Origin of the sequence: Micromonospora echinospora, assembly GCF_014203425.1 — a bacterium.
Lineage (GTDB): Bacteria > Actinomycetota > Actinomycetes > Mycobacteriales > Micromonosporaceae > Micromonospora > Micromonospora echinospora_A.
Map to the genome: position 1 here is coordinate 2726602 of NZ_JACHJC010000001.1, position 57671 is coordinate 2784272.

General features: G+C 71.3%; 45 protein-coding genes (2 of these 45 only partly in view). 30 read left to right on the top strand and 15 right to left on the bottom strand.

What is annotated here, in order from left to right:
* Window positions 1-116, bottom strand: the 5' end (the start) of a protein-coding gene (locus tag FHU28_RS32290) for an FG-GAP-like repeat-containing protein (RefSeq protein ID WP_221453187.1). Its footprint begins 1411 nt before the window's first position; 116 of the gene's 1527 nt are visible here — the first part of the coding sequence; it begins with the start codon at window positions 114-116; its stop codon lies beyond the left edge, outside the window.
* Between the two features lie 392 nt (window positions 117-508).
* Here FHU28_RS32290 and FHU28_RS12950 point away from each other — a divergent pair, with 392 nt between their 5' ends.
* The 6 genes from FHU28_RS12950 to FHU28_RS12975 are packed head-to-tail and all read left to right on the top strand — an operon-like array spanning window position 509 to window position 11394.
* Window positions 509-3790, top strand: a complete 3282-nt coding sequence (locus tag FHU28_RS12950; protein ID WP_184683962.1) for a DUF2961 domain-containing protein — start codon at window positions 509-511, stop codon at window positions 3788-3790.
* Window positions 3790-5913, top strand: a complete 2124-nt coding sequence (locus FHU28_RS12955) for a family 43 glycosylhydrolase (protein ID WP_184683964.1) — start codon at window positions 3790-3792, stop codon at window positions 5911-5913. Before FHU28_RS12950 ends, FHU28_RS12955 begins: the two co-directional genes overlap by 1 nt.
* Before the next feature lie 5 nt (window positions 5914-5918).
* On the top strand, window positions 5919-7598 hold the full coding sequence (locus tag FHU28_RS12960) for a sugar ABC transporter ATP-binding protein (protein WP_311773575.1): 1680 nt from the start codon (window positions 5919-5921) through the stop codon (window positions 7596-7598).
* Window positions 7595-8689 carry an ABC transporter permease gene (locus FHU28_RS12965; protein ID WP_184683968.1) on the top strand — a complete coding sequence of 365 codons (1095 nt, stop codon included), beginning with the start codon at window positions 7595-7597 and terminating at the stop codon, window positions 8687-8689. Before FHU28_RS12960 ends, FHU28_RS12965 begins: the two co-directional genes overlap by 4 nt.
* Window positions 8690-8714: 25 nt before the next feature.
* Complete coding sequence (locus tag FHU28_RS12970) at window positions 8715-9707, top strand: substrate-binding domain-containing protein (protein WP_116509403.1); 993 nt, start codon at window positions 8715-8717, stop codon at window positions 9705-9707.
* A gap of 52 nt (window positions 9708-9759) precedes the next feature.
* Window positions 9760-11394: a fucose isomerase gene (locus FHU28_RS12975; RefSeq protein WP_184683970.1), complete on the top strand. Its 1635-nt coding sequence runs from the start codon at window positions 9760-9762 to the stop codon at window positions 11392-11394.
* Here FHU28_RS12975 and FHU28_RS12980 read toward each other — a convergent pair.
* Window positions 11384-12448 (bottom strand): LacI family DNA-binding transcriptional regulator, encoded by a 1065-nt coding sequence (locus tag FHU28_RS12980; RefSeq protein WP_184683971.1) that lies wholly within the window; start codon window positions 12446-12448, stop codon window positions 11384-11386. The genes FHU28_RS12975 and FHU28_RS12980 overlap by 11 nt on opposite strands.
* Window positions 12449-12689: 241 nt before the next feature.
* Between FHU28_RS12980 and FHU28_RS12985 the strand changes: the two genes are divergently transcribed.
* Window positions 12690-14141: an FG-GAP-like repeat-containing protein gene (locus tag FHU28_RS12985; RefSeq protein ID WP_221453188.1), complete on the top strand. Its 1452-nt coding sequence runs from the start codon at window positions 12690-12692 to the stop codon at window positions 14139-14141.
* 20 nt (window positions 14142-14161) lie between these two features.
* Entirely contained in the window at window positions 14162-16237 is a 2076-nt protein-coding gene (locus FHU28_RS12990; RefSeq protein WP_184683973.1) for an N-acetylmuramoyl-L-alanine amidase, read from the top strand.
* 55 nt (window positions 16238-16292) lie between these two features.
* Here FHU28_RS12990 and FHU28_RS12995 read toward each other — a convergent pair whose 3' ends face one another.
* Genes FHU28_RS12995 through FHU28_RS13020 form a run of 6 tightly spaced genes read right to left on the bottom strand, consistent with a single transcriptional unit; the run spans window position 16293 to window position 21130 of the window.
* Window positions 16293-17270 carry a cyclase family protein gene (locus tag FHU28_RS12995; RefSeq protein ID WP_184683975.1) on the bottom strand — a complete coding sequence of 326 codons (978 nt, stop codon included), beginning with the start codon at window positions 17268-17270 and terminating at the stop codon, window positions 16293-16295.
* A 20-nt stretch (window positions 17271-17290) separates the two neighbouring features.
* Window positions 17291-17524 carry an acyl-CoA thioesterase family protein gene (locus FHU28_RS13000; protein ID WP_184683977.1) on the bottom strand — a complete coding sequence of 78 codons (234 nt, stop codon included), beginning with the start codon at window positions 17522-17524 and terminating at the stop codon, window positions 17291-17293.
* 8 nt (window positions 17525-17532) lie between these two features.
* Window positions 17533-18333, bottom strand: a complete 801-nt coding sequence (locus FHU28_RS13005) for an HpcH/HpaI aldolase family protein (protein WP_184683979.1) — start codon at window positions 18331-18333, stop codon at window positions 17533-17535.
* Complete coding sequence (locus FHU28_RS13010; protein WP_221453189.1) at window positions 18330-19247, bottom strand: cupin domain-containing protein; 918 nt, start codon at window positions 19245-19247, stop codon at window positions 18330-18332. Before FHU28_RS13010 ends, FHU28_RS13005 begins: the two co-directional genes overlap by 4 nt.
* 30 nt (window positions 19248-19277) lie before the next feature.
* Window positions 19278-20210: a 3,5-dioxohexanoate:acetyl-CoA acetone transferase gene (gene kce / locus FHU28_RS13015; RefSeq protein ID WP_184683981.1), complete on the bottom strand. Its 933-nt coding sequence runs from the start codon at window positions 20208-20210 to the stop codon at window positions 19278-19280.
* Window positions 20207-21130 carry a DUF6282 family protein gene (locus tag FHU28_RS13020; protein WP_184683983.1) on the bottom strand — a complete coding sequence of 308 codons (924 nt, stop codon included), beginning with the start codon at window positions 21128-21130 and terminating at the stop codon, window positions 20207-20209. Before FHU28_RS13020 ends, kce begins: the two co-directional genes overlap by 4 nt.
* Before the next feature lie 360 nt (window positions 21131-21490).
* Between FHU28_RS13020 and FHU28_RS13025 the strand changes: the two genes are divergently transcribed.
* From FHU28_RS13025 to FHU28_RS33060, 16 genes are all read left to right on the top strand, one after another.
* On the top strand, window positions 21491-22273 hold the full coding sequence (locus tag FHU28_RS13025; protein WP_184683985.1) for an IclR family transcriptional regulator: 783 nt from the start codon (window positions 21491-21493) through the stop codon (window positions 22271-22273).
* Window positions 22274-22313: 40 nt separating this feature from the next.
* Window positions 22314-23180: an ABC transporter permease gene (locus FHU28_RS13030; RefSeq protein ID WP_073827367.1), complete on the top strand. Its 867-nt coding sequence runs from the start codon at window positions 22314-22316 to the stop codon at window positions 23178-23180.
* Window positions 23177-24034 (top strand): ABC transporter permease, encoded by an 858-nt coding sequence (locus tag FHU28_RS13035; RefSeq protein WP_184683987.1) that lies wholly within the window; start codon window positions 23177-23179, stop codon window positions 24032-24034. The genes FHU28_RS13030 and FHU28_RS13035 overlap by 4 nt, the downstream gene beginning before the upstream one ends.
* Before the next feature lie 7 nt (window positions 24035-24041).
* Window positions 24042-25175 carry an ABC transporter ATP-binding protein gene (locus FHU28_RS13040; protein WP_184683989.1) on the top strand — a complete coding sequence of 378 codons (1134 nt, stop codon included), beginning with the start codon at window positions 24042-24044 and terminating at the stop codon, window positions 25173-25175.
* Between the two features lie 162 nt (window positions 25176-25337).
* Window positions 25338-26411, top strand: a complete 1074-nt coding sequence (locus tag FHU28_RS13045; RefSeq protein WP_184683991.1) for an extracellular solute-binding protein — start codon at window positions 25338-25340, stop codon at window positions 26409-26411.
* Between the two features lie 104 nt (window positions 26412-26515).
* Window positions 26516-27229 (top strand): IclR family transcriptional regulator, encoded by a 714-nt coding sequence (locus FHU28_RS13050; protein ID WP_184683993.1) that lies wholly within the window; start codon window positions 26516-26518, stop codon window positions 27227-27229.
* Window positions 27230-27614: 385 nt separating this feature from the next.
* The gene (locus tag FHU28_RS13055) at window positions 27615-29648 is read left to right on the top strand and encodes a nuclear transport factor 2 family protein (RefSeq protein ID WP_184683995.1); all 2034 of its coding nucleotides are present in this window, start codon (window positions 27615-27617) and stop codon (window positions 29646-29648) included.
* Window positions 29649-29923: 275 nt separating this feature from the next.
* Complete coding sequence (locus FHU28_RS13060; protein WP_184683997.1) at window positions 29924-31939, top strand: nuclear transport factor 2 family protein; 2016 nt, start codon at window positions 29924-29926, stop codon at window positions 31937-31939.
* 178 nt (window positions 31940-32117) lie between these two features.
* Window positions 32118-32891, top strand: coding sequence for an SDR family NAD(P)-dependent oxidoreductase (locus FHU28_RS13065; RefSeq protein ID WP_184683999.1), 774 nt, complete (start codon window positions 32118-32120; stop codon window positions 32889-32891).
* Window positions 32884-34161: an iron-containing alcohol dehydrogenase gene (locus FHU28_RS13070; RefSeq protein WP_184684001.1), complete on the top strand. Its 1278-nt coding sequence runs from the start codon at window positions 32884-32886 to the stop codon at window positions 34159-34161. The genes FHU28_RS13065 and FHU28_RS13070 overlap by 8 nt, the downstream gene beginning before the upstream one ends.
* On the top strand, window positions 34158-35585 hold the full coding sequence (locus tag FHU28_RS13075; RefSeq protein ID WP_311773576.1) for an NAD-dependent succinate-semialdehyde dehydrogenase: 1428 nt from the start codon (window positions 34158-34160) through the stop codon (window positions 35583-35585). The genes FHU28_RS13070 and FHU28_RS13075 overlap by 4 nt, the downstream gene beginning before the upstream one ends.
* A gap of 391 nt (window positions 35586-35976) precedes the next feature.
* The gene (locus FHU28_RS13080; RefSeq protein ID WP_184684003.1) at window positions 35977-36951 is read left to right on the top strand and encodes a dipeptidase; all 975 of its coding nucleotides are present in this window, start codon (window positions 35977-35979) and stop codon (window positions 36949-36951) included.
* Window positions 36952-36982: 31 nt separating this feature from the next.
* Window positions 36983-38596, top strand: a complete 1614-nt coding sequence (locus FHU28_RS13085; RefSeq protein WP_184684005.1) for an ABC transporter substrate-binding protein — start codon at window positions 36983-36985, stop codon at window positions 38594-38596.
* Between the two features lie 64 nt (window positions 38597-38660).
* Window positions 38661-39527: a tetratricopeptide repeat protein gene (locus FHU28_RS13090; protein WP_184684006.1), complete on the top strand. Its 867-nt coding sequence runs from the start codon at window positions 38661-38663 to the stop codon at window positions 39525-39527.
* A gap of 1 nt (window position 39528) precedes the next feature.
* Window positions 39529-39729 (top strand): tautomerase family protein, encoded by a 201-nt coding sequence (locus FHU28_RS13095; protein WP_018786431.1) that lies wholly within the window; start codon window positions 39529-39531, stop codon window positions 39727-39729.
* Window positions 39726-40706, top strand: coding sequence for a D-2-hydroxyacid dehydrogenase (locus tag FHU28_RS33060; RefSeq protein WP_184684008.1), 981 nt, complete (start codon window positions 39726-39728; stop codon window positions 40704-40706). Before FHU28_RS13095 ends, FHU28_RS33060 begins: the two co-directional genes overlap by 4 nt.
* A 63-nt stretch (window positions 40707-40769) precedes the next feature.
* On the opposite strand, the gene FHU28_RS13105 is transcribed toward FHU28_RS33060, so the two are convergent.
* From FHU28_RS13105 to FHU28_RS13120, 4 genes are read right to left on the bottom strand one after another with little or no spacing between them, the layout of a single operon-like run.
* Window positions 40770-42956: a thiamine pyrophosphate-dependent enzyme gene (locus FHU28_RS13105; RefSeq protein ID WP_376700868.1), complete on the bottom strand. Its 2187-nt coding sequence runs from the start codon at window positions 42954-42956 to the stop codon at window positions 40770-40772.
* Window positions 42957-42992: 36 nt separating this feature from the next.
* On the bottom strand, window positions 42993-43898 hold the full coding sequence (locus FHU28_RS13110) for an ABC transporter permease (RefSeq protein WP_311773577.1): 906 nt from the start codon (window positions 43896-43898) through the stop codon (window positions 42993-42995).
* Window positions 43888-44835, bottom strand: a complete 948-nt coding sequence (nikB, locus tag FHU28_RS13115; RefSeq protein WP_030499628.1) for a nickel ABC transporter permease — start codon at window positions 44833-44835, stop codon at window positions 43888-43890. Before nikB ends, FHU28_RS13110 begins: the two co-directional genes overlap by 11 nt.
* A 19-nt stretch (window positions 44836-44854) precedes the next feature.
* Window positions 44855-45385 carry an Lrp/AsnC family transcriptional regulator gene (locus tag FHU28_RS13120; protein ID WP_030499629.1) on the bottom strand — a complete coding sequence of 177 codons (531 nt, stop codon included), beginning with the start codon at window positions 45383-45385 and terminating at the stop codon, window positions 44855-44857.
* Window positions 45386-45505: 120 nt separating this feature from the next.
* On the opposite strand from FHU28_RS13120, the gene FHU28_RS13125 reads away from it, so the two are divergent.
* Genes FHU28_RS13125 through FHU28_RS13145 form a run of 5 tightly spaced genes read left to right on the top strand, consistent with a single transcriptional unit; the run spans window position 45506 to window position 51135 of the window.
* Window positions 45506-46540: an ABC transporter ATP-binding protein gene (locus FHU28_RS13125; RefSeq protein WP_260412924.1), complete on the top strand. Its 1035-nt coding sequence runs from the start codon at window positions 45506-45508 to the stop codon at window positions 46538-46540.
* Window positions 46540-47574, top strand: coding sequence for an ABC transporter ATP-binding protein (locus FHU28_RS13130; protein WP_184684014.1), 1035 nt, complete (start codon window positions 46540-46542; stop codon window positions 47572-47574). The genes FHU28_RS13125 and FHU28_RS13130 overlap by 1 nt, the downstream gene beginning before the upstream one ends.
* A gap of 2 nt (window positions 47575-47576) precedes the next feature.
* Complete coding sequence (locus FHU28_RS13135) at window positions 47577-49004, top strand: aldehyde dehydrogenase family protein (protein ID WP_184684016.1); 1428 nt, start codon at window positions 47577-47579, stop codon at window positions 49002-49004.
* A gap of 8 nt (window positions 49005-49012) precedes the next feature.
* A complete protein-coding gene (locus tag FHU28_RS13140) occupies window positions 49013-49960 on the top strand; it encodes an NAD(P)-dependent oxidoreductase (protein ID WP_184684019.1) in 948 nt (315 codons plus the stop codon).
* A 38-nt stretch (window positions 49961-49998) separates the two neighbouring features.
* Window positions 49999-51135: an acyl-CoA dehydrogenase family protein gene (locus FHU28_RS13145; protein ID WP_376700869.1), complete on the top strand. Its 1137-nt coding sequence runs from the start codon at window positions 49999-50001 to the stop codon at window positions 51133-51135.
* A gap of 744 nt (window positions 51136-51879) precedes the next feature.
* On the opposite strand, the gene FHU28_RS13150 is transcribed toward FHU28_RS13145, so the two are convergent.
* A complete protein-coding gene (locus tag FHU28_RS13150; protein ID WP_184684025.1) occupies window positions 51880-52887 on the bottom strand; it encodes a DUF4190 domain-containing protein in 1008 nt (335 codons plus the stop codon).
* 842 nt (window positions 52888-53729) lie between these two features.
* On the opposite strand from FHU28_RS13150, the gene FHU28_RS13155 reads away from it, so the two are divergent.
* Window positions 53730-56864 carry an ATP-binding protein gene (locus FHU28_RS13155; protein WP_184684026.1) on the top strand — a complete coding sequence of 1045 codons (3135 nt, stop codon included), beginning with the start codon at window positions 53730-53732 and terminating at the stop codon, window positions 56862-56864.
* On the opposite strand, the gene FHU28_RS13160 is transcribed toward FHU28_RS13155, so the two are convergent.
* Both FHU28_RS13160 and FHU28_RS13165 read right to left on the bottom strand, forming a co-directional pair.
* The gene (locus FHU28_RS13160) at window positions 56848-57594 is read right to left on the bottom strand and encodes an ABC transporter permease (RefSeq protein WP_184684027.1); all 747 of its coding nucleotides are present in this window, start codon (window positions 57592-57594) and stop codon (window positions 56848-56850) included. The two genes, FHU28_RS13155 and FHU28_RS13160, sit on opposite strands and share 17 nt — an antisense overlap.
* A protein-coding gene (locus FHU28_RS13165) for an ATP-binding cassette domain-containing protein (RefSeq protein ID WP_184684028.1) crosses the window boundary here: on the bottom strand, window positions 57591-57671 show its end. It continues 861 nt past the right edge of the window; the window shows 81 of its 942 coding nt (coding positions 862-942); its start codon lies beyond the right edge, outside the window; its stop codon occupies window positions 57591-57593. The genes FHU28_RS13160 and FHU28_RS13165 overlap by 4 nt, the downstream gene beginning before the upstream one ends.

Consider the following 57671-nt stretch of genomic DNA (forward strand, 5'->3'; position numbering starts at 1 on the left):
TTCGGCGCGGCCAGCGCCGGTGACGGGGTGACCACGACCGCGGTGAGGGTGGCCGCGGCCAGTGTGAGCAGCGCGACGAGGGCGCGCCGGGCGGCACGTGTCGGGAACCTGGGCATGCGGAAACTCCTCATCGGAGGGGATGCACTGGCAGAGCGGCGCCTGGGCGCGTCAGGCCAGGGGCCGGTGTCGCCGATGGGCGGGCCCTGACAGTTCGCGTCGGAGGAGGGGCGGCTGGCGTCCCGATCGGCGGGACGGTGGCGCTGAGGAGAAGTGAAACCGCAGACTTCGGAGCCTGTCAATACCCGCCGGGGTGGTTCGTGTCGGCGGAAAACTTCCTTCAGCGCCGGTTCCGCCGGGCCGGGCTGGGCGGCTCAGGGGCCGGCGTGCCGTGAAGATTCCTGCCCCGGAGGAAAGCCGGGCGCAAGGTATTGACAACCGTGGAAGTCGGGAAGTTAACTCGCCAGCAATCGATTTCTCGCTGATCTCACGGCGCTCGGAAGGGACACCGATGAGGCTCCGCTTCAGCCGTTGGGCCGGCGCCGCAGCAGTCGCGCTGCTGGCCGTGGCCGTGCCCGCGACCTCGTCCGCCGCTCCGGCCGCCACGTCGGCGCCCGCTACCGCTCTCGCCGTCGCGGACGACAAGGGCCCGATCGGCTGGGACGCCTACCGGCGGCTTGACCGCCTGCCGGAGCTGGCCGCCGGCAGCCGTACCCACCAGTTCTCCAGCTTCGGCCGCGACGGTTCCAACGACGACGGCTTCGTCGGCACCTGGTCGTGCCTGCGCCAGAGCGGCGGCTGCGTGATCGCCGAGGCGCGCGGCCCGGGCGAGGTGCAGTCGATCTGGTTCACCCGCGACGACGGCAACGTCCGCGCCACCGGCTGGATCCGCGTCGAACTCGACGGCGTCGTGGTCGTCCAGGCCGACCTCCAGGACCTGGTCGACGGGCGGCTCGGCAGCCCGTTCGTCGCGCCGCTCGTCAGCAACGCCGACCAGACGTCCGGCGGCGTCACCGTCAAGGTGCCGATGCCCTACCGGGAGTCCATGCGGATCACCACCCAGAACAACCCGCTGTTCCACCACGTGGCCTACCGCACCTTCGCCGACGCGGCAGGGGTGTCCCGGTTCGACCCGGCCGACCCGGCCACCGACGTGGTCACGCTGCTGCGCGCCGCCGGCACCCGCGACCCGAAGCCCGCCCAGGCCGGCGCCGCCACCACCCGAGCCACCGTCACCGCCCCGGCGCAGGGCCAGGTGTCGCTGGCCGCGCTGACCGGGCCGCGGGCGATCACCGCGCTGCGGCTGCGCGTACCGGACGCCGCGGCGGGCGCGCCGACGCTCGCCGGGCTGCGGCTGCGGATGACGTTCGACGGGCGCGCCACTGTGGACAGCCCGGTCGGGGAGTTCTTCGGCGCCGGGCTGGGCGAGCGCACCGTCCGGTCGCTGATGTTCGCCATGGACTCCGTGCCCGGCGGCTGGTACAGCGCCTGGTGGCCGATGCCGTTCCGCACCGCCGCCGCCGTGACGCTCGTCAACACGACAGGCGCCACAGTCAGCGGCGTCGAGGTCGAGGTGACGTCGGCGCCCGGCGCCGAGTGGACGTCTCGGCTCGCCGCCGACGGCAGCGCCGGCTACTTCACCACCCAGTCACGCCGCGCGGAGACGGTCGGCGGCGCCGACTGGATCATCGCCGACCAGTCCGGCCGGGGCCGGTTCGTGGGCGTCTCGCAGACCATGCGCGGCCACATCATCGGCGGCAACACCCGCAACTACCTGGAGGGCGACGAGCGGGTGTACGTGGACGGATCGCCCACGCCGCAGATCTACGGCACCGGCACCGAGGACTTCTACGAGTCGGGCTGGTACTTCAACCGCGGCGAGTACAGCGGCGTCTTCACCGGCAACACCGCACACCTGGTCCGCGGCGGCGGATGCGCCGACGAGTGCGACGCCGCCTACCGGCTGATGATCGGCGACGCGGTGGCCTACGGCACCGCGCTGCGCTTCGGCATCGAGCACGGACCGGCCAACGACATGCCCGCCGAGTACGCCTCGACCGCGTTCCTCTACACCCAGCGCACCGTCACCACGCGCCGGACCGACACCGTCGTCACCGGCGACGCCGCCAGCCGCGCCGCGCACGCGTACACCGACGCCGGGGCGACCCAGACCGCGCTCACCGCCGCGTTCGAGGGCGACGACGACAACGTCCCGCAGACCGGCCAGGTCCGCGCGACGACCGCCCCGGTCCGCTTCCGGCTCGCGATCGACCCGGCCAATCAGGGGGTACGGCTGCGCCGCCACGGCGACCAGGCCGGCGGCTACCAGCAGGCGGCCGTGTCGGTGGACGGCACACCGGCCGGGGTGTGGCTCCAGCCGCTGGGCAACGACAGGCAGCGCTGGCTGGCCGACGAGTTCGTGCTGCCGGCGGCGCTGACGGCGGGCCGGTCGGCGGTGACCGTCCAGCTCACCCCGGCGAGCGGCGCGCCGGCCTGGACCGCCGCCCGGTACCTGGCCGACAGCATGGTGGCGCCGTTCACCGACACCGCCGCCCCGGCCCCGGTCGCCGGTCTCGCCCTGGCCGGCGGGCGCGTGCACGCGCTGGGCCTGACCTGGTCCCCCTCCGCCGACGACGTCGGGGTGGTCTCCTACCGCGTCTACGCGTCCCGGAGCCCGGGGGCGACGATCACTCCCGCCAACCTGGTCGGCACGACGCGTGCCACCACGTTCCGGCACGGTCCGCTGCCGGCCGCGCAGACCCGCTACTACCGCGTCGTGGCGGTCGACGGGTCGGGCAACGCCGCCGCGCCCTCGGCCGAGGTGTCGGCCACCACCCGTACCCGAAACACCAGCGACGCCGACGGCGACCGCCGCGACGACGCCGTCGACTTCACCCGCGGCGCCGCCGCCGACGTGTTCACCTCGCTCTCCGACGGCACCCGTTTCGTGCCGGACAGCCGGCCCTGGAACGACTTCTTCGCGGTCGGCGCGGAGGTGCCGCTCACCGGCGACGTCAACGGCGACGGCCGCGCGGACGTCATCACGTTCACCCGTGGCGACAGCGCGGACGTCTACGTCGGGCTCTCCACCGGCGCCGGGTACGCCGCCGGGGTCAAGTGGCACGACTTCTTCGCCGTCGGCGCCGAGATCCCGGCGGTCGGTGACGTCAACGGCGACGGTCGTGCCGACATCGTCACGTTCACCCGCGGCGCCGCCGCCGACGTCTACGTGGCGCTCTCCACCGGCTCCGGCTTCGGGCCCGGTGTGAAGTGGCACGACCACTTCGCGCTCGGCGACGAGTTCCCGGCGGTGGGCGACGTGGACGGTGACGGCCGGGACGACATCGTGACGTTCACCAGGGGTACGACTGGCGACGTGTTCGTGTCGCTCTCCGACGGCACCCGCTTCGTGGAGGACGGCTGGAAGTGGCACGACAGCTTCGCCGTCGGCAACGAGCTGCCGGCGGTGGGCGACGTGGACGGTGACGGCCGGGACGACATCGTGACGTTCACCAGGGGTACGACCGGCGACGTGTTCGTGTCGCTCTCCGACGGCGGCCGCTTCGTGCAGCACTCCTGGAAGTGGCACGACCACTTCGCCTTCGGCGACGAACTGCCCGGGGTGGGGGACTTCAACGGCGACGGGCGGGCCGACGTGGTCACGTTCACCAGGGGCCTGACCGCTGACGTGTTCGTCTCGCTCTCCACCGGCGGAGGATTCGGCCCACCGGGCAACCGCTGGCACGACCAGTTCGCCCCCGGCACCGACCTGCCCCGTCCGAGCGTGTCGTGATGCGGGCCCGACGTGTCCTCGCGGCGCTCCTGCTCGGGGCGGGCCTGGCCGCCGTCCCGGCCGGACCGGCACCGGCCGACGACCCGGTCCGGTTCGAAGCCGAGTCGCTCGCCGTCGTCTCCGCCACCGCGCCGGTCGGCGCGCAGGCCGACTGCTGCGGGGTGAGCTGGTCCGGCGGACGGCAACTGTGGTTCCGGGGCGCCCGCGCCGGTGACTCGGTGACGCTCACCCTGCCGTCGGTGCCGGCCGGGCAGTACGACCTCGGCGCGGTGCTCACCCGGGCCGGCGACTACGGCACGCTGCGCTTCGCCGTCGACGGGGTCGCGGTGGGCCAGCTCTTCGACGGGTACGCGGGCGCGGTGCAGCGCACCGGCGCGGTGCCGCTGGGCTCGGCGTCGCTGGCGGCCGGCACGCACCGCCTCACCGTCACGGTGACCGGCCGGTCCGCGTCCTCCACCGGATTCTTCGCCGGGCTCGACACGGTGACGCTGCGCCGCGTCGGCCCGCTCGCGGCGGTCACCACGACGCCGTACGAGACGCTCGGCGAGACGCCGGCGCGGGGCGCGTCCACCCGCGTCTACGACCCGAGCGCGGGGGAGTCGACGACCTGGTACTACAACGACCACACGCTGGTACGGCACCAGCAGACCGGTGTGTGGCACCTGTTCGGCATCACCCACGCCGAACCCGGCGCGCCGCAGGACGAGAAGGTCTTCGGGCACGCCACCGCGCCCACCCCGAGCGGCCCGTGGACGAAACGGCCGGTGGCGCTGGCCGCCGACCCCGGGGCCGGGGAGCAGTGGATCTGGGCCCCGCACGTCGTCCACCACGGCGGCGTCTACTACATGTTCTACGCGGCCGGGAACCCGGACTACGCCCGGTACCGCATGCACCTGGCCACCTCGACCGACCTGTTCACCTGGACCCGCAGCTCCGCCAACCCGCTGTTCACCGACGGGTGGGAGGGCCGCGACCCGATGGTGACCCGGGTCGGCGACCGCTGGGTCATGTACTACACGGCCACGTCGAGCCCGTCCGGCGGCAACCACGTCGTGGCGTACCGGACCAGCACCGACCTGCGCTCGTGGAGCGGCCGCGCGATCGCCTACACCTCGCCGCACACCGGCCGGGCGGGCGGGCAGACCGAGTCGCCGTTCGTGGTGCGCCGGGGGGAGTGGTGGTACCTCTTCGTCTGCTGCGACGGCACCGACTACGGCGCCGCGTACCGGCGCACGGCCGTCTACCGCAGCCGCGACCCGCTGCGCTTCGACGGCGCGGAGAAGGTGACGGTGCTGGACGCGCACGCCGCCGAGGTCGTGGTGGACGGCTCCAACTGGTACCTGACCCACGCCGGCTGGGGTCAGGGCGGGCTCTGGCTGGCGCCGCTGACCTGGTCGACCGGCGTGGTGGCGCGCGGCTGGACGGTGACCACCGGTTTCCTGCGCGCCGACGTGCGCACCTGGCCCAGCGCCCGGATCGCCGAGCTGGCGGTGGACCCGGCCGGTGCCGGCAATTACCGGCCCGCGCTCGACTCGTCGCACCGGGGCACCGGCCCGTACCTCGCCGTCGGCCGGTTCGACGTGACCGACCGGGCCGGCGCCCCGGCCCGGGTCGACGTTTCGGCCGACGGCTCCCGGATCAACCTGGTCGGCATCCCGTTCGGCGACGAGCCGGTCACCGCCGACTGGCTGCTCACCGTGACGCCCCGGTGGACCGGCCCCGGGTTGCAGAGCGACGTCACCTGGTCGGTGAACGGGTGGCCGACCGCAGCGGTGTGGGAGGTGGCGTTCAACATCGACGGCGCGTCCCCGCTGGTCGGCGACCCGGCGGTGGAGGCGCGGCCGACGGGTGACGTCACCGGCATGCCCCGCTGGACGATGAGCACCGGCGACGGGCTCTCGGTGGTCGCGTCGCACCGGTGGGGGTCGGCCTGGCGCGGCGACAACACCTGGTACGACGCCGGCCACGCGATGGCCGCCTGGCAACTGCTGTGGCGCGCCGGCGGCCTGTCCTGGGCACCCGGCCAGTACGCGGGCGGCACCTGGCGCCTGACCGCGAGCGGGGTCCGGCGGGACGTGCCGTTCGCCGACGCCGCGCACGCCGCGACAAACGCGATCCCGTGACCGGCGTGGACACCCGCGACACGGCCGGCCCGAGCGGCCGGGTGGTGGTCGCGACGACCGGCGTGGCCAAGCGGTTCGGCGGCGTGACTGCCCTCGACGGCGTCGACTTCGACGTGCGCGCCGGTGAGGTGCACGCGCTGCTGGGCGAGAACGGCGCGGGCAAGTCCACCCTGATCAACATCCTCTCCGGTGTCATCACCGACTACGACGGAGAGGTCACAGTCGACGGGACGCCGGCACGGTTCACCGGCCCGGCCGCCGCCCAGGCCGCCGGCATCGCGACGATCCACCAGGAACTCGACCTGGTGCCCGCGCTGTCGGTGGCGGACAACCTGGTGCTCGGGCGGGAGCCCCGGACCCGGCTGCGCACAGTCGACCGGCGGGCCGCGGCGCGTACCGCGCGGGAGCACCTGGACCGGCTCGGCGCGGACATCGACCCGCGCCGCCCGGTGGGCTCGCTGCGGGTGGGGGAGCAGCAGCTCGTCGAGATCGCCAAGGCGCTCGCCCTGGACGCCCGCGTGCTCGTCATGGACGAGCCGACGGCCGCGCTCGCCGACGGGGAGGTGCGGCGGCTGTTCACCACTGTCGACGGCCTGCGCCGGCGGGGCGTCGGCGTCGTCTACATCTCCCACCGGATGGAGGAGATCGAGGTCGTCGCGGACCGCGCGACGGTGCTGCGCAACGGTTCGGTCGCCGGCGTCGTGCCGGCCGGCCGGATGGACCGGCGGCGGATCGTGGCGATGATGGTCGGCGGCCGGGCCGCGTCGCTGTTCGAACCTGCCCCGGCCGGCGCTCCCGGCCCGCGCCCCGAGCCGGCGGACGCGGCCGGCAGTCCCGCTCCGCGCTCCGAAACGGCGGACGCAGCCGGTCGGCCCGCTCCGCGCCGCGAGCCGACCGGGACCGGCGCCGGTCCGCTGTTGCGCGTCACCGACCTTGCCGTGCGGCCCCGGGCGCCCCGGCCCGGCCGCTGCGAGCCGGACGGCATCAGCCTGACCGTGCGCGCAGGCGAGATCGTCGGCCTGGCCGGACTGATGGGCGCCGGCCGTACCGAACTGCTGGAGACCCTCTTCGGCGCCGGGCCCGTCGGCCGCCGCACCGGCACGGTCCTGCTGGCCGGCCGTCCGTACGCGCCGCGCCGCCCCCGCGCGGCGCTGCGTGCCGGCGTCGGCTTCGTCCCCGAGGACCGGCGCCGTTCCGCGCTCGTCCTGGAACACCCGGTCGGCCGGAGCATCGTGCTGGCCGCCCTGTCCAGGCTGACCTCGGCCGGGATCGTCAGGCGACGCCGGGAACGAGCGGCCGTCGCGCGGTCGGTCACCGGCCTGGCGATCAAGACGGCGTCGGCGGCCACGCCGGTCGGCGAGCTCTCCGGCGGCAACCAGCAGAAGGTCGTCTTCGCCCGGCACCTGCTCACCGAACCGCGGCTGCTCCTGCTGGACGAGCCGACCCGCGGCGTCGACATCGGGGCGAAGGCGGAGATCTACCGGCTGCTGCGCCGGCTCGCCGACGACGGCATGGGCATCCTGCTCGCCTCATCGGAACTGCCCGAGCTGCTCGGGGTCTGCGACCGGGTGGTGGTGCTGCGCCGCGGCCGGGCCGTGGCCGACCTCGCCACCGACGGCTGCACCGGCGAGGACGTCCTCGCGGCGGCGATGGGCGGCCCGGCCGCCGGAAGGGACGACAGATGACCGACACCCGCGTGCCGCCGCCCGAGCCGGCCGTGACCGAGGTGCCGCCCACCGCCGGTACGGTCGGGCCGCGCGGCGCCACCGCCCGCTGGCTGCGCCGCCCGCGTAGCCGCCGGGAGCTCGCCGACCGGCTCTTCGCGGTGCAGAGTCTCTTCGCGCTGCTCGTGGTCTTCGTCGTGGCGATCGCCGCCTCACCGCGCCGCGACGGCGAGATCCTCTTCCTCACCGCCGGCAACCTGGGGAACATCGTCCGGGCGGTGTCGGAGATCGGCATCATCGCGATCGGGATGACATTCGTCATCCTGCTGGGCGGCATCGACCTGTCGGTCGGGGCGATCCTCGGTCTGTCGGCAGTCGGCACCGCGACGCTCATGGTCGACTCCGGGCTGGGCATCCTGCCCGCCGTCGCCGCGGTGCTCGCGATCGGCGCGCTGTTCGGCGCGCTCCAGGGGTACGCCGTGGCCCGCCTCGGCATCCAGTCGTTCATCGTCACCCTGGCCGGTCTCCAGGTCGCCCGGGGCATCGCCCGGATCTGGTCCGGCGGCCTCGGCATCCCGATCGCCTACGGCGACGGACCCCAGGAGGCGCCGCCCGCCTTCGAACTGCTGAACGGCTCGATAAACGGAGTGCTCCCGGTGCCGGCGGTGCTGTTCGTCCTGATCGGGGTGGCCGCTGTCGTGGTGCTGCGGACGACAGCGTTCGCCCGGCACGTCTACGCGATCGGCGGCAACGAGAAGGCGGCCCGGCTCTCGGGTGTGCCCGTGACCCGGGTCAAGGTCGCCGTGTTCGCCGTCGCCGGCATCCTGGCGGCGGTGGCCGGCGTCGTCCACGCGGGACAGCTCAACCAGGGCAGCCCGAACGACGGCGCCGGATACGAGCTGGACGCGATCGCCGCCGTCGTCATCGGCGGCACCAGCCTGGCCGGCGGCTCCGGCTCGATGGGCGGCACCCTGGCCGGCGCGCTGCTGCTCGGCATCCTCAACAACATCCTCGCGCTCAACAACATCGACGCCAACGTCCAGCTGCTGATCAAAGGACTGGTGATCGTGCTCGCGGCGGCGTTGCAGAAGCTGCGCCGCGGCATCGCCTGACCGAACCGACTCCGAGGAGCCACCGATGGACAAGCGAACCACACTGCTCGCGCTGCTGGTCGCCGGCGCGCTGGCGGCGACGGGGTGCAGCGTCGAGAAAGCGTCCGACGACGCCGGGCAGGCCCGCGCCTGCGGCGCCGGCAAGGACTTCCTGATCGGCATGTCCCAGGCCAACAACGCCGAGCCGTACCGGCAGGTGATGAACAACGACGTGCAGACGGCGGCGAAGTCGGTTCCCGGCTTCCGCGTCGTGGTCTCCGACGCCGCGCAGGACAACAGCAAGCAGGTCGCCGACGTGGAGAACTTCCTCACCCAGAAGATCAACCTGCTGATCATCTCGCCGAACGAGGCCAAGCCGCTGACCGCTGTGGTGAAGAAGGCGTACGACCAGGGCGTGCCGGTGATCGTGCTGGACCGCAAGGTCGAGGGGGAGGCGTACACCGCGTTCATCGGCGGCGACAACGTGGCGATCGGCAAGGCGGCCGGCGAGTTCTACGCCACGACGCTGCTGCCCGACGGCGGCAAGGTGATCGAGATCGCCGGGCTGCCCGGCTCGACCCCCGCCGCCGAGCGCGCGCAGGGCTTCCGCGACGGCATCGCCGCCAACCCGAAGATCCAGATCGTCGCATCCCAGCCCGGCGACTGGCTGCGGGAGAAGGGACAGTCAGTGGCGGACGCGCTGATCAAGGCCCACCCGGACGTGTCCGCGATCTACGCGCACAACGACCCGATGGCCGAGGGCGCCTACCTCGCCGCGAAGTCGGCGGGCATGGTGCAGCGGATCAAGTTCACCGGCATCGACGCGCTGCCGGTGCCCTCCGGCGGGATCAAGGCCGTCGAGCAGGGCCGGCTCGCCGCCACGTTCCAGTACGCCACCGGCGGCCGGGAGGCGGTCGAACTGGCCCGGAAGATCCTCGTCGACTGCGCCGAGGACGTCCCGCGTACCACCACGCTGGGCACCATGCGGATCACCAGGGAGAACGCCGCCGAGGCGTACGCGAAGCTCGGTGGCCTCTGAACGCGGCCGCGTCCCGTCCCGCCCACCGTCCGCCCGTCGAGGGAGCCGCCCCGTGACCCGTTACATACTGCCCGCCCCGGTCGAGCGTCCGGCCGCCCCGCCCCGGACCGTCTACACAGTGGCCAGCGGCGACCTGCGGCTTAGCGCGAACGTCACCTGCTGGCCCACCCAGCGACAGCTCGAAGCCGACCTCGCCGCCGCCGTCACCGCGCTCGGCTGGCACGTCCGGCGCGGTCACGACGTCGACCCGGTCAAAGGACACGGCTTCATCGACAGCCAGCGCGCCGGGATCGAGGTCTTCCGGAGCATCCCGGCCGACGTGCCGCTCATCGTGGTGGAGGCGGTCTGGCAGTACAGCCACCACGTGCTGGCCGGGCTGCGTGCCCACCGCGGGCCGATCCTGCTGGTGGCGAACTGGAGCGGGGAGTACCCCGGGCTGGTGGGCCTGCTCAACCTCGCCGGCAGCCTCACCAAGGCGGGCGTGCGCTACTCGACGCTGTGGAGCGAGGACTTCACCGACGAGTGGGCGCGCGACGGACTGAAGAAGTGGCTGGAGACCGGCGAGGTGACGCACGACGAGAGCCACGTACGCCCGCTGCCGGCGCTGCGGCCGGACGAGGAGGTCGAACTCGGTGTGGCGCTGGCCCGGCATCTCGTCTCCGAGCGGGCCGTCATCGGCGTCTTCGACGAGGGCTGCATGGGCATGTACAACGCCATCATCGACGACGAGCTGCTCAACCCGATCGGCATCTTCAAGGAACGCCTCTCGCAGAGCGCGCTCGTGGCGGAGATGGCGCGGGTGCCCGACACCGAGGCGCGGGCGGTGCTCGCCTGGCTGGAGACGGCCGGGATGACGTTCCACACCGGCACCGACGAGGCCACCGAACTGACGTACGCCCAACTGCTCAGCCAGTGCCGGATGTACGTCGCCGCGCTGCGCATCGCCGACGACTTCGGCCTGGACGCGGTCGGCATCCAGTACCAGCAGGGGCTCAAGGACACCGTCCCGGCCAGCGACCTGGCCGAAGGGCTGCTGAACAACGTCGAACGCCCCCCGGTGACCAGCCGGGACGGCTCCCGGGAGCTGTACCCGGGCGCGGCGCTGCCGCACTTCAACGAGGTCGACGAGGGCGTCGCTGTGGACTCGCTTGTCACCAACCGGATCTGGACCGCGATGGGCCTGGACCCGGCGACGACGCTGCACGACATCCGCTGGGGACAGCGGTACGGCGAGCACTTCGTCTGGGTCTTCGAGATCTCCGGTTCGGTGCCCGCGTCGCACAACGGCGGCTACGACAGGTCGTACAGCATGCGTCAGCCGCCGATGTACTTCCCGCTCGGCGGCGGCACTCTCAGCGGCGTGTCGAAGCCGGGGGAGATCGTCTGGTCGCGGGTGTTCGTGATGGACGGCTGCCTGCACGTGGACCTCGGGCGCGGCACCGTGGTGGAGCTGCCCGAGGCGGAGACCCGGCGGCGGCTGGACGCCACCACACCGCAGTGGCCGATCATGCACGCCGTGCTGCACGGCGTGGGCCGCGACCAGTTGATGGCCCGGCACAAGGCCAACCACGTAAACGTGGTCTACGCGCCCGACGCCGACACCGCCGACCGCGCGCTACGGGTCAAGGCCGCCCTCTTCGCCGAGCTGGGCGTACGGGTGCACCTGTGCGGGGAGGTCACGATCTGAGCGAGCCGGCGGCAGTGCCGTGCGACGGGGTACGGCCGGCGGCTCGGCCCCGCCGGCCGGCCGACGGCGCCGAGCTCTCGCGGATCCGCAGCTCGGTGTGGAGCACCACGGTCGAGGGCGCCTTGGCCGGGTCGGCGATCCGCTCGACCAGCAGCGTGGCGGCGGTACGCCCCAGGTCGTACGTGGGCTGCGCGACGGTGCTCAGCGAGGGCCGGACCAGGTGCGCCCACGGGATGTCGTCGAACCCGACGATGCCGAACGGGTCGGGTACGCCGATGCCGTTGTCGACGAGGCATTCGACGGCGCCCACTGTCATCAGGTTGTTCGCCGCGAACACCGCGTCCGGCGGCTCGGCGGTCTCCAGCAGCGAGGCCATCGCGCGGTAGCCGCCCTCCTCGCGGAAGTCGGCGTACCGGATCAGGTCCTCGAGGGCCTGGCGTCCGCTCGCCTTCAGGGCCCGCTGGTAACCGCGCAGCCGCTGCATGGCGGTGGAGATCCGGCGCGGGCCGGTGATGCAGGCGATCCGCCGGTAACCGCTGTCGACCAGGTGGGCGGTCGCCTGCTCGGCGCCGTGGGTGTTGTCCACCAGCACGGTGTCCACCTCGACGCCGCGCGGTTGCCTGTCGATCGCCACGACCGGGATGCGCGCCTGCACCAGTCGGCTGATCAGGGCCGGCTTCCCGGACGAGGAGATGATCACCCCGGCCATCCGCTCGGCCAGGGCCGCCGCCACGTAGCGGGCCTCCTTCTCCGGGTCCTCGTCGCCGTTGCAGAGCACGACGGAGAAGCCGGCCTCCTGCGCGACGTCCTCGACGCCGCGCACCATCGAGGTGAAGAACGGGTTCCCGATGTCGGAGATGATGACCGCCCAGAGGCTGGTCCGGCTGCGGCGCAGGCTGCGCGCGACGGCGTTCGGGCGGTAGTCCAGGTCCTGCGCGGCCTGCCGCACCCGGGCGGCCATCTCCGGGTCGACCGAGGCTCGCCCGTTGAGGACGCGGGAGACTGTCGCCGGTGACACTCCCGCGCGACGCGCCACGTCGTAGATGGTCGTCATCGCGCTCCCGTCGTCGTCGCCCGGGCTGCTCCGACCCGGCCCCCGTCGGATGGTGACGTGCCGGAGGGAGACCGCCACCGCGGGAGGTCGCTCGGAATCCTATACCGGCCCAGCAATCGATTTCCGGCCGGGTGGGCCGGTCCGACCGACGCTATTGACATCGACGAGGATGACTACGAGACTCGTCGGCAATCGATTTCTCGCCCGGTGCCGCCTGGTCAGCCCACACCCCCGGAGGAGCATGGTGAGACGAACCCTGCTGGCGCTGCTTGTCGCGCTCTGCACCGTCACGGCAGCCGGCGCGGTCGGCGCGCCGGCGGCCGCCGTACCGATCGGCACGCTCGCCTGCCCGTCCGTCCCGGCCACCCACGACCCCGCCGTCACCGTGATCGTCTACCGGGTGGCCCGGTCGTACAACGTCAACGACAAGGTCATGCTCTCCACCTTCGAGACGGGGTGGGTCGAGTCCCACATGAACAACCTGCCCTGCGGCGACAAGTCGAGCCTGGGCGTGTTCCAGCAGCGCTGGGACTACGGCTGGGGCACCCCGGAGCAGATCATGGACCCGGTCTACGCCACCACGCAGTACGTCACCCGCGCGATCACCTGCGACCGCAACAACCCCGGTTACACCGCCGGGCAGGTCGCCCAGTGCGTCCAGCGGTCGGGCTTTCCCGACCGGTACGACCAGGCGGCGGCGACCGCTCGGACGCTGCTCAACCAGGCGGCGCGTACCCACGGCATGGCCGGCGGTTCGTCGACGGACGTCAACGGCGACGGCCGCGACGACGTCCTCACCTTCACCCAGAACGCCACCGCCGACGTCTACGCGAGCACGTCGACCGGTACCGGCTTCGCCGGGACGTCGGTGAAGTGGAACGACTTCTTCTCCATCGGCGGGGAGACCGCGTCGACGGGCGACGTCAACGGTGACGGCCGCGACGACATCGTCACGTTCGCGCACGGCAACACCGGCGACGTGTACGTGGCGCTGTCGAACGGGTCGGCGTTCACGTCGCCGGGCAGGTGGCACGACTGGTTCGCCCCCGGCGCGGAGATAGCCGCCGTGGGTGACGTCAACGGCGACGGCAGGGACGACATCGTCGCGTTCACGCACAACGCGACGGCGGACGTCTACGTGGCGTTGTCGACCGGTTCGTCGTTCGCCGGTACGGCGGTGAAGTGGCACGACTACTTCTCCATCGCCGGTGAGTTCCCCGCCCTCGGCGACGTCAACGGCGACGGACGCGAGGACATCATCACCTTCACCCAAGGCCCCGCGTCAGCGGCGGACGTCATCGTCGCCCTGTCCACCGGCAGCGGCTTCGGGACACCACAGACATGGCACGACCTGTTCGCCGTCGGCACCGAACAACCCCGCGTCGGCGACATCAACGGCGACGGACGCGACGACATCGTCACCTTCACCTGCAACACCGACGCCGACGTCTACGCCGCCACCTCCACCGGCACCACCTTCACCGGCACCACCATCAAATGGCACGACTTCTTCTGCCTACCCGGCGAATTCCCCTACCTCGCCGACGCCAACGGCGACGGCAAAGACGACCTCATCGTCTTCACCAAAGGCACCACAAACGACATCTACGTAGCCCTGTCCACCGGCACCACCTTCAGCCCCAGCACCAAATGGCACGACTACTTCGGCCTCACCGGTGAGGTGACGCTGTGACGCCAGGATGGGAGGCCCTCGTGGCCGGAACACGACGGAGACGGCGGCGCGTCGGCGCCGCCCTGCTGGCCGCGGCGCTCGCCGGAGCGGTCGCGGTGCAGCCCGCGTCCGCGTCCGCGACGCCGCCGGGCCGTACCGCGCTGGACGCCGCCTTCGTGCGGGCGGCGCAGGAGTACGACGTGCCCCGGGACGTCCTGGTAGCGGTCGGCTACGGCGAGTCCCGCCTGGACGGGCACGGCGGCGAGCCGAGCCAGGCCAACGGCTACGGGGTGATGCACCTGGTGAGTAACCCGGCCCGGCACAGCCTGGAACGGGCGGCGGCGTTGACCGGTGAGCCGGTCGCGCGCCTGAAGACCGTCACGCCGGCCAACATCCGCGGCGGCGCGGCAGTGCTGCGCGAGCTGGCAGACGCCGAAGGGCTGACCGCGCGGGACCGGGACCGGGTCACCGCCTGGTATCCGGTGGTGGCGCGATACGGAGGCGCGGCCGACGACGCCACCGCCCGCCTGTACGCGGACGGGATCTACGAGCTGGTACAGCAGGGCATCCCGGGCGCGGTGCCGGTCCGGGCGTACCGGGTCGAGCCGGAGCGGGGCCGCTACGCCACGGTTCTCCCCGCCGGCACGGCGTCCCGTACGCTCGCCGCCGCCGTGCCGGAGTACCCGGCGGCGCGGTGGGTCGCCGCGAACGGCGCGAACTATGGCGCCGGGCGGTCCAGCCGGATCACCACCGTGATCCTCCACGTCACCCAGGGCTCGTACGCCGGCACCATCAGCTGGTTCCAGAACCCGTCGTCCGGCGTCAGCGCCCACTACGTGGTGAAGTCCAGCACCGGCGAGATCACCCAAATGGTCCGCGAGGGCGACACCGCGTACCACGCCCGGTCCGGCAACGCGTACGGCGTCGGCATCGAGCACGAGGGGTACGTGGACAACCCGGCCTGGTTCACCGACGCGATGTACCGTTCCTCGGCCGCGCTGACCCGCTACCTGTGCGACAAGTACGGCATCCCGAAGAACCGCACCGGCATCAAGGGGCACAACGAGATCCCGGGCAACGACCACACCGACCCGGGGCCGAACTGGAACTGGAACTACTACCTCTCGCTGGTGAACCAGGGCGGTGGCGGGCCGGCCGCGCCCCGGTATTTCGGTGGTTCGCCGACTGATTTCAACGGTGACGGCCGGGATGACGTGGTGGCGTTCACGCACGGCTCACTCGCCGACGCCTACGTGGCCACCTCGACCGGTTCGTCGTTCGCGGGAACATCGGTGAAGTGGCACGACTGGTTCGCGTTGTCCGGGGAGACCCCGTTGACCGGAGACGTCAACGGCGACGGACGAGACGACGCGATCGTGTTCACCCACGGCACCACCGCCGACGTCCACGTCGCCCTGTCCACCGGCACATCATTCGCCGCATCGGCGAAATGGCACGACTGGTTCGCCCCCGGCACCGAAGTCCCCGCCGTCGGCGACGTCAACGGCGACGGCCGCGACGACATCATCACCTTCACCCACGACACCAACGCCGACGTCTACGTCGCCCTGTCCACCGGCACCGGCTTCACCGGCACCGCAATCAAATGGCACGACTACTTCTCCATCCCCGGAGAATTCCCCGCCCTCGGCGACGTCAACGGCGACGGACGCGAGGACATCATCACCTTCACCCAAGGCCCCGCCACCGCAGCCGACGTCATCGTCGCCCTGTCCACCGGCAGCGGCTTCGGGACACCACAGACATGGCACGACCTGTTCGCCGTCGGCACCGAACAACCCCGCGTCGGCGACATCAACGGCGACGGACGCGACGACATCGTCACCTTCACCTGCAACACCGACGCCGACGTCTACGCCGCCACCTCCACCGGTTCGTCGTTCACCGGCACCACCATCAAATGGCACGACTTCTTCTGCCTACCCGGCGAATTCCCCTACCTCGCCGACGCCAACGGCGACGGCAAAGACGACCTCATCGTCTTCACCAAAAACACCACAAACGACATCTACGTCGCCCTGTCCACCGGCACCACCTTCAGCCCCAGCACCAAATGGCACGACTACTTCGGCCTCACCGACGAAACCACACTCTGACCCCGTGATCGCCGACGACGCCGGCCCTCGATCCGGGGCCGGCGTCGTCAGCCGCTCACTTGACGGCGAGCGCGTTCGGCGGCGACCCGACGCCGCCGGGCAGGTTCAGCGGCTTGCAGGTGAGGAAGAACTCGTAGACGCCGTCGGCGGCGCAGTCGTCGGCGAGGTCGTCGAGTCTCCACAGCTCGCCCAAGGCCATCCCGAGCAGCGCGATGAGCGGCCGGTGCAGCATGCCGCTGTGGTCGACCCCGCGCTCCGGCGGGCGGTCGTGGGGCGAGCGGAAGTCCGACTCCAGCACCGGGTCCGCCTCCACGGCCAGGTTGTCGGCGGCGACGAGCGCGATCTCGTGGTCCCACAACCAGCGCAGCACCGACTCGCGCTGGGCCAGCCCGGGGGAGCGGTTGCGGGTGTTGAACTCGACCCGTTCCTCGACGGACTTGGCGAGGTAGTTCCCGGCCCACCCGGTACGCAGCAGCAGCATGTCGCCGCCACGCCAGGACACGCCCTGCGCCCGCGCGACGGCGTCCAGCACCGTCTCGTCCAGCGCGATCGTCTGCTCGCAGTCGTACGGGCGGCCCTCGCGGGCGAAGTGCCGGGGGATGTCGAGCAGCACGCCCCGTCCGGCGATCCCGGCCTCCGCCCAGTGGTGGATGCCGAGCGCGGTCGAGTCCTGGTTGTTGTCCGCGGCGGACAGCCCGCCGTAGAAGCCGTGGGCGGGGTGCCCGATGTGACGCAGCGAATCGAGCTGCGAGGTGGACTGGAGGTAGAACGAGTCGATCCAGTCGTCGCGATGCAGCGGGTTGTTGGCGAAGACGTGGTGCTCGGCGGGACGCCGGGTGCCGGTCGGATAGGGCTCGAAGGCGTTGACCGGGTAGTCGAGGTTGAACCGCTCGCCCCGGCGGACCAGGCGGGCGGCGGCGGTCACCCGCTCCGGCGTCAGCCGGTTGATGCTGCCGAGCTGGTCGCCCGGTCCGAAGACGTCCCAGGCGGCGCCGGGCACCGCGGCCGTGGAGAGCTCGTCGTAGGTCGGCACGGTGATTCCTTTCGGGCGGCTCAACGGAAGGTCAGCGGATCGCCCCGGTAGGGCGCCAGCGCATCGCGCTCGGCGGCGGTCAGCGGCCGGGGCCGGCGGTCGGCCAGGTCGCAGACCACGAGCGTGGTCTGCGCGAGCAGGTACGTCGTCGTGCGCGCCTCGTCGACGAAGCGCAGCCAGGTGACGTTGTTGACGTGGCCGTAGTGGTCGGTGTCGGCCCACCGCAGGTGCAGCGCCGTCGTGAGGGGTGCCACGGCGTGCCTCAGCGCCGGTACCGCACGGTGCGGCCCGCCTGCACGGCGGCCCGGGCCGCCGCGCCGAGCAGGCTGGCGTCGTTGCTCAGCAGGGTGAAGGTGAAACCGGCGTCGGCAGCCCGCCGGACCGCGCCGGCGTCCGCCCCGCCGGCGTTGCCGATGGGTACGCCGGCGGCGAGGCAGTCCTTGACGGCGGCGGCGACGAGCGCGACGACCCGGGGATCGTCCTCGGTAGTGCCCTCGGACGTGGACAGATCCGCGGCCCCGACGAGCAGCGCGTCGACACCCGGCACCGCCGCGACGGCCCCGGCCGACGAGGCGGCCCGGGCGCTCTCGATCTGGACGACGAGCACGACCTCCTCCTGTCCGTAGCGCAGGTACTCGGCGCGGGGCATGGCGCCCCACGCGCCGGCCCGGCTCGTGCTGCCGACGCCGCGGGCGCCGAGCGGCGGGAATCGGACCGACGCGACGGCGGCTCGCGCCTGCTCGACGGTGTCCACGTGCGGGACCATGACGCCCTCGGCGCCCGCGTCGAGGATCCGCTGCGTGATGCCCGGGTCGAGCGCCGGGATCCGGACGATCGGAGCCAGCCCGAGATGGTTGGCGGTCCCGATCAGCTGATAGGCCGTCTGCAGGTCGATCGGGGCGTGTTCCAGGTCGACGACGACGAAGTCGAATCCGGCGAGCGCGAGCAGTTCCACGCTCTCCATCACCGGCAGCTTCACCCACGTGCCCAGCGCCGGGGCGTCCGGGCGGGCGAGCGCGGCCCGGAACCGGCTGCGCCTCGGGGCGGCCACGTCGGTGCTCATGCCGGCATCGGGTAGTCGTCGGCGTTGCGCACCCACCCGGCCTTTGCGGAGAAGTCCGCGCGCGGCGGCGCGAACATGTCGATCAGCTGCTGGTGGTCGCCGACGCCCTGGGTGGTGTGCACAGTCGGCGGCGGGATGACGCAGAGCGAGGGCACGCCGAGGCGGCCGTGGTCGTCCGGGCGCCATCGGGTGGAATCGGGTCCCCAGGGGTAGCGGATGTGGTGGACGAACTCGCCCTTGACGCCGAACGAGAGCTGCTCGAAGTCGTCGTGCGAGTGCGGGGAGAGGCGCAGCGGGTCCCGCGGCGCAGGTTCCTCGGCCAGGAAATTGATCATCATGTTCGTGGTACGGAAGATGCGCCCGAACCGGCCCGGCTCGATCGGGTGCTCGGCGAGCGGGTACACCCGCAGCCGGAACCCGTCCACCGGGTCGGGCCAGGCGGCGAGCGGCGCGCACCGGGGGTCGGGCTCGCGGTAGGCGGCCGCGTTGGCGCACGCCCCGGCCAGGTCCGGGGCGAGAGTCGACAACACCCGGATCACCGGGCCGTCGGCGAGCGCCTCGACCACGCTGTCGCCGGGCGGCACCACCACGAACGCCTCCTGCGCCACCTCGGCGGAACCGCCGCCGGCGCTCACCCGCACCGGGGCGCTGCCGGAGTACATCAGCACCGCGTACTCGTCCGGCTGCTCCGACCGGGCGAACCGGTCGCCGGCCACCGCCTCGGTCCACGAGAGCACGAGGTGCTGGCCGCGTACCAGCCACGTCCGGCTGCCCGCGTCGCTGACCGTTGTCGGCGCCATGTCGTACAGCGCGAGGTACTGGGCCGGCCGGACCGGCGTGGACGGGTCGACCGACCGCGACGGGGCCGCCGCCGCCAGTTGCGACCGGATGTCGTCCTTGGCATACATGGTCATGTCATCAGTCCCTGCGAAGTGTCGGTGGCGTCAACGGCTGATGTTCTGGCCGCCCTTGAGGCCGAGGATCGCCCGGGCCTCGTCGGGCGTCGCGATCGTGCGGCCCAGGTCCTGGACGACCGACCGGACCTTGCGGACCTGCTGCGCGTTGCTGGTCGCGAGTTCGCTCTTGCCGATGTAGAGGTTGTCCTCCAGACCCACCCGGACATGCCCGCCCAGCCACGCGCTGTGGGTGCAGAACTGCATCTGGTGCCGGCCCGCCGCGAACGCGGAGAAGTGGTACTCCGCGCCGAACAGCTTGTCGGCGATGGCGATCATGTGGGTCAGGTTGGCGTGGTCCGCGCCGATGCCGCCGAGGATGCCGAAGACGCCCTGGATGAACAGGGGTGGCCGGGCGAGACCGCGGTCCACGAAGTGGGCCAGGGTGTAGAGGTGCCCGATGTCGTAGCACTCGTACTCGAACCGGGTGCCGCCCTTCTCGCCGATCTCGCGCAACGCGTACTCGATCTGGGCGAACGTGTTGATGAAGGGCTGCCGGTAGGTGTTCTCGACGTAGGGCTTCTCCCAGTCGTGCTTCCAGCGGCTGACCCGCTCCGCGATGCCGGAGTAGACGAAGTTCATCGACCCCATGTTCAGCGAGGCGAGCTCCGGGCTGAACCGGGCGGCGGCGGCGAGCCGTTCCTCGATCGTCATCGACGAGGCGCCCCCGGTGGTGATGTTGATGACCGCGTCGCACTGCTCGACGATCGGCGGGATGATCTCCTCGAACGTGGCCGGTTCGAACGCGGGCCGCCCGTCCGGATGCCGCGCGTGCAGGTGGATGACAGCGGCGCCCGCCTGAGCCGCCTCCAGCGAGGACTGCACCACCTGTTCGGGGGAGAGCGGAAGGTGGTCGCTCTGCGAGGGCACGTGCACGGACCCGGTGACCGCCGCGCTGATGATGACCCTGTCCGCCCTGATCACGACGGGCTGTCCTCCAGGCCGAGCAGATAGGCCGGGTTCCCGGCGATCATCCGCCGGACGTCCTTCTCGGACACCCCGTGGTCGAGCAGGCGCTGCACGATGTAGATGTAGCCGTCGACCGGCAGCGGGTTGCCCTGTTGGCCCAGGTCCGAGCCGATGGTGGTGCGCTCGGGCCCGACGCGCTCGATCCAGCGCACGAGCTGCTCGATCGGCCAGCCCGGCTTCGGGACGCCGGGGTGGTACATCGCGATCTCGTGCTCGACGTACGCCCCCATCCGCAGCAACTCCTCGATGTCGCCGTCCGAGGCGCCCACGATGAAGTCGGGGTGCTGGACGAGAAGCCGGCGCACGCCCTTGGCGACGGCGACCGTGAACAGCGCCTTCATCGACTCGGCGTCGAGGTGGCCGCCGGTCAGCAGCGCGCTGGCGTCCGCGACGACCTCGACGACCTGCTCGGTCTGCGCGGAGACGGACCCGCTGTCGTCGAACACCGAGACCTCGCTCTCCAGCAGGTCGAGGCCCGAGGTCGGGAATCCGTGCTCGTGGCTGTGGTGCTCGATGTGCTGGCGCGCGGACACGGTGGGCGCCCACACGCACCGGCCGCCCATCCGCAGGCTCATCGCGACGGCTGAGGGGTTGATGCCGCCGACCTCGGAGTTCAGCGCGACGCCGCCGTAGACGGGTGTCGGCGCCTCCTTCAGCCAGGGGCCCATGGCGAGCAGGTCCATGACGGTGTTGTGGTGGTGCGACTTCACCAGCAGCGCCCGCAGGCCGATGCGTGCGGCGTCGTACGACGCCTCGACGTGGTTGATCCGCCGCGGGAAAGGGCTCGGGCCGGAGTGGCAGTGCAGGTCAACCGTGCCGTCCAGGACCTTCAACAGCCCTGGCGGGACCGGCTGGCCATCCTTCGAGACGCCCATCGACTCCTCCTGTTCGTCCCATGAACTTGTCGTTCAGCATACGGACGAGCACAGCTCGTGTCCATGGGCCGCCGAACGGCGTAATGGCTGCGCCGGGCCCGCGAAAGGACCATTGTGTTGCGCGCGGGTTACCGGTTATCGTCCGCATACCGAAAGCGGTAGCTCGCAAAACGAACGCCCGGTCTCGGGTCAACCATCGGTCGTGCCGGATCCGCCCAGCGCTCGCGCCTCGTCGGCGTGCCCGTCGAGGCGTCGAGCGGAAGAGCCCTCGTTCGCATCGCGCATGGCTCTGCTCGCATGTGAACTTTTGCCTGCCCTGGACCGGGTCCCCGGAAGGATGCGTCCGGCAAGGAGGTGACGATGAGCGCCGATCCTGACGACCAGCGAACCGGCCCCGGACCGGCAACAGTGGACACGGATCGCACCATGATCCAGTCCATCGACCGGGCCGCGAACGTCCTCGCGCTGCTCGACGAGCACACCCGGAGTCTCGCCCCGGGTCTGGTGGCCGAGCGCCTCGGCCTCAACCGGACGACCGCGCACCGCTACCTCCAGTCCCTGCAACGGGCCGGCTTCCTGAGCGCGTCGTTCGGCCCCGGCCCGCTGCTCGACCAGCTCTTCGCCCTCGTCTCGGTCCGCCAGCAACTCCTCACCCTGGCGCCGGCGATCATGCGGCAGCTCTCGGACACGACCGGCCTCACCACAGTGCTGAGCTTCCTCGGACGCTCCGGCGCGGTGGTGACGCTCGTCGAGGAGCCGCACCAGGGCAGCATCGTGCTGACCGCCCGGGTCGGGACGGTGCTGGAGCTCAAGGCCGCGCAGACCCGCGTCCTGCTCGCCTTCCAGGCCGATCCGGCCACCGTGACGCGGGCCCACGCGAGCCTCACCCCGGCCGAGGCGGCAGTGGAGCGGCAGGCGCTGGCCCGGGTACGGCGGCACCGCATCGCCTGGGCGGACCTGGACCGGGCCGGCCTGGCCTCGGTGGCGGTGCCGATTTTCGCCACCTACGACGTGCAGGCCGCGATGGGCCTGCTCGGCACGACCGAGATGCTCAACGCCGCGGACCGGCCCTCGGCGCGCGTCGCCGCGCTGGAACAGGCGGCCGAGACCCTCGGCTCCATGATCGCGACCAGCCATGCATGACAGGCGAGCCCGGGACGCCGGGCGGAAGGCGGAAACAGAAATGCCAGGTCTCCTACGGCGGCTCCGGCCGCGTCCGCAGTGGTTGCTCCTCGTGCCGGCGCTCACCCTGCTCGCCTGGATCCTGCTCGTGCCGCTCGGCAACAGCTTCCTGCGCAGCGTCGGCAACGGCGACTGGACCCTGCGGCACTACGAGTCGCTCTTCACCGACGGCGTGACGATGCGGGTGCTCCTCCGCACCGCGATGACGGCGGCCGCGGTCACCGTCATCGCCTTCCTGCTCGGCTATCCGTACGCCTACCTGATGACCCGCGTCGGTCCGCGCATGCGGGGCGTGCTGCTGGTCATCGTGCTGATCCCGTTCTGGACCTCGGTCATGGCCCGCAACTACGCCTGGATCGTCATCCTGCAACGCAACGGACCGGTGCACTCCTTCTTCGAACTGTTCGGCCTGGACGTCGTGCTGTACGGGACGGTGGCCGGCGTGACGGTCGCGATGAGCCAGGTGCTGCTCCCGTTCATGGTGCTGCCGTTGTTCAGCGCGCTGTCCGGCATCGACCGGCGGCTCCTGCTGGCCGCGCGCGGTCTCGGCTCCCACCCGCTGGTCGCGTTCTGGAAGATCTACTGGCCGCTGTCGCGCGCCGGCGTGGTCGCGGGCCTGATCCTCGTGTTCACCCTGAGCCTCGGCTTCTACGTCACGCCGGCCCTGCTCGGGTCGCCGCAGCAGTCCCTCGTCGCGCAGCTGCTCGGCCAGCGCACCACCCTGCTGCTCGACTTCTCGGGTGCCGGCGCGCTGGGCATGCTCGTGCTCGTCGTCACCCTCGTGCTCGTCGCCTGGGCGAACCGCCTCGGCGGAACCATCTCGGCGATCGGCGTCGTCGCCGCCGCCAGGACGAAGGACCAGCCATGACCGCGACGAAGACCGACCTTCCTCCGCGTACGCCCCGGCGACCCGCCCCGGCCCGCCGGCGTCGCCGCGCCACCACTGTCGACCCGATCCCCTGGTGGCTCAAGCTCGTCGGCGCCCTGGTGGCGCTGTACTTCATCCTGCCCACCCTGTTCGTCATCCCGATGAGCTTCAGCACTGCGTCGACGTTCCAGTTCCCGCCCACCGGCTTCTCGCTCAAGCTGTACGAGAACTTCTTCACCGACCCGACCTGGCTCGCGTCGTTGCGTACCTCGGTGCTGGTCGGCGTACTCGCCGCGTCGCTCGCCACGGTGGTCGGCACCGCCGCCGCCATCGGCCTGCACAGCCTGACCGGGCGGCTCGCGCGGCTCGCGCGGACGCTGCTGATGGTCTCGATCGTCACGCCGTCGATCGTGATCGCGGTCGCCGTCTACATCTCGTTCCTCAAGTGGCACCTCGTCGGCACGCTGAGCGGTTACGTGTTCGCCCACGCCGCGATCGGCGTGCCGTTCGTGCTGGTGTCGGTGACGAGCGCGCTCAGCGGCTTCGACCCGAAGCTGCTGCGGGCGTCGGCGTCGCTGGGCGCGACGCCGATGCGGACCTTCCTGTTCGTGACCATGCCGCTGATCAGCCGGGGGATCGTCACCGGCGCCATCTTCGCGTTCGTGACCTCGTTCGACGAGGTGGTGATCGCGCTGTTCCTCCGCGCTCCGACGTTCCAGACGCTGCCGGTGCAGATGTACAACAGCGTCACCGTCGAGATCGACCCCACCATCGCCGCGTCGTCCAGCCTGGTCGTCGTCGCGGTCACCGTCATCTGCCTCGTGCTGTTCGTGGGCAACCGAAAGAGCCGATAGGAGCATCATGTCCGCATCCACGTTCCGCACGGCCGCGCCCGCGCCGACGTCCACGGCAGCCGGGACCCAGATCCGGCTCAGTAACGTGACGAAGGACTTCGGACTGAGCCACCCGGCCGTCGACGACGTCTCACTGACCATCGAACCGGGCGAGTTCATGACTCTGCTCGGGCCGAGCGGCTCGGGCAAGACCACCACGCTCAACCTCATCGCCGGGTTCGAGACGCTCACCACCGGCGCCATCTCGTTCGACGGCGTGGACGTGAGCCGGCTGCCGCCGCACCGGCGCAACCTCGGCATGCTCTTCCAGAACTACGCGCTCTTCCCGCACATGACCGTCGCCCAGAACGTCGCCTACCCGTTGCGGGAGCGCCGCATGTCCAAGCCGGACATCGCGCGCAAGGTCGCGGAGGTGCTCGAACTCGTCCAGCTGACCGGCCGGGACGGGCACTACCCGGCGCAGCTGTCCGGGGGGCAGCAGCAGCGGGTCGCGCTGGCCCGGGCCATCGTCTTCGGCCCGACCGCGCTGCTGCTGGACGAGCCGCTCGGCGCGCTGGACCGCAACCTGCGCGCCACGCTGCAGCTGGAGATCCGCCGCATCCACCGGGAGGTCGGCTCGACGTTCGTCTTCGTCACCCACGACCAGGAGGAGGCGATGAACCTGTCCGACCGCATCGCGCTCTTCAACGACGGGCGCATCGAGCAGCTGGGCCACCCCGAGGCGCTCTACCAGTCGCCCGAGACGCTGTTCACCGCGCGGTTCCTCGGCGACTCGACTGTCTTCACGCTGTCGCAGGCGACCGGTACGGCGGCGGTCTGGGAGGGCGAGGTGTGGTCGGTCGACAGCCGTACCGTGTCGGGCCTGGTGCGTGAGGGCCGCCCGGCCGCCCTGGTGGTGCGGCCGGAGGAGGTCCGGATCGCGGCCGACCGGGACGCGGTCCCGCCGGACGCGAACTGCGCGGCGGCGATCGTCCGCGACATCGAGTACATGGGGGCCTACCGGACCGCCATGCTGTCGCTCGGTGGAGCCGGCGACGTGATGGGGCGGGCCCGGCTGGACGCGCTGGAGAGCGACCTGCGGATCGGCCAGCCCGTGTTCGCCTGGTGGCGGGTGGACCGGCAGCGCATCGTCGCAGGCTAACTACGTTCACCATGCGCACATTCGACCGCACGCTTTGGTAACGAACTCGTTCCACGCTCTTGTTGGGCACGTTACGCCCTCGCTACTGTTCACTATACGAAGTGCCAATCCATATTCCGAACAGTCAGCCCGCGTTGGCGGGCCATAGCCGAAGGAAGTGACATGGTGTTGAGAACATCCCGCGTCCTCGCGGTCCTCGTGGCGACCGCGGTGGTCACGATGACCGCCGCCTGCGGCGGAGACGAACCGGCCGCCGCGGTGGACCCCGAGGGGGACGTCAAGCTCACGTTCGTCGCCTACGGCGGCGTCGGCCAGGAAGCGATGATCAAGCACTACCAGGAGCCCTACACCAAGGCGCACCCGAACGTCACCTTCACCAACACCTCGCCGCCCGACGTGGCGCAGGTGAAGGCCCAGGTCGAGAGCGGGTCGGTGCTCTGGGACGTGGTGGCGACCGCGCCGGCCGCGGCCACCCAGAACTGCGGGACGCTCTTCGAGCCGCTCGACTTCTCCGGCGTCGACAAGAGCAACCTGGCGGAAGGCACGATCGGCAAGTGCTACATCGGCAACTTCATCAACGCCTCGCCCTTCGCCTACCGCACCGACGCGTTCCCGGACCCGAGCAAGGCGCCCAAGAGCATCAAGGACTTCTTCGACGTCCAGAATTTCCCCGGCCAGCGCGGGATCCTGACCAACCTGCAGAACGGCATCCTTGAATACCCGCTGCTCGCCGACGGTGTGGAGCCGGACGCGCTCTACCCGCTCGACGTCGACCGCTCACTGAAGAAGCTCAACACGATCCGCAAGGTGACCACGTTCGCCCCGAACGTCGGCGCGCTCCAGCAGGCGGTCGGCGCCAAGCAGGTCGACATGTTCCTGCTCGCCGACGCGCGGCTCGTGCCGTTGATGGACGAGGGCGCGGACATCACTGTGGTGTGGGACGTGACAGTGGCCTCGATCAACTGCTTCGCCGTACCGAAGGGGTCGCCGAAGAAGGTGGCCGCGGAGCGGTTCCTGTCCACAGTGGTGAGCCCGGAGGCGGTGGCCGGCATCTCCGAGGCGCTCGGCACCGCGCCGGTGAACCTCGCCGCCAAGCCGAACCTCTCGGAGAACGCGAAGAAGGTCGAAGTCTACGGCGACGCCAACACCGGCAAGACCGTGCTGCAGGACGTCCAGTGGTACGCCGACAACTTCAACGAGGTCACCGCCAAGCTCACCAACTGGCTCGCCGGCTGAGGTGACCCCGGTAGCGACTCGTCCGTCATGTGAACTACGCTTCGGGGGTGGCGAACTTTGATCCGAACGAAGCCTCGAACTCGGACATCCGGGCGGTTGCGCGCGTGGGCCAGATCTGCGCGCTCTTCGGTCCCCGGGTCGTCGAGCTCACGGCCGCGGACGTCGCCGAACGGACGGGTCTGAACCGCACCACCGCCTACCGCTACTGCGCGTCGATGACTGCCGCCGGCATTCTCGAACGGGGGACGCGCCGCGGGACGTTCGCCCTCGGCGGACTGATGCTGGAGCTGGGAATTCGGGCGCTGGGACGCCAGCGGATCGTCGAGATCGCCGGGCCCCACCTGCGGAAGCTGAGCACCGACGCGCGGATGACGGCGGTGCTCAGCGTCCGCGGCACCCAGGGGCCGGTGGTGACCCTGGTCGAGGAGGACACCAGCCGCCAGGTCGTGGTCACCGTGCACCCCGGCACCAAGCTCGACGCGAGCGCCGCGCAGACGCACGTGTACCTCGCGTACGCCGACGCGGCCGTCATGGATCTGCTGGCAGCCGGCATGTCCCCGGCCGAGCGCGCCCGGCTGGACTCCGAGGTCTACGCCGCGCGCCGTCAGGGGTACAGCGTGGCCCGGCACAGCGGCGGCCTGTTCGCGGTGGCCGCCCCGGTCTTCGACGAGAAGGGGCTGTGCGCCACTGTCGCCCTCCTCGGCGCCGGCGACGTCGCCGAGCTGTCCGCCGCCATCGAGCTGCTGGTGGCGACCGCCACGACCCTGACCAGCGAACTCGGCGCCCCCGCAAACGGCGCGCCGAACGTCGACGAGTAGCGGGCCAGTTCTTCCACGCGCCGTCGTCGGCGCCCGCGCCACCCCCGGCTCCAGCCCCTGCCGCCCTCCGGCCCTCGTCCCACAGCCCTGACTCCTTGATCACCGCAGCGCGGCGCGCTCCACCCGGCCGAGCACGAGGACACGCGCGGTGATCATGAGGTTGGCCGTGAGAAAACGGGCGAAGATCGCGGTCAACTTCATGATCGACGGCGTCGGGGATGCCGGGCCGGTGAGAAGTTCGTATGCCGGAATGCTTCTTGCGGCAGGTGAACACGTCACGTACTTTCACCGCATCGCCCTCCGGCCGGACCTGGCGATGCCAGAGCTCTCCCTCCACCCATTCCGCGCGGGATTCCGCACGGCATCAACGGACAGGGATGTGACGATGAAACCTCTGACAAGACGGCTGACGGCAGCGACGACCGGGCTTCTGCTGGTGGTCGGCGTGAACGTCGCGGTGCGGGCGCCGCACGCGGCGGCGAGCGGGAACGCGCCGGTGAGCATCGACGCGCTCGCCCGGGACGTCGAACGGGTCGAGTCGCTGCGCGAGGTCAAGGACGTGCAGCGGTCGTACGCCCACCTGGCCCAGTTCGGGCGCTGGGCCGACATGGCGAAGCTGTTCAGCGCGAACGGCACGTTGCAGTGGGGCAGTCAGGTGGTGAGCGGCCACCACGCCATCAAGGGATGGCTCGCGGCGGAGGCCGGGGACATGAACGGCGCCCGGCCGGGCGCGCTGCACACCACGGTGATCGACCAGCCGCTGGTGAACCTCTCGCCGGACGGCCGTACCGCAAAGGGCCGCTGGTCGGGCATCCGGTTCCTGGGCGACGGGGCCGGCGCGGCGCGCATCGACGGCGGCATCTACCAGAACGAGTACGTGCTGGAGAAGGGCGAGTGGAAGATCTCGCTGCTGCGCTACTACCCGCTCTACGAGGGGGACTACGCCACCGGCTTCCGGACGATCAACCGCCAGCCGGTGCCGGTCGTGCCGTACCACTTCACGCCCGACGTCGCCGGCGTGCCGATCCCCGCGGCGACCGGGCCGGCGCCGAAGACCCGGTTCAACGCGAAGGAGCTGGCCGACCGCATCGGCGCGCTCAACGACGAGGACTCCGTGCGCAACCTGCAGCACGCGTACGGCTACTACGTCGACCGCCGGATGTGGAGCGACGTGGTCGACCTGTTCACCAACGGCGCGAAGGTCACAATCGACGGCGTAGGTGTCTTCCGCAACGCCGCGGGCGTGCGCCAGGCGATGGAGCGGATGGGGCCGGAGGGCCTGACGCAGGGGGTGCTCAACGACCGGCCGCTGTTCGACACGATCGTCGACGTGGAGGACAACGGCAAGAAGGCGACCGCCCGGGGTATCGAGGTCGGCATGCTCAACGACGCCGGCGGCGCCTCGTGGCAGTTCTCCGTCTTCACGAACCGCTTCGTCAAGCAGGGCGGGCTGTGGAAGCTCAAGGAGATGCACCTGACGCCGCTGGTCACCGCGCCCTACAGCACCGGCTGGGGCGACGGCGGGACCGGCCCGGTGGCTTCCGGGAAGCCGCCGGAGTTCCTCGACGTGGCCGGCCGTACGCCCGCGCCGAAGCCCGGCAGGGCCGCCGGTGGTCCGAAGGGGCCGAAGGAGGACCTGGCCGACCTGCAGCGGAGGCTGAACCGCTCGGTCGCGTTCGACGGGGCGGAGAACGTCTCGGCGGCGTACAGCTACTACATCGACGACAGCAGGTGGCCGGAGATGGCGGCCGTGCACGCTGTGGACGGCCACAAGCTGTCGCCGTTCGCCGGCTGGAACGTGACGCGCGAGCGGATCCTCGGCTCGGTGGTGTCGACGTACGGCAACACGCCACCGCCGACGCAGAAGTCCTTCCTGGTGCTGCACTGGCGGCCGCAGCCGGTGATCGACGTCTCGCACGACGGCCGGTCGGCGTCGGTCCGGGCCCGGCTCATGCACGTCAACGCCTCGACCGTCAACGCCGGGTACATCAACGGAGCGATGTACAACGACCAGTTCGTGCTGGAGGACGGCATCTGGCGGATCTGGAGCCTGGACATCGACGAGTTCTACTGGCAGTCGCCGAACTGGGCCCAGGGCTGGGGTGGCGTGGCCCCGCGTGACCCGAGCCTGCCCGACCCGCCGCCGAGCAACCTGGTGAACACCTACCCGCCGGACGTGCTGCACAGCGCGCTGGGCGAGCGGTCCCGCGGCTTCCGCGGCGGCAGTCCCGGATACATCCAGTGGCCGGACATCGTGCCGATGTGGTTCCACTACCGCAACCCGGTGAGCGGGCGGGTGCCGCCGCACTTCTGGTACGACTGCGCGCCCTGCGAGGTGCGGCCGGACTGGAGCATGACGCGGCACGGCTACCAGCTGCCGCCGACCGGACCGCAGATCGACGGGCTGGAGGTGGGCTGATCCGTCCCTGACGGCTGACCGCCGCGCCCGTCCCGAGGCGCCTCTTCCCGCATTCCGCGCGGGGAGGGGCGCCTCCGCGTGCCTGCCGCACTCGGGCGTCTCCCAGTCGATGGCGAGATGGTGCGGGTTGGGCAAAGTTCATCTGGCGTAACTGCTCTTGCGCCCTGCGAACATGTCCCGTACGTTTCCGGCAACTGCCTCCGGTCGTGACCTCCACGGCCGCCCGCCGACCCACGGGGACTCCACATAAGACAGCAACGGACAGGGATGTGAAGATGAGACGTCTGACAAGACGGCTGACCGCGACAGCCTCCGCACTGCTGCTGGTCGCCGCCGGAATGGTCGCCCTCCAGGCGCCCTCGGCCGCGGCCGCCACCCCGACGATCACCCTGGACACGCTCGCCCGGGACCTCGTTCGCGTCGAGTCGCTGCGCGAGGTCAAGGACGTGCAGCGCACCTACGCGCACCTGGCGCAGTACGGCAGATGGTCGGACATGGCGGCGCTGTTCAGCACCGACGCCACGTTCCAGTGGGGCGACGAGACGGTGACCGGCCGGCCCGCGATCCGCGACTGGCTGGAGGCCGACGCCGGCGCGATGAACGGCGTCAACCCGGGCTCACTGCACACCGTCATCGTCGACCAGCCCCTGGTGAACCTCTCCGTCGACGGCCTGTCCGCCAAGGCGCGCTGGAACGGCTTCCGCTTCCTCGGCGACGGCGCGGGCGCGGCCCGGATCGAGGGCGGCATCTACGAGAACGAGTACGTCTTCGAGAACGGCCGCTGGCGGATCTCCCTGCTGCACTACTACCCGCAGTACGAGGGCGACTACGCCACCGGCTGGCGCAACAAGGACCTCGCGCTGCTGCCGATCGTCCCGTACCACTTCACCCCGGACGAGGCGGGCGTGCCGATCCCGGAGCCGGTCGGCCCGGCCCCACGGGCCGGCACGACGGTCAACAAGGTGGCGGCCCGCATCGACAAGCTCAACAGCGAGGACGCGGTCCGCAACCTCCAGCACGCGTACGGCTACTACGTCGACCGCCGGATGTGGTCCGACGTGGTCGACCTGTTCGCCAACGGCGCCTCGGTGTCCATCGACAACGTGGGTACGTTCCGGGGCGCCGCCGGTGTCCGCCAGGCGATGGAGCGGATGGGCCCGGAGAACCTCAGCCAGGGCATCCTCAACGAGCGGATCCAGTTCGACACGATCGTCGACGTGCACACCAGTGGCACGCAGGCGACCGCCCGGGGCATCGAGTTCGCCATGGTCGGCGACGCCAACACCCGTGCGGCGTCGTGGGAGATCTCGGTCTTCCACAACCACTTCGTCAAGCAGGGCGGGGTGTGGAAGCTCAAGGACATGAACATCACGCCGCTGGTGATCGCCCCGTACTCCACCGGCTGGGGTGACGGCGGTATCGCGCCGGCGCCGACCCGGGTTCCGGCCTTCCTCGACGTGGAGGCGCGCAGCCAGCAGAACGCCGGCGGCGCGGCGTCGTCGAACCGGAACCTGGCCGACCTCGACCGCCGGCTGGCCCGTTCGCTGGCGTTCGACGGGGCGGAGAACGTCTCGATGGCGTACACCGCCTACCTGGACGATCTCCGGATCTACGACATGGCGCAGATCCACGCCGAGTTCGGCCACAAGCTGTCGCCGTTCGCCGGCTACTTCCAGGGCCCGGACCGGATCCGGCAGGCCGGGGTGACGGTCTACGGAACCAACCCGTCGACGATGCGCGCCAGCATCTCGTACCACTGGCGGCCGCAACCGGTGATCCTCGTGTCGGAGGACGGACGGTCGGCGACGATGCGCGCCCGGCTGCTCCAGCCGCGGACGTCGAGGACGAACGCCGGCGCGTTCAACGGCGCGATGTACAACGACGAGTTCGTGCTCGAGAACGGCATCTGGCGCATCTGGAGCCTGACCATCGACGAGTTCTACTGGCAGTCGACGAACTGGGCGGGCGGCTGGGCCGCGGCGAACCCGCGCAACCCGAGCCTGCCGGACCCGGCACCCAGCACGCTGGTGACCAGGTACCCGCCGGACGTGCTGCTCAGCAGCATGGGTGAGCGCTCGCGCGGGTTCCAGGGCGGTTCCCCCGGTTACATCGCGTGGCCCGGGATCGTGCCGATGTGGTTCCACTACAAGAACCCGGTGAGCGGACGCGAGCCGCAGTTCTACTGGCCGCAGTGCGCGCCGTGCGAGGTGCGGCCGGACTGGCGGATGACCGAGCACGGCTGGCAGCAGCCGCCGCTCGGCCCGCAGGTCGACGGGGTGGACCTGGGCTGAGCCGGGCGACACCGCGCCGTCAGTGGGGAAGCGCCTCTTCCGACTCCGGTCGGGAGGGGCGCTCCGCCGTCACCGCGACTGTGGACACGCGAGACGGTGATCCGTAATATGAACTTCGGTTGCGCTATCCGAACATCGCTGCCCGCTGGCAGCCGTCGAGAAGAGGGATAGAGAAGCCATGCCGGACCCGCAGAACCGCCCCCTTCCGTTGGCGGGCAAGGTCGTTCTCGTCGTCGGCGCCAGCGCGGGCATCGGCGCCGACGCCGCCCGGGTGTTCGCCGCCGACGGCGCCTCGCTGATGCTCGTCGCCCGCTCCGAGGGGCCACTGGAGAAGATCGCCGGGGAACTCGCCTCGGCCGGGCACGACGTCGACCACGTCACCGGCGACATCTCCGTCGCCCGCGACGTCGCCCGCGTCGTGGACCGGACCGTCGAGCGGTTCGGCCGGCTCGACGGCGCCTTCAACAACGCCGCGATGACGCAGGGCGGCCGGCTGGACCAGGTCCCCGAGGAGGACTTCGACCGGATCATGGCGGTGAACGTCAAGGGCACCTGGTTGTGCGTCCGCGAACAGGTGCGGGTCATGCTCGGCCGGGGTGCCGGCTCGATCGTCAACGTGAGCAGCATCGGCGGGCTGCGCGGCAGCTCCGGCCTGGGCGCGTACCAGGCGACCAAGCACGCGGTCATCGGCCTGACCCGCACCGCCGCGCACGACTTCGGCCCGCTCGGGATCCGGGTGAACGTGATCGCGCCCGGTCCCACCGAGACGCCGATGCTGGCCCAGACCCGGCTGGCGATTCCCGGTGGGGTAGAGGCCCGGATCGCGGCGACCCCGCTGCGCAAGGCGGGCACCGGGACGGAGGTCGGCGCGACCGCGTCGTTCCTGCTGAGCGACCGGGCGAGCCACATCAGCGGGGCGGTGCTCCCGGTGGACGGTGGCTTCAGTGCCTGACGAGACCGTGGTGGCCGAGTCGACCGGCGCCGGCGACGACCTCCGCTCCGCCGCCGTGGGCACGCTCCGCCTTCCCCCGCGGATCCACTTCGGGTACGGCGCCCGCCGGCACCTGCCGGAGGTCGTCCGGGTGCACGGCCGGCGCGTACTCGCCGTGGTCGACCCGTTCCTGGTACGGACGCCGATCTTCCGCGAGACGGTGGACGCCCTGACCGAGGCCCGGCTGGACGTGCTGGTCCACTCCGACATCACGCCGGAACTCCCGGTCGACACCCTCGACGCCGCGGTCGCCACCGCCCGCGACTACCGCGCGGAGGTGGTCCTGGCGATCGGCGGCGGCAGCGCGCTCGACGCCGCCAAACTGATCGCGCTGCTGTCGGCCTACGGCGGGCCGGCGCACCGCTACTACGGCGAGAACCTCGTGCCCGGGCCGATCGTGCCGCTGGTGGCGGTGCCGACGACGGCGGGCACCGGGTCGGAGGTGACACCCGTCGCGGTCGTGTCCGACCCCGGCCGCGAACTCAAGGTGGGCATCTCCAGCCCTTTCCTGGTGCCCTCGGCCGCTGTGGTCGACCCGGAGTTCACGCTCGGGACGCCCGCGACGGTGACCGCCTGGTCCGGCATCGACGCGCTGGTGCACGCGGTCGAGTCGTTCACGGCCCGGCCGGTCGACCTCGACTGGTCGGGTCTGCTTCCGGTGTTCACCGGACGCAACGTGCTGAGCGAGCCGTTCGCGTTGCAGGCGGCGGCGCGCCTGGGCCCGTGGCTGCCGGTCGCGGTCCACCGGCCCGGTGACCGGCAGGCACGGCGCGAGGTGGCGCTGGGCTCGCTGCTCGGCGGGATGGCGTTCGGCGCGACCGGCACCCACCTGTGCCACGCCCTGCAGTACCCGATCGGCGCGCTCACGAAGACCCCGCACGGGCTCGGCACCGGGCTGATGCTCCCGTACGTCATCGACACGCTGATGGCGCAGCCGGCGGTCGCCGCGCAGCTCGCGGCGCTCGGCGCGGCGCTCGAAGCGATCCCGGCCGCGGACGCCTCCGCGGCGCGGACGCTCGCCCGGGTGGTCGAGATCAACCGGGAGATCGGCGTGCCGCGGACGCTCGCCGAGATCGGGCTGACGCGCAGCCAGCTTCCGCAGATCGCCGAGCTGGGGCTCAGGTCCACCCGGCTGATCGCGGCCGCGCCGGTGGACCCGTCCCGCGAGCTGCTGCTCGACATCCTGGAACGCGCCCACGACGGCGCCCTGGCGAATGGGAGTCTCAGGTGAACCTGCTCGCGGACCTCTTCATCGACGGGCAGTGGCGGCCCGGCTCCGACGGCCGCCGGTTCGACGTGACCGACCCCGCCGACCTCTCCACCATCGCCCAGTTCGCCGTCGCCACGGAGCGGGACTGCATGGCCGCTGTCGACGCCGCGGCGGCGGCCCAGCCCGCGTGGGCCGCGACCGCGCCGCGCGAGCGCAGCGAGCTGCTGCGCCGGGCGTACGAGATCCTCACCGAGGAGGTGGAGGTCTTCGCCGAGCTCATGGTGCGCGAGAACGGCAAGTCGTGGGCGGACGCGATCGGCGAGGCAAACTACGCCAAGGAGTTCTTCCGCTGGTTCGCCGAGGAGGCCGTCCGGGTGCCGGGCGACTACCGCCTCTCCCCGGCGGGGGACAAGCGGATCGTCGTGGACCGGCAGCCCATCGGCGTGTCCCTGCTGGTCACGCCGTGGAACTTCCCGGCCGCGATGGCCACGCGCAAGCTCGGCCCGGCGCTGGCGGCCGGGTGCACGACGATTCTCAAGCCCGCCCGGGAGACGCCGCTGACCGCCGCCTACGTCGTGGAGGTCCTGCGCCGTGCCGGCGTGCCGCGCGGCGTGGTCAACCTGGTCACCCCGGTGCCCACCGGCCCGCTGGTGAAGCGGATGATCGACCGCCCCGAGGTCCGCAAGCTCTCCTTCACCGGCTCCACCGAGGTCGGCCGCGAGCTTCTGCACGCCTGCGCCGACAGCGTGGTGAGCACGTCGATGGAGCTCGGCGGCAACGCCCCGCTCGTCGTGCTGCCGGGCGCGGACCTGGACACCGCTGTGGAGGGCGCGCTGCTGGCCAAGATGCGCAACGGCGGGTCCGCCTGCACCGCGGCCAACCGCTTCTACGTCCATTCCTCCGTACATGACGAGTTCGTCGCCCGGATGGACGCCGCCCTCGCCGCGGTGTCGGTCGGGCCGGGGCTCGACCGGGCGAACGACCTCGGCGCGCTCGTCTCGGTGGCCGAACGGGACAAGGTGGCGGACCTGGTCCGGACCGCTGTCGCGGAAGGGGCCACCGTGGTACGCGGCGGACGGTCCGCGGCCCGCGGCGCGTTCTACGACGCGACGCTGCTGACCGGCGTGGCGCACGGCTCCACCATCACCACGACCGAGATCTTCGGGCCGGTCACCGCTGTGGTCCGCTTCGACCACGTCGACGACGCGGTCCGGATGGCGAACGACACCGTCTACGGCCTGATGGCGTACGTCTTCGGTGAGGAACGGGAGGCGATGGCTGTCGCCCGGCGTCTGGAAGCCGGCATGGTGGCCGTGAACCGGGGTGTCGTCAGCGACCCGGCCGCCCCGTTCGGCGGGGTCAAGCAGAGCGGCCTCGGCCGGGAGGGCGGCTCCGAGGGCATCCTGGAGTTCCTGGAGGAGAAGTACATCGCGCTCACCGCGTGACGGCCGAACCTCTGGACGAAGCGCCCGGCTTCCGCCGGGCGCTTCTCGTGTCCGGTGAACCCGCGCCGGTCCACTGTGCGCCGTCCGGCACGGGCGCCCGTCGCGGCCTTGTCGTACTTGTCGTCCATGAGGGATCTTTTAGCGCTATGACGGATTCGCGCCGGACCGGGCGCCCTCGATCGGTTTGCTAGAGCTAGAACGACGAAATTCGTCGCTTCAAAGCTATCTACCGACGAGTTGCTGAGATTTCATGGACAATAACTGGCGTGGCTCGTAGAGTCTCGGCATCTTCTGATGATCTGGAGATGACGTGAAGACTGCCGCCACCGCCCATCCCGTTCGCTCCGCCGCTGACCTGCACGCCGCCGCAACAGTTGTGGACGGAAGCACGGTGATTGAGCTGAGCGACGCCCACCTCGACCGGATCCGGCGAGGAGGCGTCACCGCGGTCAACCACACGGTCACCCGGCCGTACGCGGACACCGTCACCGCCCTGCGCGAGGTCAACCGCTGCCGCAGGTGGATCGACGCACACCCGGACGAGGTGCTGCTCGCCCTGACCGTGGACGACATCCACCGAGCCAAGGCCGAGGGCAAGGAAGCCGTCATCCTCGGCCCGCAGGACACCGAGATGATCGGGGGCGACCTCGACCTGCTCGGCACGTTCCACGACCTGGGCGTCCGCATCCTTCAGCTGACCTACCAGCGGCAGAACCTGCTCGGCGCGGGCTGCGGCGAGGACACCGACTCGGGGCTGACGCACCGGGGCCGTGCCTTCGTCAAGGCGATGAACGAGCTGGGGGTGCTGGTCGACGTCTCGCACAGCGGCGAGCGCACCGGCCTGGACGCCATGGACGCCTCGGACAAGCCGGTCGTCGTCACGCACGCCTTCTGCGACGCGCTGTCGCCGCACATCCGCGCCAAGTCGGACGGATACCTGCGGCGCCTCGCCGAGCAGGGCGGCGTCATGGGCATCACCACCCTGTCGGGGTTCCTGTACCACCCGGAGGACCCGTCCCGTCGTCCGGACCTGACCCGCTTCGTGGAGCACGTCTGCCGTGTGGTGGAGGTGGCCGGCGTCGACCACGTCGCCGTCGCCACCGACTACGACGAGACGTGGACCGAGGAGATGCGGATCGCGCAGCTCAAGAGCATCGCGCAGGCGAACTCGAAGGAGCACCAGAACCTGCTCGGTGACTTCGGATGGGAGGAGCGCCGGGCGATCGGCATGGACGACGCCGCGGACTTCCCCAACATCACCGAGGCGCTTCTGGCCGGCGGATTCTCGCCGGAGGACGTGACCAAGATCCTCGGCGGCAACTGGCTTCGGGTCTATGGGGAGGCATGGAAGCCGGCCGCGCGATGAAGCGCTAATCGTGACACTGCCAAGGAGACTGATGCGTACCCGAATTCTGATGAGAGCGCTGGCGGTGGGCGTCGTGGCGACGCTTGCGGCCGGCTGCGGAGGCGGCGAGCCGCCGTCGGGCAAGTCCGGTGGCAACGCCAGCGACGGCCTCACCGGCAACGTCAAGCTGGAGGACGAGGCGCAGGCCGCCGGTACGCCGAAGTCCGGTGGCCGCCTGCGGATCATGATCCGGCTGGACGCCAACGAACTCGACCCGCACCGGATGTCGGAGACCTCGGCCTTCGTCATCAACGAGCAGATCTACGAGTCGCTCGTGCAGTCGTACCGGGGCGAGATCAAGCCGGCGATCGCCGAGTCGTGGGAGCTGAGCGCGGACGGCCTGACCGTGACGTTCAAGCTGCGCGACAACGCGTACTTCCACAGCGGCCGCAAGGTGACCGCCGCCGACGTGAAGTACTCGATCGAGCGGATCAAGGACCCGGCCACCCGGGCGCCGCGCGCCCGCAGCTACGAGGGCATCAGCTCGGTGGAGGCGTCCGACGAGCGCACCGTCGTGATGAAGCTCGCCAAGCCCAACGCCGCCATCCTGACCCTGCTGTCCACCGCCGCGTCGTCGATCGTCGACCGGACCGTAGTCGAGAAGCAGGGCGACCTCAACGGCAGCGTCGACGGCGGCAGCGGGCCGTTCAAGCTCGCCGCCCGGACCACCGGCCAGGCCATCAAGCTGGACAAGCACGACAAGTACTGGGAGTCCGGGGTTCCGTACCTGGACGGGCTGGACTTCACGTTCAACCCGGACGACAACGCCCGCGCCGCCGCCGTGCGCAGCGGCACCGTCGACTTCCTGTGGCGCCCCGCCCCCGAGTTCATCGACGCGCTCAAGCGCGACGAGAAGCTCAAGTGGTACGGCGGCTCCGGCTCGCTGTCGCTGCACCTGCGGCTGAACACCTCGAAGGCGCCGTACGACAACGTCAAGGTGCGGCAGGCCATCTACCTGGCGCTGGACCGGCAGGAGATCCTGAACGTCGCCAACTCCGGCTTCGGCACCGCGCTCAACGCCGGCTACCTGCCGCCGGACCGGTTCGGCGCGCTGAAGGAGCCGGTGTACGGCAAGCCCGACATCGAGAAGGCCAAGGCGCTGCTGGCCGAGGCGGGTTTCCCGAACGGCTTCGACGCCAAGCTCATGGTGATCGCCACCTCGGCGTTCCAGGTGCGCTCGGCGGAGGTGGAGCAGCAGCAGCTCGCCAAGATCGGCATCAAGGTGACGCTGGAGTCGGTGGAGTCCACCATCGCCGACACCAAGACGAAGTCCGGGGACTTCGACATGTACCAGTCCGGCTTCGGCCTGACCTACGACCCGGACGAGCGGTTCACCGCCAGCTTCCTCAAGGGCGGCGGCCTGAACTACGGCAACTGGTCCGACCCGGAGTACGAGGACCTGATCGTCAAGGCCCGCTCCGAGATGGACAAGGACAAGCGTGCCCAGCTCTACCAGCAGGCCGAGAAGATCCTGACCGAGCGGGGCCCGGTTGCCATGACCTTCCTGAACGCCGACTTCGACGTGGTGCAGAAGGACGTCATGGGTTACCGGGGTGACCCCACGCCGACCTACCGCTTCTACCGGCACCTCTGGCTGGACCGCTGACGAGTCGCGGAGGGGACGCCGGAGCGCGGCGTCCCCTCCGCCGCACCGCGACGAAAGGCAATCCATGACGGCCGTACCCCTGACCCACCGCTACGTCATCGCCGCCCGGCTGAAGGGCTACCTCGGCAAGCACGAGGAGTCCGTGGCGCTGCTCACCGAGGCGCTCGAACTGGATCCGAACAGCCCGCGTCTGCTGCGTTTCCGCGGCCACCGGCGGATCTCCATCAGTGACTACGCCGGCGCGATCGCGGATCTGCGCACCGCCGCCGATCAGCTCGCCGGCGTCGAGGACGAGTACGAGATGTACCAGCCGGAGGTGGAGAAGGACGTCGTCAGCCTGATCCTCGGCCGGCCCGAGGACGTGCGCCCGCAGCACCTCAGCGACACCGACGCCGCTGCGAACCCGGAGATCCTCGGCCGCTACAACACCACGCTGCACGCCTCCGTCTGGTACCACCTGGGCGTCGCCCAGTACCTCGCCGGTGACCTGGATGGCTGCCTGCCCAGCTTCGCCGAGTCGGAGAAGGCCTCCCGGCACCAGGAGGGCCTGGTGGCGTCGCAGGACTGGCAGTACATGGCGCTGCGGCGCCTCGGCCGGACCGCCGAGGCCGAGGAGGTGCTCGACCGGTTCCGCAAGGTCGACCTGGTCGACGAGCCGCACCTGGTGGGCTACGAGGGCCGGATGAAGCTCTACACCGGCCAGATCGGCCCGGACGAGCTGTGGGCGATGTGCGACGGCAGCAGCCTCAAGACCGTCACCCAGGGGTACGGCCTCGGCAACTGGCACTACTACAACGGTGACGTCGAGAAGGCGCGCGAGGTCTTCGACGGGGTGCTGAAGACCCGCGTCACGCACGCCTTCGCGTACCTGGCCGTCAAGGCCGAGTACGAGCGCAACCCGGACTTCGCGACCACGAGCAAGGAGAGCTGAGATGGCAATCATCCGTGCCGAGATCGGCAAGCGGGACCAGGCCACCAAGGAAGCGATGATCGCCGACCTGACCGACGTGCTGGTCAAGTACGGCTCGCCGCGCGAGAACACCCACGTCCTGCTCTACGAGGTGTCGTACGACAACTGGGCCAAGGGCGGCGTGACGTACAACAACCGGAAGCGTGCGCAGGAGTCCTCGTGACCGGCGCCGCGGCGGGACCGCACATCCTGCTCACGCCCAACCTGTCGGACCTGCTCCCGCAGCTGCGGGAGCGGTTCCCGCAGTGCCGGTTCAGCCCGGTCGGCGACGGTGAGCCGGTACGCGACGAGTGGCTCGACGCCGAGGTGATCCTGCGCAGCGCGATGAACGAGGACACCTTCGACGAGCTGCTGGCCAAGTGCGACCGGCTGCGGTGGGTGCAGATCACCGCGGCCGGGTTCGACTGGGTGGGCGGCGAGCTGATGCAGCGCCGCCTCGCCGAGGGGCTGCTCTACACCCGGTCGCCCAACTCCTACAACGTGCCGATCGCCGAGTACGCCATCGGCGCGGTCCTGATGCGCTTCCGCGCGTTCCCGGAACACCGGGAGGCGCAGGAGCGCCGGGAGTGGGTGCGGATCACCGGCCGGGACTTCATCGGCAGCACGATGCTCGTCTTCGGCACCGGCGGCATCGGCGGCGAGGTGGCCTGGCGGGCCCGCGCCCTCGGAGTCGACGTGATCGGGGTCAACCGCTCCGGCACTCCGGCCGAGGGTTTCGACCGGGTGATCCCGTACGCCGAGCACATGGCCGTGCTGCCGGAGGCCGACTCGGTGGTCCTGGCCATGCCGCTGACCACCGAGAACCGCTACTTCTTCGACGCCGCGCACTTCGCGGCGATGAAGGAGTCGGCGGTGCTGGTGAACGTCGGGCGGGGCGCCCTCGTGGTGGAGGACGCCCTGGTCGACGCCATGCGGTCCGGCCGGATCGCCGGCGCGGTGCTGGACGTGTTCGAGGAGGAGCCGCTGCCGGCCGACCACCGGCTGTGGGACCTGCCGAACACCACCATCACCCCGCACACGTCCTTCCGCGGCACCGGCAACCTGCAGCGGCTCTACGCCGACTTCTGCGTCAACCTGGAGCGCTACCTGGCCGGCGAGCAGCTGGCCGGCCTGAAGCGGCAGCCCGACCTGGGGTACTGAGGCGGCCGAACGAGAGGCGGCCCACCGGATCGATCCGGTGGGCCGCCTTCGTCGTGCCGTGCGTCAGTCGAGCAGCGCGCGGGCGGCCGTCAGCACGTCGTGCTCACCGAGCAGGACGTGGTCGGCCGCCGGGCCCAGCGGGACGTAGCTGTCGACGCTGTTGACGCGGGAGATCCGCCCCGGGTAACCGGCGTCCACCAGGGCGGCCACCACCGCCTCGGAGACGCCGCCGCCGGCCCGGGTCTCGTCGACCACCAGCACCCGGGGTACGCCGTCGAGGGCGGCGAGCATGCTCGCGGCCGGCAGCGGCGCGAGCCACTGCAGGTCCACGACGCGGGTGCCGGCGCCCCGCTCGGCGGCCAGCTTCTCGGCCACCCGCAGGCTCATCGGCACGCCGTTGCCGAACGTGACGAGCGCCAGGTCACCGCCGTCGCGTACGGTCCGGACCTGTCCGAGCGGGATCTCCGCGTCCGCCCACCCGTCCGGCGGGGCGTACCGGGCCAGCCAGCCGCCGTCGCCGTCGGTGTGCAGGTCACGGGTGTGGTAGAGCGCGATCGGCTCCAGGAACACGCAGACCCGCTTCTCCTGCTCGGCCAGCGCGAGGCACTGCCGCAGCAGCGCCGGCGCGGTGGCCGGGTGGGAGGCGACAGCCAGCGCCAGGCCGGGGATGTCCCGCAGCACGGCCACCGAGTTGTCGTTGTGGAAGTGCCCGCCGAACCCCTTCTGGTACGCCAGCCCGGCGATCCGGACCACCATGCCGTTGCCGTACTGCCCGTCGGAGAAGAACCGCAGCGAGGCGGCCTCGCCGCGCAGCTGGTCCTCGGCGTTGTGCAGGTAGGCGAGGTACTGGATCTCCGGGATCGGCAGCGTGCCGGCCAGCGCGCCGCCGAGCGCCACCCCGAGGATGGTCTGCTCGTCCAGCAGCGTGTCGAACACGCGGTTCGCGCCGAACGCCTTGCGCAGCCCGCGGGTGGCGCCGTAGACGCCGCCCTTGCGGGCCACGTCCTCGCCGAACACCTGCGCCTGCGGCCAGGCGAGCAGCGCGTCGTGCAGGGCGGCGTTCACCGACTGGGCGAGCGTGAGCGGCCCGCGCGACTCGGGGAGCCGGCCGCCGAACACCTTCTCCCGCCCGGCACCGGCTCGTGCGGCAGCCGCGGCGACCCGGTCGGTCCGGCGTTCGGTGAGCGGCCCGGTCACCGCCGCCGCGTCGGGCAGCCGCTCGACCCGCCCGAGCATCGCCTCGGCCTGGTCCATGACCAGCTTGCGGGCCTGCTCGTAGCGGGCCAGGCTCTCGGCCGGGGCGAGGATCCCGCGCCGGGCCAGCACCGCCGCCGTGGCCAGCAGCGGGTCGCGGGCGTAGTCGGCGAGGATCTCCGACCGGGACCGGTACGCCAGCTCGGCGTCGGAACCGGCATGGCCCATGAACCGGACCGTGCGCAGGTGCAGCACGGCGGGACGGCGTCCGGCGCGTACCCGATCGGCAACCTCGCCCGCGACGGCGAGCAGCCGCGCGGGATCGGTGCCGTCGGCGGCGGTGTAGTCCAGGCCGGGCAGCGCGGACAGCATCCGGTCCACCCAGCCCTGCGGGGACCGGGTGCTGATGCCGATGCCGTTGTCTTCGCAGACGAACAGCACCGGCATCCCGAGCCCCTGGTGGGCGGCCCACCCGACGGCGTTCAGCGCGCCCGCCGCGGTGGAGTGGTTGGCCGAGGCGTCGCCGAAGCTGCACACCACCACCGCGTCGGCCGGGTAACCGGTGTCGCTGAGGCACCGGTCCAGCGCGAACGCCATGCCCATCGCGCGGGGCAGGTGCGAGGCGATCGTCGAGGTCTGCGGGATGACGTTCAGCGCCCGGTGCCCGAAGACCTTGTGCCGGCCGCCGGAGATCGGGTCCCGCCGGGACGCGGCGGCGGAGTGCAGCACGTCGGTGACCGGGGTGGAGCCGGGGACCTGGCCGGCCCGGGCGGCGTAGAAGCCGCCGGACCGGTAGTGCAGCAGTGCCGGGTCGGTCGGGCGCAGCGCCAGCGCGACAGCGGCGTTGCTCTCGTGGCCGCTGGACCCGATCGTGTAGAAGCCCTCCCGTTTCGACTGCAGCCACCGCAGCGCGAGGTCGAGGTGGCGGCTCTGGATCTGGGCGTCGAAGTAGTCCAGCAGCAGACCGGCATCGACCTCGACGTCCGGTGACGGGTCGGCGGGCGCCGCAGCGCCCGCCGACCATTCCGACAGTTGACGAACCAGGTGTTCGTCGATGGTTTCCACGTTGCTCCTTGCCGGGGGTGCGAGGGGTCAGCGGCCGGAACGGCCGCGCAGTCGCGGGTCGAGCACGTCGCGAAGCGTGTCGCCCAGCAGGTTGAAGCCCAGCACCGCGATCATGATGCAGACGCCGGGGACGACGGACGGCCAGATCGACATCTCCATGAACGCCTTGCCGCTGGAGAGCATCGACCCCCAGGACGGCTGGGGCGGCTGCACGCCGAGCCCGAGGTAGCCCAGGGACGCCTCGACCAGGATGGCGGTGGCGAGGCTCGTGGTGAACTGCACCGCGATCGGGGCGACCGAGTTGGGCAGGATGTACTTGAAGATCAGCCGGGTGTTGGTGAGCCCCACCGCCTGGCCGGACTCCACGTACGGCTCGCGGCGCACCGACATCGCCGTGCCGCGTACGACGCGGGCGAAGCTCGGGATGAACACGAGGATCAGGGCCAGGATCAGGTTCTCCGTGCCGGGACCCCGGGCGGCGACGACCGCCAGCGCGAGCAGCAGCGTGGGGAAGGCGAACATGATGTCGGTGGCCGGGGTGATGATCGCGTCGAGGAAGCCCCGGTAGAAGCCGGCGAGCAGTCCGAGCAGGACGCCGATCGCGCCCGCGCAGGTCACCACGATCAGGCTGACGGCCAGCGAGGTGCGTGCGCCGTACAGGGCCCGGCTGAGCAGGTCACGGCCGGCCTCGTCAGCGCCGAGCAGGAAGTCGCCGCCGGGCGCGGCGAGCCGCTGGTTGGACATGGCGGTCGGGTCGTACGGGGCGATGAGCGGGGCCAGCGCCGCCGCGGCGACCATCAGCACCACGATGACCAGGCCGATGGCGCCCACCCGGTCGCGCCAGATCAGGCGCAGCACCTCCAGGCTGCGGGAGGTCTTGCGAGTGGACGCCGCCTCGGCGGGGCGGCGGTCGGGGGCGGTGTCAGTGACCACTGCGCAACCTCGGATCCAGGTAGGTGTAGATGAGGTCTACGAGGAAGTTGACGACGACGTAGAAGAAGGCCAGGAAGAGCAGGGTGCCCTGGACGACCGGGTAGTCGCGCTGGGAGATGCCGCGGATGACCATCGTCCCCAGGCCCGGCCAGGCGAAGACCTGCTCGACGATGACCGTGCCGCCCAGCAGCGCGCCGGCCTGGATGCCCAGCACCGTCACGACCGGGATCAGCGAGTTGCGCAGCGCGTGCCGGGTCATGACCACGCGCTCGCCGAGGCCCTTGGACCGGGCGGTGCGCACGTAGTCCTGGTTGAGCACCTCCAGCATGCTGGAGCGGGTCATCCGCATGCTGATCGCGGCGAGGCTGGAGCCGAGCGTCACGGCGGGGAGGATGAGGTGCTTCAGGGTGCCCCAGAAGCCCTCACCCTCACCCGCGCCCTGGGACGGCAGCCAGCCCAGCGACACCGAGAAGACGTACACCAGCAGGATGCCGAGCCAGAAGTTCGGCAGCGACAACCCGACCAGCGAGCCGACCCGGGTGGTGGCGTCCAGCAGCCCGTTGCGCTTGGTGGCGCTGAGCACGCCGAGCGGGATGGAGATGAGGATCGAGACCAGCAGCGCCGACACGGCCAGCAGCAGCGTGGACGGAAGGCGCTGCATGATCTCTTCCAGCACCGGCTGGCCGGTGCGCATCGAGGTGCCGAAGTCGCCCTGGACCAGGGCGCCGAGCCACCTCAGGAACTGCTCGTACACGGGCATGTCGAGCCCGAAGTAGCGGCGCATCTCCGCCTCGATCGCGGGGTCGCCGAAGTCCTGACCCATGATCGAGCTGATCACGTCGCCGGGAATCATGCGGATGACCAGGAATGAGATCACCGAGATCCCGAAAAGGACTGGAATAACCGATAAGAGACGGGTCAACGTGATGCGCAGCATTGCGGGTTTCTCCGGTCGGTCAGGTGTCTGCGCCGGGTGTGCCGGGGTCGGCTTCCGCGTCCCAGCCGGCTTCCTCGTCCCCCGTGACGGCGATGTCGCGCGCCCATTCGTGCGCGCGCTTGGCGACCCGTAGCACCATCACCGACCGGCTCTCCATCACCCCGTCGAGGTTGCCCAGCCGCTCCGTCCAGAACCGCCGCATGGCGTTGCTGGAGGCGAAGTAGCCGACGGCGATGATGTCGAACTGGCCGGTCACGTGGTAGACGTACGCGATCTCCGGCATCCCGGCGAGCTTGTCGATGAGCCTTTCTGTGGCACCCGGAGCGCTCTGGATCTCGAACAGCGTGTGCACCGGCCGCCCCATGAAGGCGGCGCTGGGAATCGCGGCGAACTGCAGCTGACCCTCGGTGACAAGCCGTTCCACCCGGCGTCGTACGGATCCCTCGGAGAGGCCGACCTTCGCCGCCAGCGCGACGTTCGTCTGCCGTGGATCCTGAACGAGCTCCCGGATGATGCTGCGATCTTTCTCGATCGAGCTCTTGGATGCCATCTCGCTCCAACTCATAGTGACGGAATTCGTCGCTGCCGGGAGCCTAGACGACGAACATCGTCTGTGCAACACTCCCGGATGACGAATGGTGGCGTTCGGGAGTTTAACTCAGGGGGATCGATGGCCTTGTTGGAGGTCCGGGACCTGCGCACCGAATTCCGCGGCGCGCGGGGCTCGGTGACGGCGGTGGACGGGGTGTCGTTCACTGTCGACGCAGGGGAGATGGTCGCCCTCGTCGGCGAGTCCGGCTGCGGGAAGTCGGCGACCGCTCAGTCCATCATGGGGCTGATCGTGCCTCCGGCCGGCCAGGTGACCGGTGGCCAGGTGCTCTTCGAGGGGCGCGACCTGCTGCGACTGTCCGCGCGGGACCTGCGCGCGGTGCGCGGCAAGGGCATCTCGATGATCTTCCAGGATCCGATGACCTCGCTGAACCCGGTGCTGACGGTGGGCCGCCAGATGACCGAGGCGCTGGAACTGCACCTCGGGATGAGCCGCCGGGCCGCGCGCAAGCGGGCGGTCGAGCTGCTGGACATGGTGCGCATCCCGGCGGCGGAGACCCGGCTCAGCTCGTACCCGCACCAGCTCTCCGGCGGCATGCGGCAACGCGTCATGATCGCCATGGCGCTCTCCTGCCGGCCGCGGCTGATCCTCGCCGACGAGATCACCACCGCGCTCGACGTCACCATCCAGGCGCAGGTGCTGGACCTGCTGCGGGAACTGGCCCTGGAGACGCGCACCGCGGTCCTGCTCATCACCCACGACCTCGGCGTGGTCGCCGGCATGGCCGAGCGCGTCAACGTCATGTACGCCGGCCAGATCGTCGAGCGCGCCGGGACCGTCGACCTGTTCCACAAGCCGCAGATGCCGTACACCTGGGGTCTGCTCGGCTCGGTGCCCCGCCTCGACCAGGCCCGGGGCGGCAAGCTGCGCCCGATCGCCGGCCGTCCGCCGGAGCTGTCGGAGATCCCGCCCGGCTGCCGCTTCGCGCCGCGCTGTGTCCACGCCCGCGACGTCTGCCAGGACAAGGCGCCCGGCCTGACCACCGTGCCGGGCCGCGACCAGCTCACCCGCTGCTGGGGCATGCGCCCGGCGGACCAGGGCGGCTGGCTGACCACCGAGGACCGCTTCGCCGACCAGAGCGCGGAGGTGCGCTGATGACCCTCACCCCCGACACCGCCCCGGACCCGCTGCTGCGCGTGCGTGACCTGGCCGTCGACTTCAAGGTGCCGGTGCGCGGCTCGCTGCTGCCGGCCCGGCTGCGCGCGGTCTCCGGTGTGGACCTGGACGTCCGGCGCGGCGAGATCATCGGCGTGGTCGGCGAGTCCGGCTGCGGCAAGTCCACCACCGGCCGGGCCATTCTCCAGCTGCTCAAGCCCAGCCAGGGCACCGTGACGTTCGACGGCACCGAACTGACCACGCTGGACCGGCGGCGAATGCGGGCCATGCGCCGGCAGATGCAGATGATCTTCCAGGACCCGTTCGCCTCGTTGAACCCCCGGATGACCGTCGGCGAGCTGATCGAGGAGCCGCTGCTCGTGCACTCCGACCTGCCGGCGGCCGGCCGGCGCGCGAAGGCGCTGCAGACCATGCAGATGGTCGGGCTCAGCGAGAAGTGGCACGACAGGTACCCGCACGAGTTCTCCGGCGGCCAGCGCCAGCGCGTGGGCATCGCGCGTGCCCTGGTCAGCAACCCGCAGTTCATCGTCGCCGACGAGCCGGTCTCCGCGCTCGACGTCTCGGTGCAGGCGCAGATCGTCAACCTGCTGGAGGAACTCCAGGAGGAGCTGGGCCTGACCATGATGTTCATCGCCCACGACCTGGCCGTCGTACGGCACCTCTGCGACCGCATCGCGGTGATGTACCTCGGCTCGGTCGTGGAGGTGGGGGAGTGCGAGGACATGTACGACCGGCCGCGCCACCCGTACACCCAGGCCCTGCTCTCGGCGGTGCCGATCCCCGACCCCCTGGTCGAGACCGAGCGCCGGCGGGTGATCCTCAGCGGTGACGTGCCGAGCCCGCTGAACCCGCCGTCCGGCTGCCGCTTCCGGACCCGCTGCTGGAAGGCGCAGGACATCTGCGCGACCGAGACGCCGAAGCTCACCGGGGCCGGCCACCAGGTCGCCTGCCACTTCCCGGAGAACACCGACCCGCGGGGCGAGCCGGTCGCCGCGGCCGGCGCGGGGCGGTAGACGTGTCGGTTCCGTACCACCGCAACCTGGTCGACGGCGAGTGGGTCGACGGCGAACGCCGGCCGAACCTGAACCCGGCCCGCCCCGGCGAGGTCGTCAGCGAGTACGCGGTGGCCGACCGGGACACCGCCCGCGCGGCGGTCGAGGCGGCCCGCCGGGCCGGTCCCGGATGGGCGAAGCTGCCCGTCGGCGACCGGATGCGGATGCTGGACCGGATCGGCGGCACCATCCTGGACCGCGCCGACGAACTCGCCACGCTGCTCGCCCGCGAGGAGGGCAAGCTGCTCGCCGAGGCCCGCGGCGAGGTCGTCCGCGCCGGCCAGACGTTCCGCTACTACGCCCACCAGCTGCTGCAGCCCACCGGTGAGGTCTACGCCTCCACCCGGCCGAACGTGCACGCCGAGGTCCGCCGCCGTCCACTGGGGGCGGTCGGGATCATCACGCCGTGGAACTATCCGCTGGCGATCCCGGCGTGGAAGGTCGCGCCGGCGCTCGCGTACGGCAACACCGTCGTGCTCAAACCCGCCGAGATGGTTCCCGCCAGCGCCGGGGAACTCGCCCGGATCATCGCCGGCGCCGGTGTCCCGCCCGGCGTGTTCAACCTGGTCGTCGGCGCCGGCTCGGTGGTCGGGGAGGAGCTGCTCACCAGCGACGGACTAAACGGCATCTCGTTCACCGGCGGCACCCGCACCGGCGCGCACGTCGCCCAGCGCTGCATCGCGCACGGCAACAAGCGGTTCCAGCTGGAGATGGGCGGCAAGAACCCGCTCGTGGTCTGCGACGACGCCGACCTGGATGTGGCGGTGCGCTGCGCCTTGGACGGCAGCTTCTTCAGCACCGGCCAGCGCTGCACCGCCTCCAGCCGGCTGATCGTGACGGCGGGCATCCACGACCGGTTCGTCGCGGCGCTGGCCGAGGCGACGCGGGCGCTGCGCGTCGGCGACCCGCTCGACCCGGACAGCCAGCTCGGCCCGGTGGTCAGCGCCGGCCAGCTCGACCAGAACCTCGACTACGTCCGGATCGGACGCGACGAGGGGACGACAGTGGCGGCCGGCGGGACGCACGACGGGCAGTTCATGCGGCCCACCCTGCTCGTCGGCGCGCACAACGGCATGCGGGTGGCCCGGGAGGAGATCTTCGGCCCGGTGTCCTGCGTGATCCGCGCCGCCGACCTCGACGAGGCGATCGAGCTGGCGAACGACACCGACTACGGGTTGTCCGCCGGGATCGTCACCACCTCCCTGTCCGCGGCCGAGCGGTTCAAGCGCGACGCCCGCGCCGGCATCGTCACCGTCAACCTGCCCACCGCCGGCACCGAGCTGCACCTGCCGTTCGGCGGCACCGGGGCCTCCAACCACGGCCCCCGAGAGCAGGGCGGCTACGCCCGCGACTTCTACAGCGTGCCGGTGACCTGCTACACCGGCTGGTAAGGACGGCAATGTCCCCTCAGATCCTGCTCACCGAGCCCATCGCCGAGGCCGGGATGCGGCTGCTGCACGCCGCCGGTGAGGTACGCGTCGCCCACCTCACCGACCCCGCCGCGCTCGCCGCCGGCCCGCTGACCACCGCCGACGCGCTCGTGGTGCGCTCCTCACCGGTGACCGCCGCGATGCTGGAGGCCGCACCCCGGCTCAAGGTCGTCGGCCGGCACGGCGCCGGGCTCGACGGCATCGACCTGGCCGCCGCGCAACGGCTCGGCGTCCCGGTGGTCGGCACGCCCGGCGCCAACGCCGAGTCGGTGGCCGAGTTCGTCGTGCTGGCCGCGCTCGCGCTCGCCCGTCAGCTCACGCCCGCCGTGGCGACGCTGGCCTCCGGCGGCTTCCCGCCCGGCCGGTCACTGCCCGGCTCGGTCGTCGCCGCCGGACTGACCGGCACCATGCTCGCCGGCCGCACGCTGGGACTCGTCGGCCTCGGCGCGATCGGCCGGGGCGTCGCCGCCCGCGCCCGCGGGATGGGCATGACGGTTCTCGGGTACGACGTGGCGGTCACCGAGCCGCCGGACGGCGTACACCTGGTGGGCCTGGACCGGCTGCTCGCCGAATCCGACGTGGTCAGCCTGCACGTGCCCCAGACGCCGTCGACCACCGGCCTGATCGGCGCCGCCGCGCTGGCCCGGATGCGGCCGCACGCGCTGCTCGTCAACACGGCGCGGGCCGGGGTGGTGGACGGCGCGGCGGTGCTCGCCGCGCTCGCCGCCGGCCGGCTGCGCGGCTACGCGGTCGACGTGTTCGCGCCCGAACCGCCCGCCGCCGACGACCCGATGCTGCGCCACCCCCGCGTCCTCGCCACCCCGCACATGGCGGCGATGACCACCGACGCGCTCGACGCGATGGCCGTCGCCGTGGCCCGCGGCGTCCTCGCCCACCTGGAAGGAATCCGTACGTGACACTGACCGTCCCCGCGTCCGCCCTCGACTACTTCGGTGTGGACACGCTCGTCGACGACGACACCCGGGAACTCCAGGCCGCCGTGCGCGGCTTCGTGGACCGGCGGATCCGGCCGGAGGTCGCCGGCTGGTACGAGGCGGGCCGGCTGCCGGTGCGGGAACTGGCCCGGGAACTCGGTGAACTCGGCGTGCTCGGGATGCACCTGGAGGGCTACGGCTGCGCCGGCACCTCGGCCGTCGCGTACGGCCTTGCCTGTTTCGAGTTGGAGGCGGGCGACTCGGGCCTGCGGTCCCTGGTCTCGGTGCAGGGCTCGCTGGCCATGTACGCCATCTGGCGGTTCGGCTCCGAGGAGCAGAAGCGCGAATGGCTGCCCCGGATGGCCGCCGGCGAGGCGATCGGCTGCTTCGGGCTGACCGAACCGGACTTCGGCTCGGACCCGGCCGGCATGCTCACCCGGGCCCGCCGCGACGGCGGCGACTGGGTGCTCAACGGCACCAAGATGTGGATCACCAACGGCTCGGTCGCCGACGTCGCAGTGGTCTGGGCCCGCACCGACGAGGGCGTCCGGGGCTTCGTCGTACCGGCCGGCACGCCCGGGTTCACCGCGCCGGAGATCACCCGCAAGCTCTCCCTGCGCGCCTCGGTGACCTCCGAGCTGGTCCTCGACGACGTGCGGCTGCCCGCCGACGCGATGCTGCCCGGCGCGGCCGGCCTGTCCGGGCCGTTGACCTGCCTCAACGAGGCCCGCTTCGGGATCGTCTTCGGCGCGCTCGGCGCCGCGCACGACTGCCTGCGGACCACCGTCGCGTACGCCCGCAGCCGGCAGATCTTCGACAAGCCGCTCGCCGCGTACCAGGCCACCCAGCTCAAGCTCGCCGACATGGCGCTGGAGCTGGGCAAGGGGATGCTGCTGGCGATGCAGATCGGCGCCCTGAAGGACGCCGGCACGCTGGACCACCGGCAGATCAGCCTGGGCAAGCTCAACAGCGTGCGGGAGGCCATCGCCATCGCCCGCGAGTGCCGGACGATCCTCGGCGCGGCCGGCATCACGCTCGACTACCCGGTGCTGCGGCACGCGAACAACCTGGAGTCGGTGCTCACCTACGAGGGCACCTCCGAGGTGCACCAGCTGATCATCGGGCAGACGCTCACCGGTCACGCGGCCTTCCGCTGACCGGCCGCGCCCCGGTGACCGCGGGCCCGGCCCGTGATCGGGCCGGGCCCGCGGCCTACCGCTTGACCAGGTTGCGCAGCGACCCGAGCACTGCTTGGGGCCTGAACCGCAGGCTGCCTTTGCCGTGGGCCAGGAGCTGTGCACTTTGGCAAGTACAAGCGGGTATGGCGTGAACGCAGGTCGCGCGCGCTACCGGATGACTCGTTTGCGCCTCACCGAGACGGAGACCGTGGATACCGAGAACTCCGATCAAAAATGATTCCCCTTGCCCGTCCCGCTGCAGGCTGTACACCGCACGAACCACTTGCCCGGGCCCTGCACCTGGCCACTGCCGTTGCACCTCGGGCAGGATCGGCGACGGTCGCGTCTCCTCTTCTTCCTTTCCTCCTCCTTCGCCCGGTCGGCGGCCGCCCAGTTGTTGACCCACCGATTGATACGCCACCAGAGTGACGGGTTCTCCAACTGCCCGAGCGACTTGATTAAGCTGCGCCGAGTGATGTCAAGCCCGCGAAGGGTCTCCCAGTTCTGCTGCGTCGGCGGCAGGCGGCGAATTCTCCCCTCAAGCTCGTTGATTTGAGCGATTTTCATCCGACAGAGTTGGGCCCATTCCGCCGGGGAAAGTTCTTCAGGTGACATGAGCGCCTACTTCCAGACTCATCTTTGTGTGACGTGCCGACTTCTTTCACTTGGCGATCCGCCGATCAAAAGCCGGACGACCCGTCGCGCCGACTCGCCCGCCGGCAGTTACTTGACGTATGCAGTAGCCATGCAGATCGTCAGCATCGTCGCCGCAGAAGAGGCGACCGCGAGGATGGCCAACCATCTGCCACGCTCCCCGGTTCTAGCGATCTGCCGCAAGGCCCAGATGCCGAGCACAAGGCTGGCTGGCCAACAAATAATCACGCCGGCCGCCCCAAAGATCGCTAGCTTGTTCATCGGCGCGTCCGGCCCGACATGCACTGGAGGCGAATGGCGGTGTCTGTGTGTGGGGCGTTCCGGAGGGTGCGGGAGCCCGTAACCCAGGTGTGTGGGTCTTCTTGGCGTATGTACGCTGAGTGGATCCCGCAGCGGCAAACTGGATGGCTCCTTGCCCAGCTTGTAGCTGATGTAGAAGAACTCAATGGCGGCAAGGAGGCAGACCGACGCGAGTGCGCCCATATCAATCAGTGTCTGCAAATTCGCAGGTCGCTTGTCACCGCCGGTGTCGAGGATCTGATCGATGGCGAGGGCAGTAAGCGCGGTCATCGTCGTTACGATCGGCCCCAAAAGGGGATGTGCGTCGCTTGCGCCGAAAACCCAACGTAGGCAGTGCCACATCATCGACAGCGCAAAAATGACCGACCAGATGGCAAGTAACCAACCGATTCCGGGGACCGTGAACACTTCAGTCCTCACGGCGAGGCCCAGAGCAATGGTGACGACGAATGATAGCCCCGCCCGCTGGAGCGAGCTTCGCACTTGATACGCCTTGTCTTGGGGCAGTGGTTGTGCGACGACCCAGTACGCGCTCACTACCGCTATCGTATAGAAGGCTCCTGCGGCGAGGTTGTAGGACGAGTTGCTGAGCAAGTCGTCAACGACGCCACTCACACCTAGGTATGGCACGCTCAGCCACATGACCACGAAAGCGCCGGAGCGTGCTCGCCAATCGGACAAGCGCTGGAAGGGCTTGGCAGGATCGGCCACTGCAGGCCGGAAAGCGATGCGGCCGCAAACCCATGGGTTAACGTACTCGGAAAGCAGGTAGCGCATAGGCGCTCCGATCTTGGCAGGACTGACGGCAGGCTCTATGTGGGGTGCGTGCCGGTTCTCGGACCGCCGCCAGGGCCCGTACTGTGGACCACGCACGGGTAAGCCACACACGCAACTCGGACGTCCGCACGCCTTGCTGTCGATACAGGAGGGCCGACATGCCGGCACTTGTGGCCAGAGGCAGGGCGGACTCGTCTTCTCGGCCTCCTTGCCTCAGGCGCACTTGGACCGATCAGCTTTGATACAGCACACGACATGACCACCTCGGCGCGGGCGCTAGCAGCATGATGATCAGCTCGGATTAATTGTCCAGCTGCAATGACTCAAAGGCTGGCACGTTCCCATTGACAAGAGCTAGGTATCAGAATCGCTTCGGGCTGAAGCGGTGCTCGGATCTGCTGATTCGACATGTGCACGTGACGGGGAAGCCAGTTATCGATGGATCTACATTCAACGAACTGAAGCTGATTCGCTGTTCGATCTGGATGATCGGCTGAGTCGCCACCTCGGGGCGCGGGCGACCAGCAACTGGAGGGCCGCCGACCGGGCGAAGGAGGAGGAAACCAAGCAAGAGAGACGAACCATCGCCGATCCTGTCCAAGCTGGAACGGCAGTGGCCAGGTGCTGGGCACGGGCAAGTGGTTCGTGCGGTGCACGTCGGCTCTGGTCGAAGCGCCGTCACCGGGATCGGTGCTTGTTCGTGGTCCTGGCAGATGAGGCGAGAGAGGTGGCACGTGGCGTTGTTCCCTGAAGTTGCCGCAGCGCTGGCACCTGCGCCTGGCCACCTGACCCCCGCGCCCGGCGGACCGGATCGAACCGCGGGGCGTGGCAGGATCGGCCGGGTGCAGATCGGGTTGCTCGGGCCGTTCCAGGTCACCCTCGACGGCGTCCCGGCCGACGTGCCGGGCGCGCGGCTGCGCGGACTGCTGGCCGCCCTCGCGCTCCAGCCCGGCCGGGTGGTCCCGAAGGCGACGCTCGTCGACTGGATCTGGGGTGAGCAGCCGCCCGCCGACGCCGCGAACGCGCTGCAACGCCTCGTCTCCCGGCTGCGCAAGGCGCTGCCGGCGGGCGCCGTCGACGGGCTGCCCGACGGCTACCGGCTCGCCGTCGAGCCCGACGCCGTCGACGCCGTACGGTTCGAACGCCTCCTGCTCATGGCCCGCGACGGCGACGGGCCGCAGCGGGTACGGCTGCTGCGCGAAGCGCTGGGCCTGTGGCGCGGCGACGCGCTGCGCGACATCGGCCTGCCCGACAGCCCGGCGCTCGACGCGGCGGCCACCCGGCTGGAACGGCTGCGCCTGACCGCGACGGAGGACCGGTACGACGCCGAGATCGGGCTCGGCCGGGAGGCCGACCTGATCCCGGAACTGACCGACCTGCTGGCCGCCCATCCGGTGCGCGAGCGGCTCGCCACGGCGCTGATGCGCGCGCTCGCCGCGACCGGCCGGGACAGCGAGGCGCTGCTCGTCTACCGGCGCACCGCCGACGCGCTCGCCGACGCGCTCGGGGCCGACCCGTCACCGGAGCTGTCGGCGCTGCACGTCGCGCTGCTGCGCGGCGAGACGGTACGCCGGGAGGACACCCGCCGCACCAACCTGCGCGCCGAGCTGACCAGCTTCGTCGGGCGGGACGCCGACGTCGCCGCGGTCGGCGCGCTGGTCGCCGAGCACCGGCTCACCACGCTCACCGGCCCGGGCGGCTCGGGGAAAACCAGGCTGGCCACAGAGACCGGGCGCCGGCTGACGGGCGACCTGCCGGACGGCGTGTGGCTGGTGGAGTTCGCCGCTGTCAGCGCCGACGGGGACGTGGTGCAGGCGACGATCTCCGGGCTCGGCCTGCGCGACGCGCTGCTCGGCGACGCGGGCAGCGTGGAGCCGGCCGACCGGCTCGTCGCGGCGATCCGGGACCGGGAGATGCTGCTGATCCTGGACAACTGCGAACACGTCGTGGAGCAGGCGGCGGCGCTGGCCCACCGGCTGCTCGGCGAGTGCCGGCGGCTGCGGATCCTGGCCACCAGCCGGGAACCGCTCGGCATCACCGGTGAGGTGTTGTGGCCGGTCGCGCCGCTGGGCCTGCCGGACGGGGACGCCGCGGTCGCCGAGGTCGAGTCGTCGCCCGCCGTCCGCCTGCTGCGGGACCGGGCCGCCGCGGTCCGCCGGGACCTCGCGTCCGACGCCCGCACGGCGACGACGATGGCGCGGATCTGCCGCGCGCTCGACGGCATGCCGCTGGCGATAGAGCTGGCCGCGGCGCGGCTGCGCACCATGTCCGTCGACCAGCTCGCCACCCGGCTCGACGACCGGTTCCGGCTGCTCACCGGCGGCAGCCGGACCGCCCTGCCCCGGCACCGGACGCTGCGCGCGATGGTCGACTGGAGCTGGGAACTGCTCACCGACGCCGAACGCGCGGCGCTGCGCCGGCTGTCGGTGTTCTCCGGCGGGGCGAGCCTGGACGCGGCCGAGCGGGTCTGCGCCGGCGGCGCCGTCGAGCCGGGCGACGTGCTCGACCTGCTCACCGCGCTGACCGAGAAGTCGCTGCTGGTCGCCGCCGGCGACGTCGCGCCGCGCTACCGCATGCTCGGCACGATCAAGGAGTACGCCGCGCAGCGGCTCGCCGAGGCCGGGGAGGAGGACCTCGCCCGCCGCGCGCACCTGGAGTACTTCACCGAGCTGGCCGAGACAGCCGAGCCGCGGCTGCGCCGCGCCGACCAGCTCACCTGGCTCGCCCGGCTCGAAGCCGAGCACGACAACATCACCGCCGCGATGCGCGGCGCGCTCGCCGCGGGTGAGGGACGCGCGGCGATGCGGCTCGCGGCCGGCGCCGGCTGGTACTGGTGGCTCGGCGGCCACCGGACCGAGGGCATGGAACTGATCATCGCGGCCACCGAGGCGCCCGGCGACGTGCCCGACCACATCCGCGCCGTGGTGTACGGACTCGTGGTGCTGTTCCTCAGCTCCGGCCCAGGCGACGCGCAGCACGCGGCGGAGTGGATCCACAAGGCGTACCGGTTGAGCGGGGAGGGCCGCGGCGGTCACCCGGAGCTGGCCCTGGTCGTGCCGATGGAGCGCATGCTGCGGGAGCCGGACGCGCTGCTGCCCGCCTGGGAGTCGCTGCTCGACCACGAGGACCCGTGGGTACGCGCGCTGGCCCGGCTGCACCTGGGCAAGCTGCGGGTCATCCTCGGCATCGAGGCGGCGGAGGCGGAGGCGTGCCTGCGGCAGGCGCTCGCCGAGTTCCGGGCGGTGGGCGAACGCTTCGGGATCTCGTTCGCGCTCAGCGAGCTGGCCGAGCTGATCGCCGTACGCGGTGACGTCGCCGCCGCCTGCGCGTACTACGAGCAGGCCGTCGCGGCGGTCACCGAGGTGGGTGCCGTCGAGGACGTGATCCGGATGCGGGCGCGGCTGGCCTGGCTGTACCGGCTGGGCGGCGACGAGGCCGCGAGCGCCGCCGCCGTGGCCGAGGCGCAACGGCTCGCCGCCCGGGTCGCGTGGCCGGGCGCGCTGGCCGAGCTGGCGCTGGTCCGGGCGTACCTGGCCCGCCACGACGGCGACGCGGACGAGGCGTACGCGCAACTGCGGGCGGTGTCGGCGCTGCTCGGCGACGAGGCGGACCTGGCCGGCGTCCGGGCGGGCACCCAGGACCTGCTGGGCTACCTGGCCGAGGACGTCGAGCAGGCCCGTACCCATCGGGCGGCGGCGTGCCGGGCGGCGCGCGAGGGCGGCTACGCGCCGCTGACCGCGCAGGTGCTCGTCGGCGTGGCGGACCTGGCGTTGCGGCTGGACCGGCCGGAGCAGGCGGCGCGGCTGCTGGGCGCGGGCGACGCGGTACGCGGGCTGCCCGACCGCTCCCACCCCGACGTGGCCCGGATCGAGGCGGCGGCCCGCGACCGCCTCGGCGACGCGGGGTTCGCCGAGGCGGTCGCCCAGGGCCGGGAGACCGGCTGGGAGCGGCTGGTCGAGGTTACGCTCGCTTCGTGAACGTGGACCGCGCCCACAGGTAGCCGACCACCGCGATGCCGGCGCACCAGGCGAGCGCGGGGATCACGTCGCCGGCCGACGGCGCGCCGTCGAGCAGGCCACGCAGCGTCTCGATGATCGGCGTGAACGGCTGGTACTCGGCGAACTGCCGCACTCCCGGTCCCATCTTGTCCGCGGGCACGATGGCGCTGCTGAAGAACGGCAGCAGGACCAGCGGCACGGCGGCCATGCCCGCCGACTCCGGCGACCTGGCGAACAGGCCCAGCGCGACGGTGAACCAGCTGACGGCGACGCTGAGCAGCACCACCATGCCGGCCACGCCGAGCCAGTGCAGGGGATCGGCGGCCGGGCGGAAGCCGAGCAGGAACGCCACCCCGACCAGCGCCGCGACCGCGAGGACGTTCGTCAGCACCGTGGCGACGACGTGGCCGGTCAGCACCGCGCCCCGGGAGACGTGCATGACCTTGAACCGGTTGATGATGCCCTTCGTCATGTCGGAGCTGACCGACGTCGCGGTGCCGCCGAGGCCGTAGCAGACCGCGAGCAGCATCAGGCCCGGCGTCGCGTAGTCGACGTAGTCGACGCCGACGGAGAACGCGTCGCCGAGCATGTACACGAACATCAGCATCACGATGATCGGCATCAGCACCGCGTTGAACACCAAGGTGGGGTTGCGGCGCAGGTGCGTCAGGTTGCGGCGCAGCATGACGACCGAGTGATTCCTGCTCATTTCGCGGCCACCTCCGGGGTACGGCCGGTCAGGGCCAGGAAGACGTCGTCGAGGTCGGGGGTCTGCACGGACAGGTC

What these genes read in the sequence shown, in the direction of transcription:
- FHU28_RS13010 (WP_221453189.1), bottom strand. Translation starts at nt 19,247, where the DNA reads ATGACCATGTATGCCAAGGACGACATCCGGTCGCAACTGGCGGCGGCG.
- FHU28_RS13040 (WP_184683989.1), top strand. Translation starts at nt 24,042, where the DNA reads ATGTCCGCATCCACGTTCCGCACGGCCGCGCCCGCGCCGACGTCCACG.
- FHU28_RS12985 (WP_221453188.1), top strand. Translation starts at nt 12,690, where the DNA reads ATGGTGAGACGAACCCTGCTGGCGCTGCTTGTCGCGCTCTGCACCGTC.
- FHU28_RS13030 (WP_073827367.1), top strand. Translation starts at nt 22,314, where the DNA reads ATGCCAGGTCTCCTACGGCGGCTCCGGCCGCGTCCGCAGTGGTTGCTC.
- FHU28_RS13160 (WP_184684027.1), bottom strand. Translation starts at nt 57,594, where the DNA reads ATGAGCAGGAATCACTCGGTCGTCATGCTGCGCCGCAACCTGACGCAC.
- FHU28_RS13025 (WP_184683985.1), top strand. Translation starts at nt 21,491, where the DNA reads ATGAGCGCCGATCCTGACGACCAGCGAACCGGCCCCGGACCGGCAACA.
- FHU28_RS13090 (WP_184684006.1), top strand. Translation starts at nt 38,661, where the DNA reads ATGACGGCCGTACCCCTGACCCACCGCTACGTCATCGCCGCCCGGCTG.
- FHU28_RS13125 (WP_260412924.1), top strand. Translation starts at nt 45,506, where the DNA reads ATGGCCTTGTTGGAGGTCCGGGACCTGCGCACCGAATTCCGCGGCGCG.
- FHU28_RS12950 (WP_184683962.1), top strand. Translation starts at nt 509, where the DNA reads ATGAGGCTCCGCTTCAGCCGTTGGGCCGGCGCCGCAGCAGTCGCGCTG.
- FHU28_RS12970 (WP_116509403.1), top strand. Translation starts at nt 8,715, where the DNA reads ATGGACAAGCGAACCACACTGCTCGCGCTGCTGGTCGCCGGCGCGCTG.
- FHU28_RS13035 (WP_184683987.1), top strand. Translation starts at nt 23,177, where the DNA reads ATGACCGCGACGAAGACCGACCTTCCTCCGCGTACGCCCCGGCGACCC.
- FHU28_RS12980 (WP_184683971.1), bottom strand. Translation starts at nt 12,448, where the DNA reads ATGACGACCATCTACGACGTGGCGCGTCGCGCGGGAGTGTCACCGGCG.
- FHU28_RS13055 (WP_184683995.1), top strand. Translation starts at nt 27,615, where the DNA reads ATGAAACCTCTGACAAGACGGCTGACGGCAGCGACGACCGGGCTTCTG.
- FHU28_RS12955 (WP_184683964.1), top strand. Translation starts at nt 3,790, where the DNA reads ATGCGGGCCCGACGTGTCCTCGCGGCGCTCCTGCTCGGGGCGGGCCTG.
- FHU28_RS13095 (WP_018786431.1), top strand. Translation starts at nt 39,529, where the DNA reads ATGGCAATCATCCGTGCCGAGATCGGCAAGCGGGACCAGGCCACCAAG.
- FHU28_RS13130 (WP_184684014.1), top strand. Translation starts at nt 46,540, where the DNA reads ATGACCCTCACCCCCGACACCGCCCCGGACCCGCTGCTGCGCGTGCGT.
- FHU28_RS13085 (WP_184684005.1), top strand. Translation starts at nt 36,983, where the DNA reads ATGCGTACCCGAATTCTGATGAGAGCGCTGGCGGTGGGCGTCGTGGCG.
- FHU28_RS12965 (WP_184683968.1), top strand. Translation starts at nt 7,595, where the DNA reads ATGACCGACACCCGCGTGCCGCCGCCCGAGCCGGCCGTGACCGAGGTG.
- nikB (WP_030499628.1), bottom strand. Translation starts at nt 44,835, where the DNA reads ATGCTGCGCATCACGTTGACCCGTCTCTTATCGGTTATTCCAGTCCTT.
- FHU28_RS13020 (WP_184683983.1), bottom strand. Translation starts at nt 21,130, where the DNA reads ATGGGCGTCTCGAAGGATGGCCAGCCGGTCCCGCCAGGGCTGTTGAAG.
- FHU28_RS13060 (WP_184683997.1), top strand. Translation starts at nt 29,924, where the DNA reads ATGAGACGTCTGACAAGACGGCTGACCGCGACAGCCTCCGCACTGCTG.
- FHU28_RS13150 (WP_184684025.1), bottom strand. Translation starts at nt 52,887, where the DNA reads ATGCGCTACCTGCTTTCCGAGTACGTTAACCCATGGGTTTGCGGCCGC.
- FHU28_RS13140 (WP_184684019.1), top strand. Translation starts at nt 49,013, where the DNA reads ATGTCCCCTCAGATCCTGCTCACCGAGCCCATCGCCGAGGCCGGGATG.
- FHU28_RS13005 (WP_184683979.1), bottom strand. Translation starts at nt 18,333, where the DNA reads ATGAGCACCGACGTGGCCGCCCCGAGGCGCAGCCGGTTCCGGGCCGCG.
- FHU28_RS13120 (WP_030499629.1), bottom strand. Translation starts at nt 45,385, where the DNA reads ATGGCATCCAAGAGCTCGATCGAGAAAGATCGCAGCATCATCCGGGAG.
- FHU28_RS13045 (WP_184683991.1), top strand. Translation starts at nt 25,338, where the DNA reads ATGGTGTTGAGAACATCCCGCGTCCTCGCGGTCCTCGTGGCGACCGCG.
- FHU28_RS13065 (WP_184683999.1), top strand. Translation starts at nt 32,118, where the DNA reads ATGCCGGACCCGCAGAACCGCCCCCTTCCGTTGGCGGGCAAGGTCGTT.